At 46.8% G+C, this 57,325-nt stretch carries 63 protein-coding genes and 1 CRISPR repeat array (2 of these 64 cut by a window edge); of the genes, 17 read left to right on the top strand and 46 right to left on the bottom strand.

Annotation, left to right across the window (positions count from 1 at the left end):
* The 5 genes from LCM29_RS14265 to glmS all read right to left on the bottom strand — a co-directional run.
* A protein-coding gene (locus LCM29_RS14265; protein WP_214748595.1) for a PTS sugar transporter subunit IIA crosses the window boundary here: on the bottom strand, positions 1-399 show its 5' portion. Its footprint begins 33 nt before the window's first position; only the first 399 of its 432 coding nucleotides appear in the window; the start codon lies at positions 397-399; its stop codon lies off the left edge, out of view.
* A 47-nt stretch (positions 400-446) separates the two neighbouring features.
* Positions 447-1,868, bottom strand: a complete 1,422-nt coding sequence (locus tag LCM29_RS14260; RefSeq protein WP_214697278.1) for a PTS mannitol transporter subunit IICB — start codon at positions 1,866-1,868, stop codon at positions 447-449.
* A gap of 167 nt (positions 1,869-2,035) precedes the next feature.
* A complete protein-coding gene (locus LCM29_RS14255) occupies positions 2,036-4,066 on the bottom strand; it encodes a BglG family transcription antiterminator (RefSeq protein WP_224863645.1) in 2,031 nt (676 codons plus the stop codon).
* Positions 4,056-4,325 (bottom strand): hypothetical protein, encoded by a 270-nt coding sequence (locus LCM29_RS14250; protein WP_031424638.1) that lies wholly within the window; start codon positions 4,323-4,325, stop codon positions 4,056-4,058. Before LCM29_RS14250 ends, LCM29_RS14255 begins: the two co-directional genes overlap by 11 nt.
* A gap of 144 nt (positions 4,326-4,469) precedes the next feature.
* Positions 4,470-6,266, bottom strand: coding sequence for a glutamine--fructose-6-phosphate transaminase (isomerizing) (gene glmS / locus LCM29_RS14245; RefSeq protein ID WP_224863643.1), 1,797 nt, complete (start codon positions 6,264-6,266; stop codon positions 4,470-4,472).
* A gap of 412 nt (positions 6,267-6,678) precedes the next feature.
* On the opposite strand from glmS, the gene LCM29_RS14240 reads away from it, so the two are divergent.
* Positions 6,679-7,014, top strand: coding sequence for a hypothetical protein (locus tag LCM29_RS14240; protein WP_224863641.1), 336 nt, complete (start codon positions 6,679-6,681; stop codon positions 7,012-7,014).
* A gap of 13 nt (positions 7,015-7,027) precedes the next feature.
* Here LCM29_RS14240 and LCM29_RS14235 read toward each other — a convergent pair whose 3' ends face one another.
* The 6 genes from LCM29_RS14235 to LCM29_RS14210 are packed head-to-tail and all read right to left on the bottom strand — an operon-like array spanning position 7,028 to position 9,745.
* A complete protein-coding gene (locus tag LCM29_RS14235; protein ID WP_224863639.1) occupies positions 7,028-7,498 on the bottom strand; it encodes a hypothetical protein in 471 nt (156 codons plus the stop codon).
* On the bottom strand, positions 7,485-8,003 hold the full coding sequence (locus tag LCM29_RS14230) for a hypothetical protein (RefSeq protein ID WP_224863637.1): 519 nt from the start codon (positions 8,001-8,003) through the stop codon (positions 7,485-7,487). The genes LCM29_RS14235 and LCM29_RS14230 overlap by 14 nt, the downstream gene beginning before the upstream one ends.
* Positions 7,982-8,452: a hypothetical protein gene (locus tag LCM29_RS14225; protein WP_224863635.1), complete on the bottom strand. Its 471-nt coding sequence runs from the start codon at positions 8,450-8,452 to the stop codon at positions 7,982-7,984. The genes LCM29_RS14230 and LCM29_RS14225 overlap by 22 nt, the downstream gene beginning before the upstream one ends.
* The gene (locus LCM29_RS14220; RefSeq protein ID WP_224863633.1) at positions 8,436-8,885 is read right to left on the bottom strand and encodes a hypothetical protein; all 450 of its coding nucleotides are present in this window, start codon (positions 8,883-8,885) and stop codon (positions 8,436-8,438) included. Before LCM29_RS14220 ends, LCM29_RS14225 begins: the two co-directional genes overlap by 17 nt.
* Positions 8,886-9,314, bottom strand: coding sequence for a hypothetical protein (locus LCM29_RS14215; protein ID WP_224863631.1), 429 nt, complete (start codon positions 9,312-9,314; stop codon positions 8,886-8,888).
* Complete coding sequence (locus tag LCM29_RS14210; protein ID WP_224863629.1) at positions 9,311-9,745, bottom strand: hypothetical protein; 435 nt, start codon at positions 9,743-9,745, stop codon at positions 9,311-9,313. The genes LCM29_RS14215 and LCM29_RS14210 overlap by 4 nt, the downstream gene beginning before the upstream one ends.
* A 205-nt stretch (positions 9,746-9,950) precedes the next feature.
* On the opposite strand from LCM29_RS14210, the gene LCM29_RS14205 reads away from it, so the two are divergent.
* The 7 genes from LCM29_RS14205 to LCM29_RS14175 all read left to right on the top strand — a co-directional run bounded on the left by LCM29_RS14205 (position 9,951) and on the right by LCM29_RS14175 (position 15,528).
* The gene (locus LCM29_RS14205; RefSeq protein ID WP_214696897.1) at positions 9,951-10,661 is read left to right on the top strand and encodes a GntR family transcriptional regulator; all 711 of its coding nucleotides are present in this window, start codon (positions 9,951-9,953) and stop codon (positions 10,659-10,661) included.
* A gap of 153 nt (positions 10,662-10,814) precedes the next feature.
* Complete coding sequence (locus LCM29_RS14200; RefSeq protein WP_214696899.1) at positions 10,815-11,162, top strand: PTS lactose/cellobiose transporter subunit IIA; 348 nt, start codon at positions 10,815-10,817, stop codon at positions 11,160-11,162.
* Positions 11,159-11,467: a PTS sugar transporter subunit IIB gene (locus LCM29_RS14195; protein ID WP_224863627.1), complete on the top strand. Its 309-nt coding sequence runs from the start codon at positions 11,159-11,161 to the stop codon at positions 11,465-11,467. The genes LCM29_RS14200 and LCM29_RS14195 overlap by 4 nt, the downstream gene beginning before the upstream one ends.
* A 15-nt stretch (positions 11,468-11,482) precedes the next feature.
* Positions 11,483-12,889 (top strand): GH1 family beta-glucosidase, encoded by a 1,407-nt coding sequence (locus LCM29_RS14190; protein WP_214696901.1) that lies wholly within the window; start codon positions 11,483-11,485, stop codon positions 12,887-12,889.
* Between the two features lie 12 nt (positions 12,890-12,901).
* A complete protein-coding gene (locus LCM29_RS14185) occupies positions 12,902-14,230 on the top strand; it encodes a PTS sugar transporter subunit IIC (protein WP_214748622.1) in 1,329 nt (442 codons plus the stop codon).
* Positions 14,231-14,305: 75 nt separating this feature from the next.
* Complete coding sequence (locus LCM29_RS14180; RefSeq protein ID WP_224863625.1) at positions 14,306-14,464, top strand: hypothetical protein; 159 nt, start codon at positions 14,306-14,308, stop codon at positions 14,462-14,464.
* Positions 14,465-14,565: 101 nt separating this feature from the next.
* On the top strand, positions 14,566-15,528 hold the full coding sequence (locus tag LCM29_RS14175) for a quinone oxidoreductase family protein (RefSeq protein ID WP_224863623.1): 963 nt from the start codon (positions 14,566-14,568) through the stop codon (positions 15,526-15,528).
* A 33-nt stretch (positions 15,529-15,561) separates the two neighbouring features.
* Here the strand turns inward: LCM29_RS14175 and LCM29_RS14170 are convergent, their stop codons facing one another.
* From LCM29_RS14170 to LCM29_RS14140, 7 genes are all read right to left on the bottom strand, one after another.
* Positions 15,562-15,807 carry a hypothetical protein gene (locus LCM29_RS14170; protein ID WP_224863621.1) on the bottom strand — a complete coding sequence of 82 codons (246 nt, stop codon included), beginning with the start codon at positions 15,805-15,807 and terminating at the stop codon, positions 15,562-15,564.
* An 85-nt stretch (positions 15,808-15,892) separates the two neighbouring features.
* Positions 15,893-17,245: a GH1 family beta-glucosidase gene (locus LCM29_RS14165; RefSeq protein ID WP_214786132.1), complete on the bottom strand. Its 1,353-nt coding sequence runs from the start codon at positions 17,243-17,245 to the stop codon at positions 15,893-15,895.
* Positions 17,246-17,269: 24 nt separating this feature from the next.
* A complete protein-coding gene (locus LCM29_RS14160; protein WP_214876822.1) occupies positions 17,270-18,199 on the bottom strand; it encodes a carbohydrate ABC transporter permease in 930 nt (309 codons plus the stop codon).
* Positions 18,200-18,202: 3 nt separating this feature from the next.
* Complete coding sequence (locus tag LCM29_RS14155) at positions 18,203-19,105, bottom strand: carbohydrate ABC transporter permease (protein WP_214696921.1); 903 nt, start codon at positions 19,103-19,105, stop codon at positions 18,203-18,205.
* Positions 19,106-19,164: 59 nt separating this feature from the next.
* The gene (locus tag LCM29_RS14150; RefSeq protein WP_224863619.1) at positions 19,165-20,472 is read right to left on the bottom strand and encodes an ABC transporter substrate-binding protein; all 1,308 of its coding nucleotides are present in this window, start codon (positions 20,470-20,472) and stop codon (positions 19,165-19,167) included.
* Between the two features lie 203 nt (positions 20,473-20,675).
* Positions 20,676-21,689: a LacI family DNA-binding transcriptional regulator gene (locus tag LCM29_RS14145; RefSeq protein WP_214748647.1), complete on the bottom strand. Its 1,014-nt coding sequence runs from the start codon at positions 21,687-21,689 to the stop codon at positions 20,676-20,678.
* A 146-nt stretch (positions 21,690-21,835) separates the two neighbouring features.
* Complete coding sequence (locus tag LCM29_RS14140; protein WP_224863617.1) at positions 21,836-22,708, bottom strand: TetR/AcrR family transcriptional regulator; 873 nt, start codon at positions 22,706-22,708, stop codon at positions 21,836-21,838.
* A gap of 164 nt (positions 22,709-22,872) precedes the next feature.
* On the opposite strand from LCM29_RS14140, the gene LCM29_RS14135 reads away from it, so the two are divergent.
* Positions 22,873-24,369, top strand: a complete 1,497-nt coding sequence (locus tag LCM29_RS14135) for an MDR family MFS transporter (protein ID WP_224863615.1) — start codon at positions 22,873-22,875, stop codon at positions 24,367-24,369.
* 122 nt (positions 24,370-24,491) lie between these two features.
* A CRISPR array of direct repeats spans positions 24,492-29,147; the repeat unit is 32 nt; unit sequence ATTTCAATCCACGCACCTACACGAGGTGCGAT.
* Positions 29,148-29,326: 179 nt separating this feature from the next.
* Here LCM29_RS14135 and cas2 read toward each other — a convergent pair.
* The 9 genes from cas2 to LCM29_RS15345 all read right to left on the bottom strand — a co-directional run bounded on the left by cas2 (position 29,327) and on the right by LCM29_RS15345 (position 37,924).
* Complete coding sequence (cas2, locus tag LCM29_RS14130) at positions 29,327-29,617, bottom strand: CRISPR-associated endonuclease Cas2 (RefSeq protein ID WP_224863613.1); 291 nt, start codon at positions 29,615-29,617, stop codon at positions 29,327-29,329.
* 10 nt (positions 29,618-29,627) lie between these two features.
* The gene (cas1c, locus tag LCM29_RS14125; RefSeq protein ID WP_224863611.1) at positions 29,628-30,659 is read right to left on the bottom strand and encodes a type I-C CRISPR-associated endonuclease Cas1c; all 1,032 of its coding nucleotides are present in this window, start codon (positions 30,657-30,659) and stop codon (positions 29,628-29,630) included.
* On the bottom strand, positions 30,656-31,315 hold the full coding sequence (cas4, locus tag LCM29_RS14120; protein WP_224863609.1) for a CRISPR-associated protein Cas4: 660 nt from the start codon (positions 31,313-31,315) through the stop codon (positions 30,656-30,658). Before cas4 ends, cas1c begins: the two co-directional genes overlap by 4 nt.
* A complete protein-coding gene (cas7c, locus tag LCM29_RS14115; RefSeq protein WP_224863607.1) occupies positions 31,305-32,159 on the bottom strand; it encodes a type I-C CRISPR-associated protein Cas7/Csd2 in 855 nt (284 codons plus the stop codon). Before cas7c ends, cas4 begins: the two co-directional genes overlap by 11 nt.
* Positions 32,156-34,033 (bottom strand): type I-C CRISPR-associated protein Cas8c/Csd1, encoded by a 1,878-nt coding sequence (gene cas8c / locus LCM29_RS14110; protein ID WP_224863605.1) that lies wholly within the window; start codon positions 34,031-34,033, stop codon positions 32,156-32,158. Before cas8c ends, cas7c begins: the two co-directional genes overlap by 4 nt.
* Before the next feature lie 11 nt (positions 34,034-34,044).
* A complete protein-coding gene (gene cas5c, locus LCM29_RS14105) occupies positions 34,045-34,743 on the bottom strand; it encodes a type I-C CRISPR-associated protein Cas5c (protein WP_224863603.1) in 699 nt (232 codons plus the stop codon).
* A gap of 16 nt (positions 34,744-34,759) precedes the next feature.
* Positions 34,760-37,093: a CRISPR-associated helicase Cas3' gene (cas3, locus tag LCM29_RS14100; RefSeq protein WP_224863601.1), complete on the bottom strand. Its 2,334-nt coding sequence runs from the start codon at positions 37,091-37,093 to the stop codon at positions 34,760-34,762.
* Between the two features lie 191 nt (positions 37,094-37,284).
* Positions 37,285-37,452, bottom strand: a complete 168-nt coding sequence (locus tag LCM29_RS14095) for a plasmid pRiA4b ORF-3 family protein (protein WP_224863599.1) — start codon at positions 37,450-37,452, stop codon at positions 37,285-37,287.
* Positions 37,453-37,630: 178 nt separating this feature from the next.
* The gene (locus LCM29_RS15345; RefSeq protein ID WP_224863597.1) at positions 37,631-37,924 is read right to left on the bottom strand and encodes a plasmid pRiA4b ORF-3 family protein; all 294 of its coding nucleotides are present in this window, start codon (positions 37,922-37,924) and stop codon (positions 37,631-37,633) included.
* A 147-nt stretch (positions 37,925-38,071) separates the two neighbouring features.
* On the opposite strand from LCM29_RS15345, the gene LCM29_RS14085 reads away from it, so the two are divergent.
* Positions 38,072-38,695, top strand: a complete 624-nt coding sequence (locus tag LCM29_RS14085; RefSeq protein ID WP_224863595.1) for a glucosaminidase domain-containing protein — start codon at positions 38,072-38,074, stop codon at positions 38,693-38,695.
* Between the two features lie 237 nt (positions 38,696-38,932).
* On the opposite strand, the gene LCM29_RS14080 is transcribed toward LCM29_RS14085, so the two are convergent.
* Positions 38,933-40,003, bottom strand: coding sequence for a sensor histidine kinase (locus LCM29_RS14080; RefSeq protein WP_224863592.1), 1,071 nt, complete (start codon positions 40,001-40,003; stop codon positions 38,933-38,935).
* Positions 40,000-40,692: a response regulator transcription factor gene (locus tag LCM29_RS14075; RefSeq protein WP_224863590.1), complete on the bottom strand. Its 693-nt coding sequence runs from the start codon at positions 40,690-40,692 to the stop codon at positions 40,000-40,002. The genes LCM29_RS14080 and LCM29_RS14075 overlap by 4 nt, the downstream gene beginning before the upstream one ends.
* 165 nt (positions 40,693-40,857) lie before the next feature.
* On the opposite strand from LCM29_RS14075, the gene LCM29_RS14070 reads away from it, so the two are divergent.
* Entirely contained in the window at positions 40,858-41,331 is a 474-nt protein-coding gene (locus tag LCM29_RS14070; RefSeq protein WP_224863587.1) for a DedA family protein, read from the top strand.
* A 1-nt stretch (position 41,332) separates the two neighbouring features.
* Here LCM29_RS14070 and LCM29_RS14065 read toward each other — a convergent pair whose 3' ends face one another.
* Together LCM29_RS14065 and LCM29_RS14060 are read right to left on the bottom strand one after the other, a co-directional pair.
* Positions 41,333-42,346 carry an ABC transporter permease gene (locus LCM29_RS14065; protein ID WP_224863585.1) on the bottom strand — a complete coding sequence of 338 codons (1,014 nt, stop codon included), beginning with the start codon at positions 42,344-42,346 and terminating at the stop codon, positions 41,333-41,335.
* A complete protein-coding gene (locus LCM29_RS14060; RefSeq protein WP_214696943.1) occupies positions 42,339-43,067 on the bottom strand; it encodes an ABC transporter ATP-binding protein in 729 nt (242 codons plus the stop codon). Before LCM29_RS14060 ends, LCM29_RS14065 begins: the two co-directional genes overlap by 8 nt.
* A 171-nt stretch (positions 43,068-43,238) precedes the next feature.
* Here LCM29_RS14060 and LCM29_RS14055 point away from each other — a divergent pair, with 171 nt between their 5' ends.
* Positions 43,239-43,838, top strand: a complete 600-nt coding sequence (locus LCM29_RS14055; protein ID WP_224863583.1) for a TetR/AcrR family transcriptional regulator — start codon at positions 43,239-43,241, stop codon at positions 43,836-43,838.
* 40 nt (positions 43,839-43,878) lie between these two features.
* Here the strand turns inward: LCM29_RS14055 and LCM29_RS14050 are convergent, their stop codons facing one another.
* Positions 43,879-44,262 (bottom strand): hypothetical protein, encoded by a 384-nt coding sequence (locus tag LCM29_RS14050; RefSeq protein WP_224863581.1) that lies wholly within the window; start codon positions 44,260-44,262, stop codon positions 43,879-43,881.
* A gap of 186 nt (positions 44,263-44,448) precedes the next feature.
* Here LCM29_RS14050 and LCM29_RS14045 point away from each other — a divergent pair, with 186 nt between their 5' ends.
* The 3 genes from LCM29_RS14045 to LCM29_RS14035 all read left to right on the top strand — a co-directional run bounded on the left by LCM29_RS14045 (position 44,449) and on the right by LCM29_RS14035 (position 47,523).
* Complete coding sequence (locus LCM29_RS14045) at positions 44,449-45,945, top strand: phytoene desaturase family protein (protein ID WP_224863578.1); 1,497 nt, start codon at positions 44,449-44,451, stop codon at positions 45,943-45,945.
* 114 nt (positions 45,946-46,059) lie between these two features.
* Positions 46,060-46,785, top strand: coding sequence for a hypothetical protein (locus LCM29_RS14040; protein ID WP_224863576.1), 726 nt, complete (start codon positions 46,060-46,062; stop codon positions 46,783-46,785).
* Positions 46,786-46,794: 9 nt separating this feature from the next.
* The gene (locus LCM29_RS14035) at positions 46,795-47,523 is read left to right on the top strand and encodes an ABC transporter ATP-binding protein (RefSeq protein WP_224863574.1); all 729 of its coding nucleotides are present in this window, start codon (positions 46,795-46,797) and stop codon (positions 47,521-47,523) included.
* A gap of 120 nt (positions 47,524-47,643) precedes the next feature.
* On the opposite strand, the gene LCM29_RS14030 is transcribed toward LCM29_RS14035, so the two are convergent.
* The 12 genes from LCM29_RS14030 to LCM29_RS13975 all read right to left on the bottom strand — a co-directional run bounded on the left by LCM29_RS14030 (position 47,644) and on the right by LCM29_RS13975 (position 54,281).
* Positions 47,644-48,108: a hypothetical protein gene (locus tag LCM29_RS14030; protein ID WP_224863572.1), complete on the bottom strand. Its 465-nt coding sequence runs from the start codon at positions 48,106-48,108 to the stop codon at positions 47,644-47,646.
* Complete coding sequence (locus LCM29_RS14025; RefSeq protein ID WP_224863569.1) at positions 48,101-48,592, bottom strand: hypothetical protein; 492 nt, start codon at positions 48,590-48,592, stop codon at positions 48,101-48,103. Before LCM29_RS14025 ends, LCM29_RS14030 begins: the two co-directional genes overlap by 8 nt.
* A 58-nt stretch (positions 48,593-48,650) precedes the next feature.
* On the bottom strand, positions 48,651-49,121 hold the full coding sequence (locus tag LCM29_RS14020) for a hypothetical protein (protein ID WP_224863567.1): 471 nt from the start codon (positions 49,119-49,121) through the stop codon (positions 48,651-48,653).
* 129 nt (positions 49,122-49,250) lie between these two features.
* Complete coding sequence (locus LCM29_RS14015) at positions 49,251-49,724, bottom strand: DMT family transporter (RefSeq protein ID WP_224863565.1); 474 nt, start codon at positions 49,722-49,724, stop codon at positions 49,251-49,253.
* A 12-nt stretch (positions 49,725-49,736) separates the two neighbouring features.
* Positions 49,737-50,396, bottom strand: a complete 660-nt coding sequence (locus LCM29_RS14010) for a Crp/Fnr family transcriptional regulator (RefSeq protein ID WP_224863563.1) — start codon at positions 50,394-50,396, stop codon at positions 49,737-49,739.
* 12 nt (positions 50,397-50,408) lie between these two features.
* Positions 50,409-50,834, bottom strand: a complete 426-nt coding sequence (locus LCM29_RS14005) for a DMT family transporter (RefSeq protein WP_224863561.1) — start codon at positions 50,832-50,834, stop codon at positions 50,409-50,411.
* A 12-nt stretch (positions 50,835-50,846) separates the two neighbouring features.
* Positions 50,847-51,785 carry a DMT family transporter gene (locus LCM29_RS14000; protein WP_224863559.1) on the bottom strand — a complete coding sequence of 313 codons (939 nt, stop codon included), beginning with the start codon at positions 51,783-51,785 and terminating at the stop codon, positions 50,847-50,849.
* Positions 51,786-51,892: 107 nt separating this feature from the next.
* Positions 51,893-52,375, bottom strand: a complete 483-nt coding sequence (locus tag LCM29_RS13995) for a hypothetical protein (protein WP_224863557.1) — start codon at positions 52,373-52,375, stop codon at positions 51,893-51,895.
* Entirely contained in the window at positions 52,350-52,850 is a 501-nt protein-coding gene (locus LCM29_RS13990) for a hypothetical protein (protein WP_224863555.1), read from the bottom strand. Before LCM29_RS13990 ends, LCM29_RS13995 begins: the two co-directional genes overlap by 26 nt.
* Positions 52,847-53,350: a hypothetical protein gene (locus LCM29_RS13985; protein ID WP_224863553.1), complete on the bottom strand. Its 504-nt coding sequence runs from the start codon at positions 53,348-53,350 to the stop codon at positions 52,847-52,849. The genes LCM29_RS13990 and LCM29_RS13985 overlap by 4 nt, the downstream gene beginning before the upstream one ends.
* Before the next feature lie 9 nt (positions 53,351-53,359).
* On the bottom strand, positions 53,360-53,818 hold the full coding sequence (locus tag LCM29_RS13980; RefSeq protein WP_224863551.1) for a hypothetical protein: 459 nt from the start codon (positions 53,816-53,818) through the stop codon (positions 53,360-53,362).
* 13 nt (positions 53,819-53,831) lie between these two features.
* Entirely contained in the window at positions 53,832-54,281 is a 450-nt protein-coding gene (locus LCM29_RS13975; protein ID WP_224863549.1) for a hypothetical protein, read from the bottom strand.
* Positions 54,282-54,442: 161 nt separating this feature from the next.
* On the opposite strand from LCM29_RS13975, the gene LCM29_RS13970 reads away from it, so the two are divergent.
* Both LCM29_RS13970 and LCM29_RS13965 read left to right on the top strand, forming a co-directional pair.
* Positions 54,443-55,648: an MFS transporter gene (locus LCM29_RS13970; protein WP_224863547.1), complete on the top strand. Its 1,206-nt coding sequence runs from the start codon at positions 54,443-54,445 to the stop codon at positions 55,646-55,648.
* A 19-nt stretch (positions 55,649-55,667) separates the two neighbouring features.
* Positions 55,668-56,099: a MarR family winged helix-turn-helix transcriptional regulator gene (locus tag LCM29_RS13965; protein ID WP_224863545.1), complete on the top strand. Its 432-nt coding sequence runs from the start codon at positions 55,668-55,670 to the stop codon at positions 56,097-56,099.
* Between the two features lie 34 nt (positions 56,100-56,133).
* On the opposite strand, the gene LCM29_RS13960 is transcribed toward LCM29_RS13965, so the two are convergent.
* Positions 56,134-56,595, bottom strand: a complete 462-nt coding sequence (locus tag LCM29_RS13960; protein ID WP_224863543.1) for a heme-binding protein — start codon at positions 56,593-56,595, stop codon at positions 56,134-56,136.
* A protein-coding gene (locus tag LCM29_RS13955) for an MFS transporter (protein ID WP_224863542.1) crosses the window boundary here: on the bottom strand, positions 56,595-57,325 show its 3' portion. The gene runs 445 nt beyond the window's last position; only the last 731 of its 1,176 coding nucleotides appear in the window; the start codon falls outside the window, past its right edge; the stop codon is at positions 56,595-56,597. The genes LCM29_RS13960 and LCM29_RS13955 overlap by 1 nt, the downstream gene beginning before the upstream one ends.

Here is a 57,325-nt window from a genome sequence, read left to right as displayed (position 1 = left end):
TTCCTCTTTCGTCTTCGCCTGAACAAGACGCTCCACGTTTTCTTCGTCCGAGCAGAGAATCGCAATTTGCGAAAGGAGCTCTAAATGTTCATCATTCACGCCCGCAATCCCGATGACGAGTTTAGCCGTCTGTCCACCAAAGTCTACACCGTCCGGTACTTGCAGGAACGAGATTCCCGTCTTCTGAACCGCTGATTTCGCCGCTTCTGTACCGTGTGGAATGGCTACGTGATTTCCGATATAGACGTTTGCGATCGCTTGACGTTCATGCATCGCTTCTACATACTCCGGCGTCACACAGCCGGCGTCTTGTAGGACTGCCCCGGCTGCTGTGATCGCTTCCTCTGTCGTTGCGAATGTTTGGTTAAGTCGAATCATCTCTGTTTGAATGAATGGCATTTTAATTTCCTCCTAATAGCTAAACCGTATCTCTATCTGTTCTGTGTTCAAGAAATTTTGCTGCGTTCCGCTTTAATCTCTTCTACCAATTGATCATAGTAATCGGCGTTCAAGAAGTTTGTGACCGAGCGATGAATCGCATTCGGTGCTTGCGCTTCTGCGCGCTCTGTTAAGTCTTCATGCGTGATGACAAACTGCGCATCTTTCGGCAAGTTGCTGATCGACGTGTTCGTCACTTTGATTGGCAAGTTGGCTTTATTGACCTTGTTTCGGAGAACCGAGGCCCCCATCGCACTTGACCCCATTCCTGCATCACATGCGAAGATGATGTGATCGACTTTATCAAGGCGATCTGTCACGAGAGCAGATGCGTAAGACTGTTTGCCTTTCATCGCGCTAACGTTTTGTGTCGCTTCTTCGAGTGATACTTCCTCTGCTGCGCTCGATTTCAAGATGACACTCGCCACAGCAAATGTGACCGCTGCCGATAAGAAAATCCCTGCCACGAGTCCGAGGTATGAACCGCGTGATGCCATCGCGAGAATGGCAAAGATACTACCTGGTGAAGCCGGTGCGACGAGACCGACATCAAAGAGTACGAATGTGAAGATCCCTGTTGCGCCCCCTGCGATCATCGCAAGGATCAAAATTGGCTTCATCAACACGTATGGGAAGTAAATCTCATGAATCCCACCGAGGAAGTGAATAATCGCTGCACCAGGTGCTGTACGTTTTGCTGCACCTTTGGCAAAGAACATGTATGCGAGAAGCAATCCAAGACCTGGCCCTGGGTTCGCTTCAAGTAAGAAGAGAACAGACTTACCAGCCTCTGCCACTTGATCGACACCAAGTGGACTCAAGATCCCGTGGTTAATAGCGTTGTTCAAGAAGAGAACTTTTGCTGGTTCGATGAACAAGCTTGCCACTGGAAGTAATTTCGCCCCGACGATCCAGTCAACACCTGCCGCCATCACTTTATCGAGGGCACTCATGATTGGACCGAAGATTTCGAATCCTCCAAGCATGAGAAGTCCACCAATGATCCCGACCGAGAAGTTGTTGACGAGCATTTCGAATCCTGCTTTGACTTTTCCTTCAAGGGCACGGTCGACTTGGCGGATGATGTAACCACCGAGTGGACCCATGATCATCGCTCCGAGGAACATCGGAATGTCTGTCCCAACGATGACCCCCATCGTGGCGAGCGCCCCGACGACACCGCCTCGTACGTCATGAAGTAATTTACCACCTGTGAAACCGATGAGTAATGGTAAGAGATATGTGATTGTTGGACCAACGAGTTCTGCTAAGTTTTCGTTTGGCCACCATCCTGTCGGAATAAAGAGTGCTGTGATAATCCCCCAGGCAATGAAGGCACCGATGTTCGGCATGACCATCCCACTGAGGAAACTACCGAACCGTTGTACTTTGACTCGGACCCCGCCCGAGCTCGCTTGCGTATTCGCCATGTATAAAACCTCCAGTCTGTAAAATGTGAAAGGTTGAATGTGTAGTGTAGCTAACCGGTTTGTGCTCTACACCTGTATTGTATGCCTGGAGTAAGCGCTTTCTCAATTCAATCCAGTTCACACTTTGGCAACATTTTGTGCCAAACAAAAAAATGACCATGGTTCGGTCATTTTTCGTACAACGTCTCATGAATCATTTTCTTCATGCATTCGTGCAACAATAAACGAAGGTCCTCTTTCGCCCCCGTGCTGTATAAACGCATATGTTCCTCACTCTCAATGAGCGATCCACTGATCGCACTTAAAAATTGAAGTTCGACATCGCGCGCCTCTTCTGGTGCTAGGAGCACGAGAAGTCGCGTCACGGGTTCAGTCGATTGATCCATCATGAGGAGCGGGATTGACGTCGTTAAATCAAATGCAAACACACTCGCTTTCTCAATCGAAGTATGTCGTCCATGGAAGAGTGCCAGTTTTGTACCTGGGACACCAAGACCTGCAACTTCGTGACGCCGGAGCAATTGCGCAGATAACTGAATTCCGCTTTGCACGAGATTTCGTTCCTCAAGATGTGTTCCGATATCGACCAGGATATCCTCTAAACGGTCCGTATTGTTGAGTGTGACCAAATCAAACTGATCATCCATCCGCTCAAACGTCTCCACGAGTTCACCAAGTTCGGCAAAATCGAGCATCGTCGATCGCGGCTTTGAAGTCAGCGTTTGGAATGATTGTGGTAACGACAACAAGAGATGACGGACGCGTTGTACTTCCTCACTCGTCAACAGCGGATTGACGATCAATGTCGGCACCGAGAGCGGTGGTAATGGCACCGTCGACAAGACGACATCGTATTCCTCGAGTCGATGCTGTTCTAGTCCGAATAGAGACGAGTTGATGACGTCTTGCATCTCCGGGAACTCTTGACGTACCCGATTGACGAGCATCTTCGACGAACCGAGTCCGGCCGAACAAACGACGAGTGCCCGATACTCGCGACGTCGTACCGGTTTGACGAGTGCTGCCGCGAAGTGCATCGCCCAAAAGACCGTCTCTTCCTCGGAGAAGGTATTCGTCCCAAAGACGATATCAGCAGCCTGTTGGATTGCAGAGCGAAGTCCCGGATAGTCTCGATCGATATGCGGCTTGACTGTACTCGTTTCAGGTAGCGCCTGCGTGTTCATACTCGACAAGATGTGCGCGAGCAGTCCACGTTCGAGCGCTGCGTCATCCGTAAAGGTAAACCCGTAAATGAGCGAGACGTGATGAATTAGTTTATGCACCCGAATCTGCATGATCCACCGCTCTTCTTCATCTTCTTTCATTTGATCTTTAATCGAGCGAAGACGATTCGCCTCCTCGGCAAACCAGACACGTTCCGCCATCGAATAGGTGATGCCAAGTGCTTCCTCCATGTCGGTCGCGACTTTCAGATAGTCCTCAGACCGGCCTTTCGTATACATCTCTAAAAAGAATCCGGACGCTAGGCGTTCTTGTTGGACCCCGTAGGCGAACGTGACCCGCATGATGGTGCGGTCATCCATTCGCTCAAACGAGCGTGACTTCAAATAATCGTAACCATCCCGAAGACCTTCTAGCATCTCTTCGCATGGCACGGTCTTCAAAAAGGCTGGAATGTAGTCGTCTTCCCCACTGACGAAGCGGTAAAAGGCAAGTGTATCCCAGTGAGCGAGCAACGCGTTGATCAGTAGCTTACGTTTCTCCGACTCATACCCGAGCACTCTGGCACCGACACCTTTTTTCCGCTCGACTTCTAAATGATATTCTTCGAACCATCGATCCAACTTCTCCAAATCTTGCGTCAACGTACTCGGAGAGACGTGCATCTGTTTGGCGACCGCCTGCAGTTTGAGTGTGTCGCTCTCAAACAAAAGGCGCCACGCCAGCTCAAATAAGCGGTCCTCGCTCGTCGGGATCGCTTCTGCAGATAAGATGAGATCTTCTCGTAATTGTTGTTTCGCCGACGGTTTGCCGACAAGGCTAAGTCCATGCCCACGTTGCCAGGCGAGTTCGAGCTCGAACTCTTTCAAGATGCCTTCAAGTAATTGTCGTTCCCGTTGAATCGTGCGTTCAGACAAATTCACCGCCTGCGCGATTTCGGCGAGCGGTGTCGATGTCTCAGTTGCTAATAAGTGTAGTAAAATCGACCGTTCTCTCGCGGTCCACTCATGTCTCATGCTCATCCATCCATTCTTCGACAAGTAGTCGGTATTCCTCGAGCGACAGGAGTTGTCGGACTGACCGGACACGTGCGGTCGGATGGGTGACCGGGGTCGCCCCTTCCTGATAGAGAATCAAATCCACCTCATTCGGGATGTTTTGAATCGTTCCGTGCGTAATCGTACAAAGCAAGCGCCCCTCGCTTGCCTGTGCGAACAACTTCGCCGCCATCGCACTTGTCACAAACCCGCTATGGCAAGCAATGTATACGTTCATGTCAGCCCTTCTTTCGTCGCTTATCTTTATCTAATCATAAGTTGGAACCGCTTACTTCTCCTACTATTTTGCTTGTTGGCAAAGATATCGGCAAGCAGTAAAAAGCACCTCTCCTGAAGAAAGGTGCCTTACACTATGTTCAGTTTATTCGACCGTCACCGATTTCGCCAAGTTCCGTGGCTTGTCGACGTCACAACCACGGGCGAGTGCCGCATAATATGCCATGAGTTGCACCGGTAAGACGTTGATGAGCGGTGCCAAGAGTGGCTCAACATGTGGCAAGATGAAGTCATCATTCTCATGTTCGACGCCTTGCATGGAAATGATACAGGCGTTCGCGCCACGGGCGACGACCTCTTTGACGTTCCCGCGGATGTTCAAGTTCGTCTTCGGTTGTGAAATCAGTGCGATGACCGGTGTCCCGTCTTCAATCAAGGCGATCGATCCGTGCTTCAGTTCCCCACCCGGGTATCCTTCCGCTTGGATATATGAGATCTCTTTTACTTTGAGCGCTCCTTCGAGACAGACAGAAGCGTCAAGCCCACGACCGATGAAGAACGTGTTCGGTGTCGTCTTCAAATAACGTTCCGCGAGGTCTTCGAACAACTCTTTTTGCGCCATGATCGAATCCATGATCGTCGCAACACGAGCGAGTTCCGGCATGAGATTGAACGGCAACTCTCTCTCCGTCGCACGGGCGATGTCGTATGCGAGAATCGCGAGGACGGCGATCTGTGCCGTGTACGCTTTCGTCGACGCGACGGCGATCTCCGGTCCTGCGTGGAGGAGCATCGTCTCGTTCGCTTCACGTGAGAGCGTTGAACTCGGTACATTCGTCATGGTTAGCGCTTTATATCCGCGTTTCTTCACTTCGACGAGGACGGCACGGCTGTCCGCCGTCTCACCGGATTGTGATAAGAAGACGAACAACGGACGTTCACTTAAGAGCGGCATATTGTAGCCAAATTCAGAAGAAACGTGCACTTCTGTCGGAATGCCGGCGATGCGTTCTAAAATGTCTTTTCCGACGAGTCCGGCGTTATAGCTCGTCCCACATGCAACGATATAGACACGGTCCGCTTCCGAGACGAGCTTGCGCACGCCTTCCGTGAGTTCGATGTCGCCGTTCTCGTTCTGGTAATACTGGATGATGTTGCGGATGACGGCCGGCTGCTCGTCCATCTCCTTCAACATGTAGTGCGCGTACGTGCCCTTCTCGATGTCTGACGCATCGATCTCGGCCGTGTACGGTGCACGCTCGAGCACTTCGCCGTCGAGCGTCTTGATCGTCGCCGATTCACGCGTGAGGATGACGATCTCGCCGTCGTGGAGCTCGAGGTACTGGTCCGTCACCTGGAGCATCGCCATCGCGTCCGATGCGACGACGTTGAACGTGCCGTCACCGAGTCCGACGAGGAGCGGTGACTTGTTCTTCCCGATATAGAGGCGCTCTTTATCCTCTGAGTCGATCATCGCGATCGCGTATGAACCGTGGAGGTCCGAGAGCGTCTTGCGGAACGCCGCCTCGACATCGTCGAGCTCGACGAAGTGCTTCTCCATGAGCTGGACGATGACTTCCGTGTCCGTCTCTGAAAGGAACGGAGCGTCGAGTGTCGCTTTCAATTGTTCGTCGTTCTCAATCACGCCGTTATGCACGAGCGTGAAGCGTCCAGTCGTACTTTGATGCGGGTGGGCGTTCGGTACGCTCGGTACCCCGTGTGTCGCCCAACGCGTGTGACCGATTCCGATGGTTCCTTCAGCGTCAGCCGGTACGATGTCACGGAGTGCTTGAATTCGTCCCACTTCTTTGAATGTAAGAACGTCCTCACCGACCAAGGCAATCCCTGCCGAGTCGTAGCCGCGATACTCGAGCTTTTCAAGCCCTTTCAATAAAATCTCTTTCGTTCCAACTTGTCCGATCATTCCTACGATTCCACACATAAACAAATCTCCTCTATCCTTCGATTTCTCGAAAAAGGAAACGGGCTTTTTTGAGTGATGTCATCAAGTCTCGTTTTGTCCGCCCGGTCACCCGAACGTTTTATCAAGACTTTCTCAGTCGTGACACGCGACTGGAAGGCATCCGCCGAAATCTCGATCACCTTCGTCCTCGTCAACTCCATAGAGTTCTGGCGCTTCTATCTCATACCCAGCCGTTTCTCCAGATACGCTTTCATGCTATCGAGTACAAAAAGAATTGGATAGAGCAATTCAAAAAAATGTCGCCGAATACTTTTTTACCGTTCATGTAAAAGTCACCACTTTCACTAAAAAGCCATCCGTTCACCAGGTTTTCGAGTATGGTTAGAACGGGCATGATACAAGTAACGAGTAAAGAAATGAGGGGAAACACATGGGTGGAATCTTCCTGTTGATCGGCATACTGTTATCCGTCTTATCCAGGTGGCTTGAATTTGAAGGGAACAGCACGTTAGGGGATGTCATGTTGTTTCCTGCGATTTTCTTTATGGCGATGGCATTCTTCTGCAGTTTTCCATACTTTAAAGAATGGTGGGAAGACCGCTCCACCCGTAAGAAAGCATTCTTATTCGTGATCTTTGCCGCAGTTGGCATTCTTTGTTTGCAAGCCGCTTTCTGGTTTGTCGTCTGGCGCGATCAATGGCTCGGGCTTCTTCTCCTTCTTCCCTTTGCGGCATGTGTGGGGTTCATCGCTCGGTTGTTTAAATAAAATGGGGAGACGCTTATGCGCTCCCCCATTTTTGTTCTTCTCTTAATTCACGTTCCGTGACATAGTTCTCATCGAGACGAACCATATGACGTTCGTACAATCGATGCATCATCACAGAACTCAGGATGAGCAATGCAGTCGTTACAAAGAAAGCAAGCGTCGAAATCTGCCCTGTAACCGTGAAATACAGAAAAACAATTACAAACGGGTACGCAATCAAACCGGTGATCGAGTTCCAATGCGCGAGTCGTTTCGCTTCTCTCGATGTCAGATAACGCTTCTTGATCGCCTCTCGGTCCCATGTTTTCTTCCATGCAGGTAAGGCAGCGATTTCTGAAATCAACAACACACCTACCAACGACATCCAACCTTTCTCTACAGCAAAGAAAAGCATGAGTGCGAGCGCACCGCTCATCATACTGACAGTCCACTTTCCCGTTTCATCAAATGCCGTCAACTCTCTCATCTGATCACGTTTGTTCACGACGTTGCTCCTTCTCGTATTCACGGACCTCACGAATCTCTTTCAAATCTTTATCCGTCAAATAGTTCTCATCATAGGACTGAATAACGCGGTCGAACCGTTTCGCCAAGTATTCAATCCCGAAAAACGTCAGCTGCGAAAGGATGAACACACGGAATGATTGTGGACCTGTCGTTTCACTCGTGAAGTAAAAAAGTCCGTAAATCCCGATACCGGTCAAAGCGAGCGTGTGTGCCATCATTTTGATTGATAAGAGGTTACGTGCCGTTTGATTCGTCACAAAGCGCAGCCACATCCGATATTGAATAAAAATACCCGTCAGGATTGCGGCGAGCACGGCATATAATGTTCCTGTAACAACGCCGTCAGAGAGTGTCCAATACGAGGCGTAAATCAAAAAACTGACGACAAGCCCGATTCCGATGATGCCTACACCCCATTTCGTCAAACGGTCTACTTTTAAAATCGTATCGATTTGCGATTTTACTTTTGGTGATAGTTCCATACGTCCTCTCTCCCTTCCAACACTTCTTCATACGTCGGTAGCCTTGACTGATGTGCATGAATTCGCTCTTTCCACTTCTTCTCTCGATACGATTTCGTCAACCCCCAAAGGGCGACGATCCCGCCAATCAGGATGAAGGCATCTTCGTTTACATACATCGGGATGAAGAGCGCAAATAAAGAAACGGCATCAATCCAACAATCAATGAGTCGATAGCGTAACACGCGAGCGACCGCTTGATGTTCGGCAAAATGGCGAATGACTCGATATTCCATATATCCTTTATAAGCCAAGCCCATGGATACGATCAACATGACCGGGATGACCCACATCGCCTGTGTTCGCAACATCACGATGAACGAAATCAAGAAAATGACGAGTACGGGCCAACCAAAGAACCGCTCGAACTGTTTGGCATGCGTTACGGTGAGTTCAAATGGACGATTCATGCGAGACCTTCCCTTCAATCACCTCTTCATACGTCGGAAGCCCTGGTTCGATATGTTGGAGTTGATTTGTGAACCACTTCTGCCGAAGCGGACTAAGTACTCCCCATATCCCGAAAAAGAGACCAATCATGAGACCAAAATCTTCTGCGGTCAGCAGGGTCACCATGAGTGTCGTCAATAAAATCGCATCCACCCATTCGAATACGTATTGGAATATAAGCATTCGATGCGCCTTCGGGTGTTTTGTCATTCGCCACATGATACGCATTTCTTGATAGCCCATCACGACGATAATCACGGAGACCGACCCCATAATGGGAATCAACCACATTTTCTCTAACAAGAGGGCGACAATGACGGCTGTGACATATAGAATCATGACGGGTATGGCATAACCTCGCATCCGTTGCATCCACTTTATGTCTTGCTCCACCTATATCGCCTCCTTGTTAAAGTTGATATACTCTACATCTTGTCGTTTCGTCTGCGTCTCCACGTTCCATGTCCATAACATCGCGCCTGCGATGAACACCGTGACACATACATATGCCACGTTTGAGGTAAATAAGAATTGATTATTCAACGCGAGGAAAAAAGCAACACTGTTGATCCCGTCCCGAGCAAGTTGACGACGATATAACCCCTTCAATTCTGGTTGAAATGACAGGCGCATCCGATAACGCTTCACATATAAGATGTTCAACGGAATGAGTGTACAGGCGATATACAACACGCCCCATGCAAGGTCATCCGTCCATAAACTGATGGGAAACATGAGTACCACCAATGTTCCAAATATGCCGAAGATCCATTGGTCGAATAAACGTTTCCATGCCTTCTCTTGCGTTATCCGTTCATTCATCTCTTCAACCGTTGTTTCTCGGATTGATCCACCAAAGGCATGCGTTCTCCGAATTGTTTTTGGAAAGTCTGACCGAACACCATCCACAAGGTGAGAACAACAAAAATTGTCAATGTGTCAACTTGCATAAAGAGAAGCGCCACCGTGATCACAATGAGGATTGCTGAATCCACTAAATCGTATATGAGTTCCCATTTTAGAGACTTCACTTTAATTTTTTCGCTTTCATGCGTACGATGTTTCTGATACTTGCTAACATCTATCCCAATCATCACGATTCCGACAACAATGAGTGGAACTGTCAGCCATACATTACCTTCGAAGTATGACACTGCAAGCGCCATGAATATGAACGCAAACGAGGTATATTTTATTCGAAGTGGTGACTTCCACCATGTATCTCCTTGTACAAATCGATTTTGATTGTTCACTTAACAAACACCCTTTCTTTGCAGGATCTACCTTTCTTATACGCAATCTCCTCCTATATTGTTTCATATTTTCCGAATATTCTAGCATTGAATCGTTCGACTTTTTTCAACAATTGACGAACGAAACGTATCCGCTTACAAAGTTTATCTGCTATACTGTTAGCAAATTCATTCCCACAAATTTTTTTGAAAGGTGTAGAACTGTATGTCTCCGAAGTACAAGCAAGTTGCGAGCCAGATTGAATCAGACATTGTCAATCACGTCTACCAACATACGAATAAATTATTGACCGAAGATGAGTACGCCAATAAATATGGTGTCAGTCGCAATACGGTCCGAAAAGCAATTGAGATCCTCGTCAACAAAGGATACGTCTATCAAGTTCAAGGGAGCGGTGTCTTCGTCCGCGACCATTACAATAGCGATTACATCAACCTTGAAAAACTTCAAGGTCTCACGAGTGACTTCAGTGGCCGGAAAGTCGAGACACGCGTCTTACATTTCGAGCAGACTGTCGCAAACGATGAAGTCGCAGAACGTATGAAGTGCCCGATTGGGACACCCGTCTACTTCGTGAAGCGTCTACGTCTCGTCGATGACCATCCGTTCTCGGTGGAAGATTCATACTTCCGAAAAGAGCTCGTCATCTACTTAGACGAGAACATCGTCCAAAAGTCGATTTATACGTATTTACGAAGTGACCAAAAGCTCGCCATCGGATTCGCCGACCGAGTCATTTACGCAGACTTTTTAGATTCTGAGTCCGCCGATCTGCTCGACTTGAACGAGAATGACCCAGCCTTGATTGTCGACAACACCGTCTATTTAACAAATGGTCAAATCTTCGACGTCTCTCGTTCCATCCATCATTTCAAACATGTCAAAATGCTCAAAGTCTCGAACATCAAGTCCTAAACGCGCCCGAGAGATGGTTTTCTCGTGCGCATTTTTTATGCATTTTTTTCAAAAAGAAAGGGTTTACACGAAAACGCTTTCGTGCTACTATCAACATGTAGAAAATATTTGTACCTATGAATTTTAGTTATCCATACAAAAAGGAGAGATACTATGGTTTCTGAAACAATCGAAATCTCACCGGAAGATATTTTCGGTCTCATCGCCCTCTCGGGTGACGCCAAAGCGAGCTACCATCAAGCGATGCTCCTCATGCAAGAAGGAAAAAAAGAAGAAGCCGAGGCAGCAGTCGTTGCTGGTGACGCGACATTAAAAGAAGCACATGCGATTCAAACGAAATTCGTCACGCTCGAAGCACAAGGTAAATCGGCAACGGTCGGTGTCCTCATGGTGCACGCGCAAGATCACTTGATGAACACGATTCTCGTCAAAGAAATGCTTGGATATATGATGAACATGCAAAACGAAATCAACGAATTGAAAGGAATGGATCAAAAATGATTAAAATCGGACTCTTCTGTGCAGCAGGTATGTCAACAAGTATGTTAGTAGAAAAAATGAAAGCGGTTGCCTCTGAGCGCGGTATCGAAGCTGAAATCGCAGCATACCCAGAATCAGAAATGGAAACATACGTTAACAACATCGACGTTGCACTTCTCGGACCACAAGTGAAGTACCTTCTTTCAAAAGGGAAGCAAATCTGTGAACCAAAAGGTGTTCCAATCGACGTCATCAACACAGTCGACTACGGCATGATGAACGGTGCGAAAGTATTAGACCACTCATTAAAACTTGTAAATAAATAAACTGAGGTGATGACTTTGAAAATGCCTAAAGATTTCTTGTTCGGCGCTGCTTCGGCCTCTTACCAGGTCGAAGGCGCATGGAACGAGGACGGGAAAGGCCTCTCGAACTGGGACGTCTTCTCGAAAATTCCTGGTAAGACATTTGAAAACACGAACGGCGACGTCGCAGTCGACCATTACCATCGCTATAAAGAAGACATCGCGCTCATGGCGGAGATGGGACTCGAATCGTATCGCTTCTCAATCTCATGGCCACGCGTCTTCCCGAACGGTACGGGTGAAGTGAACGAAAAAGGACTTGAGTTCTACAACAACTTGATCGACGAATGTTTGAAACACGACATCGTCCCATTCGTCACACTCTACCATTGGGACCTTCCACAAGCACTTGAAGAAAAAGGAGGCTGGAAGAACAAAGAGACGGTTGACGCATTCGTCCGTTTCGCGGATACTTGCTTCCAATCGTTCGGTGACCGTGTCAACCACTGGATCACATTTAACGAAGCGGTCATCTTCTGCTCACTTGGATACTTAACAGGCGCACACCCGCCAGGCATCGAAGGCGACGTCAAAGGTTATTTCCAAACGACGCATAACGTCTTCGTCGCTCACGCCCGTGCCGTCGAGCTCTTTAAACAAAACGGTCACACTGGCGAAATCGGGATCACGCACGTGTTCAACCCGGCGTTCAGTATCGATGACGCAGAAGAGAACAAGTTTGCCGAAATGCATGCGAACGCTTATGCGACACATTGGTTCTACGACCCGATCTTAAAAGGTGAATATCCAGAGTACGTCGTGAACGGTCTGAACGAACAAGGTCTTCTCCCTGAAATGACAGAGGAAGAACTCGACGTCTTGAAACGTACCGCTCCGATGAACGACTTTATCGGTCTCAACTACTACAGCCCGCAGCGCGTCATGAAAAATGACTCAGCGCTCGTCATGGCTGGTGGACGTGAAAACTCGACAGGTCGCCCTGGTAACCCATCGTTCGATGGCGTCTATAAGACAGTCAAGATGGACGACAAAGTGTACACGAAATGGGATTGGGAAATCTCACCGGAAGCGTTCCTCGATGGGATGCACATGTTAAAAGATCGTTACGGTGACGTCAAAATCTATATCACAGAGAACGGTCTCGGTGATGTCGACCCGATCGTCGACGGTGAAATCATGGACACGCCACGAATCGAGTACATCGAAGGTCACCTTCGTGCAGTCAAACATGCTGTTCAACAAGGCATCAACGTTGCCGGTTACTACGCTTGGTCTGCAATTGACCTTCTCAGTTGGTTGAACGGTTATAAGAAACAATACGGCTTCATCTACGTCGACCACAACAACGGTCTCGCACGGAAGAAGAAACAGTCGTTCCACTGGTATAAAGAGATCATCGCCACGCGCGCTGAAGACCTATAAGGAGGTTCCCCTATGAGCCGCTTAGAAAGAGTATTTGAAAAGTTCACCCCTGCTTTTGTTCGTTTTGCGAACGCCAAGCCCGTCCTTGCGATTAAGGACGGGTTCATCCTCACGATGCCGATGACCATCATCGGGTCGCTGTTCCTTCTCATCCTGGCGTTACCGATTCCAGGTTGGGCTGACTTCATGTCAGGTCTATTCGGGGCAGACTGGTCACTCCCGCTCACGCAAGTCGTCGGTGCGACTTTTGACATTCTTGCTTTAATCGGTGTTTTTGGAATCGCTTACTCATACGTCAAGAACGAAAAGATCGAAGGGGTACCGGCTGGTATTCTCGGAATCATCTCGTTCCTCATCATCACACAAGCTTCTGTCTTGTCTGAATCTGGGGAATTCGTCGGTGGCGTCATTCCAAAAGTATGGACAGGTGGACAAGGTGTTCTCGCTGCCATCATCGTCGGATTGACAGTTGGATTCATCTACTCGCAGTTCATCAAACGCGGGATCAGCATTAAAATGCCAGACGGTGTACCGCCAGGCGTATCGAACTCATTCTCTGCACTTGTTCCTGGTTTGGCAATCATCTCGCTCGCCGTTGCAACGTTTGCGATTTTCCAAGCGGTTGCAGAGCGTACGTTCACAGAAGTCATCTATGATGTGCTTCAAGCACCACTTCAAAACTTGACAGACACACTCGCTGGAGCCGTTATCATCATGGTGCTCATGTCTGTCATGTGGTGGTGTGGGATTCACGGTGCCGCAATCCTTATGGGAATCATGGGACCACTTCTCACAGCGAACGCGCTTCAAAACCAAGCCATCCTCGATGCAGGTGGTACGCTTGTCGCTGGTGAGAACGCAAAAATCGTTACAATCCAGTTCCTTGATGTGTTCACGAAACTCGGTGGATCAGGGATCACAATCGGTTTCATCATCGCGACACTGATTGTCGCACGTTCGGCACACTTGAAGCAGCTTGGTAAGTTATCACTTGCGCCAAGTATCTTCAACATCAATGAACCGGTCATCTTCGGGATGCCAATCGTCTTCAACCCGATCATGTTCGTCCCATTCGTTGTCGTGCCAGCCATCGCTTCATTCATGGTTTACTTCGCCATCCTTTGGGGTTGGGTCGAGCCGTTCAACGCCCTTCAAGTACCATGGACGACACCTCCAGTCATCTCTGGATTCTTGATTGGTGGATGGCGTGCTGCGCTCTTACAGATTGCAACGATTGCTATGGCCGTTGCGGTTTACCTTCCATTCGTTCGCATTCAAGACCGCGTTTCGTATGGTGAAGAATTGAAAGCACAAGAAGAAGCAGATAAAGCGTCAGCCTGAAACAAAAACGACAGCCCTTCTCAGCAATGAGGAGGGCTGTTATCATGTAGGAAAAGATTGGAAAGTTGGGTCATAATGAAAAGAAATGTCACCGCCATGTTCGCGCTATTTGCCTCATCCTCGTTTGCAGCAGGTCTTGCCTTTCAGTCAGTCATTCCTTTCATCGTAGGTATCTTATTCATTTTAGCGGCCGGCTATCAAGCAGGAAAGCAAACCGAGACGAAAAAAGCCTGAGTTCATCAAATTGGACTCAGGCTTTGTTTTGGGCATCTCTATAAGTGATTCAAGCAACGTATGCTATAGTTTGAGTGAATCTAACTAAGGAAGTGATCAGCATGAAGGCACTCGTCTTCCATCAGTTCGGTGGTCCTGATGTTTTAACATATGAAGAAGTCCCGACACCAATGCCACAAGTCGATGAAGTATTGGTCCGCACAAAAGCCATCGGATTGAATTATGCCGATGTGTATCGCCGGAAAGGCAACTACCATCTTGTCGGAGAACCTCCATACATTCTCGGATATGAAGGAGCCGGTGTCATTGAAGCGATCGGGGCGAACGTCACCTCGCTTCAAGTCGGGGACCGCATCGCCTTTGCCGATGTCCCGCACGCCAACGCAGAATTTGTTGCCGTCCCGCTCGACAAGGCGATTCCTCTTCCAGATGCCATTTCATTCGAAGCAGCCGCATCGACCATGCTTCAAGGATTGACGGCCCATTACCTCGTCCACGACAGCTATCGGATTCAGGCCGATGATGTCGCGGTCGTACACGCAGCCGCTGGTGGTGTCGGTCAATTGTTGACGCAAATGATTCAGCGTCTCGGCGGACAGGTCATCGGTCTCACGTCCACAGCCGAAAAAGTGGCCACTATTCAAACACATGGTGCCCGTGCCTATCGCTATGATGAAGCATGGGTCGAAGAGATTCGTAATGCCACGAACGGTCGCGGTGCCGATGTCGTTTATGATTCGGTCGGTGCGACATTAGAAAACAGCTTTGAAGCAACGTGCATCGGTGGGACGGTCGTCTTCTACGGCATGGCCGGTGGCGACCCAAAACCGGTCGACCCACGTATGCTCATGGACACATCGAAGACATTGACAGGTGGTGACTTATGGAACATCCTTACCTCAAAAGAGGAACGCATTCGTCGGTCACACGAATTGTTCAGTTGGATTGAGGACGGTTCACTCATCATTCCATCACCAACAATGTTCGCCTTGTCAGATGGTGCATCCGCCCACACCTTTTTAGAAAGTCGGAAGAGCCAAGGCAAAATCCTCTTGATCCCATAAACAAACGCCAGCCCGTTTTCGGTGCTGGCGTTTTTACATGTCTTCTTTCCGGAGTGAGTATCCGTCCACTTCAAGCAGTCGCATCCGTTTCTGGTCGACCGCCGCATGAATAATCACAGTCACCCCGGGATTCAGTTCCATCATCTTCTTGATTTTTAGTAAGTCGTCTCCTTTAATCTCAATCGGCAAGACGAATTCCTCTTCTCTCAGGTGAATGAATTTGATTTTCCCTTGGTCGTCATAGCCCGTCACTTCGTATGTCGAAAATTCTCGTTTCATGAATATCCCTCCCCTCTTACAGTTCCCGTAACAGATACATTGCACACAAAAAATCCATCCCCGTAGCGGCAGGGATGGATGCATGTTACGCCTCGACGCTATCCGCGTGTTTGGCTTTATGGTCGGCGATGACATCGGCATACCACTTCGCGCTATCTTTCCAGATACGCTCTTGTGTCTCAAAGTCGATATAGAGGATTCCGAAGCGCTTCTCGTATCCGAAGCTCCATTCGAAGTTATCCATGAGCGACCAGAGGTAGTAGCCTTGAATGTTCATGCCTTCATCGTTCAAGTCAGAGACAGCTTCGAGGTGCTGGCGGACGTAGTCGATCCGGTTATCGTCATGGACTTCGCCATTCTCCAGCACGTCGTCAAATGCGGCGCCGTTCTCTGTGATGTAGATGGGAAGGTCAGTATACTCGGCGCGTAAACGACGGATCAGGTCTTTGAATTCGTTCGGGGCGATATCCCAGCCCATGCCCGTCTTCTCGTAGTCCGAGTAAGCGTCTGCCTTCAAGAAATCATTTGCTGCGTTGAACTCGACAATGCCACGGCTGTAGAAGTTAATGCCGAAGAAATCGCAAGCTGTCGAGATCGTCTCCATATCACCCGATTGGATGAAATCGAAGTTATGCACATATTTAGAGAACAAGTTCATCATGTCGACCGGATACTGGCCTTTGAAGACCGGATCGAGGAACCAGCGATTCGAATACCCGTCGGCATTGTTCATCGCAAGGCGGTCATTCGCCGAATCCGTCTTCGCATACATCGGTGACAAGTTGAGCGTGATGCCAATCGGGGTCGTGGATGTCATCTCTCGCTTCAACAATTCGACCGCTTTTCCGTGCGACAACAAGATGTGGTGCACGGCGCGTACCGCTTCGTTCATGTCACGATGACCCGGTGCGTGAACACCGACATGGTAGCCGAGGAAGCCGGCACACCAAGGCTCATTGTGGGTGATCCAAGAGTCGACGATGTCATCAAGCTCTTCAAAACAGACTTTCGCATAATCGAGGAACCAGTCAACCGATTCACGGTTGACCCAGCCACCTTCTTCATGAGCCCACATCGGAAGGTCCCAGTGGTAAATCGTGACGGCTGGTTTGATTCCTTCTTCACGGAGACGCAGCGCCAAGTTTTTGTAGAACGCCATACCTTCTGGGTTATACTCTCCCTTGGCAGGGAAGATTCGTGGCCACGCGATGGAGAATCGATACGTGTCGACACCTAGTTTTTTGATGTGCTGGATGTCTTCTTCGTAACGATGGTAGTGGTCACATGCGACATCGCCGTTATGCTTTTCAAACACGCGCCCGTCGATGTCACAGAACATATCCCAGATGGAAGGGGTACGTCCCCCTTCATTGTGTGCGCCTTCAATTTGGTATGAGGACGTGGCTGTCCCGAATACGAAGTCTTTCTTAAAATGCATAGTGTTTTCCTCTTTTCTCTATATTTATTCTTTGACAGCACCTGCCGAAATACTGCTGACGATGTACTTCGAGAGGAACAAGAAGGCAATCATGATCGGTACGACCGAGATCGCGATTCCTAGGTAAAGCGCGCCAAGGTTTTCTGCGACTTGTGATCCTTTCAAGAAGCCCATCAAGACAGGCAACGTGTATTTCTCAGGAGAGAATAAGAGGACAAGTGGCATCAAGTAGTTGTTCCACGAGCCGATGAACGTGAAGATCGACATCGTCGCAATCGCTGGCATCATCATTGGGAGCGCGATTGTATGGAAAATACGTAACTCGCTCGCACCGTCAATCCGTGCCGCTTCAATCAAACTGATGTGAAGTGTCGCTTGCGTGTACTGGCGGATGAAGAAGACCGTGAACGGTGTTGCAATCGCAGGGACGATCAACGGGATGAACGTATCGAGAATGCCGAGCGTTTTTGAAATCTCGTAGAATCCGATGAGTCCAAGTTGTGCTGGAACCATCATCATGACGAGCATGAAGATGAACATCGCATTCTTCCCTTTAAAGTTGTAGAACGTGAATCCATAAGCTGTAAGGGCTGAGAAGTAGCCCGAAAGTACCGTTACCGATACCGAGATAATCAAGCTGTTTTTAAAGCCGGTCCAGATGTTGATGTACTCGCTCAGGGTAGCGTAGTTATCGAGCAACGCATTACCAGGGATCAAGGTGAAGCCAGAGATGACTTCTCCATTCGTCCGCGTCGCGTTGATGATCATCATCAAGAACGGGATGAAGCAGATAATCGCAAGAATAACCAAACTTGCATAGATCAAGCCTCTTACAACACGATGCTTCGACTTTTGTTTTTTAGGTGGCACCACTTTGAGTGGACGGTCTTCTTTACGTTTTGGCTGCGCTTCGCTATCCGGAAGCATTCGCCGTGTTTCTGCATTTTGTTCCATCGCTTACGCCCCCTTCTTCTGTGTTGCGCGTTCGTTGCGGAACATACCTTTGAAGACGATCGCCGAGAAGATGAGCGTGATCAAGAATAAGCCGTAAGCGACCGCAGATGCGTAGCCGTAGTTGTTGTACTTGAAGGCTTGGTTATACAAGTAAAGCACCATCGTGTTCAACGAACCGTCTGGTGAACCGATTCCATCGGTAATCAACATCGGAAGGTCGAACAATTGAAGTCCACCGATGAGCGATGTGATCATGATGTAGAGAAGAATTGGTTTTAAGAGCGGCAACGTCACTTTCGTAAACATCTGCCAACGGTTCGCACCGTCGATGTGAGCGGCTTCAAAGTAATCTGTAGAGATTCCTGAGACACCGGCCATCACGATGATGAAGGAGTGACCGAACCACATCCATGTCAAGATGAGTGAAACGGATAGTTGAGCCGTCACGGGTTCTGCCAACCAGTCGATCGGATTTGAAATCAAACCGATTTTCATCAACACCATGTTGAGTGAACCATGCTGCCAGTCGAGCAAAATACCGAACAAAAGCGCGACCGAGCTGATTGTGATCAAGTTTGGAAGATAGAAGAATGAACGGAAGAAGTTTAATCCTTTTAGCTTCAAACGTAGATCTGAGAATAAGAGCGCCAATAAAAGGGCCATTCCCATCTGCAAGGCGAAGTTGACTCCCCAAATCTTGATGGTGTTGAAAAACGCTTCGATGAAGTATGTGTCCGTCAACAACCGTGTATAGTTCGCAAATCCGACAATCTCTTCTCCTGGGCTACCGGTATAGTTCGTGAAGCTATAGTAAAGCGTCAAGAAAACCGGATAAATGCTAAACGTCAAGAATACAACCCAGAACGGGGCGATGAACAGATAGCCGTAACGATCTAATTTTTTCACGTGTATTTCTCCTTCCATAAGAACCGAGGGAGGAAATCCCTCCCTCGTGTTGGTCATCGTCAGTCTACTACGATGTCTGGGTAAGCGTTTTTAACTTGTTTCTTGAATTCTTTGATTGCATCTTCTTTCGACTTCTTACCTTCTACGTAAGATGTAACTGCCGCTCCGTAAAGCGTGTCGAGCTGTTGGTCGTATTTCGTAACAATCCCTGGTTTGATCGATTCTGCTTCTCCGAGGAAGAACTCGTAGTTGTTCTGTCCACCGAGGAACTCGTCGCTGAAGTCAGTTTTGATTTTTTCTGTAACTGGATTATAAGCAAGTACGTCGCCTGTCTCTTTCGCCCATTCAGTCAAGAACTCTTCATCTTGTGTCATGAGTTTGATGAATTCGTAAGCCTCTTCTTTATGTTTAGAGTCTTTGTAGATCCCGACCCATGTACCGCCCCAGAAGTATGGGCTCGGTCCGCTTGTAACAGCCCAGTCACCAGCAGTGTCTTTCGCGTTCTCTTTCAAGACAGCGTGGAGACCCCAAGTTGGGAGGACGTAAGAGAAGACTTCTGTTTCCGTTTCTTTGCCGCCTTCTTTCACTTTGATCGGCTTATCCATTCCTTCGAACCAAGATGGTGACCATTCTGGTGCGAGAGCAGTCAAGTTATTTTCACGAAGCTCTTTCGCGTAGTCGAAGTAGTTTTCTTTTCCTTCAGTCAACACAAGTTCATTGTCTTCGTTTACCCATGCTTGTGGGTCATCGCCTTGTGCGAACCAACGGATTGAACCTTCGTCTGGGAAGAGTTTGTAGCCTTTATCTTTAAGCTTTTCACCGACTTCGAAGAGTCCGTCCATCGAACTCATCATTTCGCCGACTTCAGCCGGGTCATCAGTACCGAGTGCTTCTTTAGCGATGCTACGTTTGTAGTAGATCCCACCTGGAGTTGTTTGCCATGAAAGGGCACGAACGTTTCCGTCCTTGTCTTTCCCGAGGTCGAAGACGTAAGGAACGATGTCTCCAGAAACTTCTTCTGCGTTGTATGGTTCTTCCGAAAGGTTTTCCCAATATCCAGCGTCAATCCATTGTTTAAGGAACGCGATTTCACCCGTGAAGACGTCCGGTGCGCCGACGCCACTTTCAAGAGCTGGCTTCAACTTCGTTGCGTAGTCAGCCGTCGGTACGATTGTCAATTCGACTTTCACGCCGTTACGCTCTTCGAACGTTTTGATTGGCTCTTTCAACTCATCTGTGAATGACCAAATTTTTAGGACATCATCTTTTGAACCTTCTGAAGATGATCCTTCGCCGCCGTCAGAGCAAGCGCTCAAGACACCAACTGAAAGTGCTCCAATGGTAAGTAAGCTAACAAGTTTACGCATGTGTTGTTCCCATCCTTTTTTATAAGTAATAGTAGAAAGCGCTTGCAAAAAGAGGTGAATAATTATCGAAAGCGCTTTCGGTTCATCCGAAATAAAATATCGAAAGCGGTTTCGATTTTCTCTAAAAATGACTTTCGAAATCGCGCTCCCCTCTCCATCCGCTGAAGAAAAGAGAGCGACTTCGAAATATCATTGGCTATAAATCACTGTTTGACCGGCGCACAAGATGCCCGTTCTACTAAGCGTACCGGAATGATGCGACGTTCGGTGAGTCGCTCTTTCGCGGTCATTTGTTCAAGTAAAAGTTCTGCTGCCGCTTCCCCGATTTCATCCGTATCTTGGCGAATCGTAGTCAGTTTCGGCGTAATGTATTGGATCATTTCAATGTCGTCATATCCGATGACAGAAATGTCATTCGGGACGTGAAGACCGTGTTCGTGAATTGCTTCGATGACGCCGATTGCCATCTGATCCCCGGCCACAAAGACAGCAGTCGGTTGATCGTCGAGTTCAAGCAATCGTTCCATCGCTTGCTTGCCTTCTCCTACTGAGAAGAAACCAGCGTTGACGAGGTAGCCTGGTCGAATCGGAAGGTTCAGCTCTTGCATCGCAAGTTCATATCCTTTGATCCGTGCCGCTCCAGCGTCAATCGTCTCATCCCCAGCGATGTGGGCAATTTTTCGATGACCGAGTTCATAGAGGTAATTCACAGCGAGACGTGCCCCTTCGATGTTGTCGGAATAGACGACGCTACAATTGGCGCTGTCCATATCGACGACGACGATCGGGATGTCGCTTCGCATGAGCTCCTGAACTTGCTCATCCATTCGGTCCGAGCAGATGACGACGATGCCGTCGACCGCACGGTGTTTGAAGTGTTCGAGATAACTCATGTCACGATTGCGCAGGTTACGCGAGGCGAAGATCAAATCATAGCCTTGCTCCTCTGTCGCGTGACGAAAACTTTCGATGATCCCGTTGAAGAACGGGTGCTTCATCCCAACTTCATTCGCCTCTGAGAACATGACCCCGATCGCCCATGATTTTTTCGTCGATAACGACTGGGCATGTGCGTTCGGCAAGTAGTCCATCTCAGCAGCGGCTTGAAGAATCTTTGCTCTCGTCTTGTCGCTCACGTCTTTGTAGTTGTTCAACGCTTTGGACACTGTCGTGATTGAGAATCCTGTTTTTTTGGCTAAATCATAAATCGTACCCATGTTATTCTCCTCTTCCCGAAAGCGCTTTCGGTAATTTGATTGTAGCGCATGAATTTGTAGGAATCAATTCTTTTTCGAGGAAACTTTTTGATTCTTTTTTCCATTCCTTGTTTCTTCTATATTACTGCATCGGGAAATTTTTGTCCTTAATGTGTCCGTGTATACAGCCAGACGAGATTCGTAAACTTTTGGACTTCCGTCTCGCCTGTCACGCCTTTAAATAGACGCTGAAATGGCTTCAACAACTGCTCTAAGACAATTTTCCGAAGACGTTCTTGTTTCAGTTCATGTGAGATTGCATCGAACAAATCTCGTTGTTCTTCCGTCATCTCGACATGCTCTTCGATACGAGCAGCCATCTCGTTCAATTCTTCGATTGTGACAAGGTGTTTATCTGTCGTCCCCCGCATTTGCTCGACCGTAACCGGGTTCAAGACATGTTCCCCTGTCTCTATCATTCGTGCAGCAATCAGTTCTACGTACGTATATAAACTGCGCACGACTTTTTGAGGAGAGTAAGCAGCATTCGTGATTCGGTTCGTGAACAAGATATGTTGCAACATCCCGTTAAAGAGCACCGTCAATTCCATCGAATACGGTCTGACAGCCTCTCCGATGATTTCCGTCAAACGCATCGCAATCCATTCAATTTCATAAATGCGATGTTGAAGTACGAGTTTTTTCAATTCATTCTCGTTTGACGACATGATCGATTCAAATAACGCGTGCAAGTTCCGTTCTTCGTTCAATTGAATCAATATCGAGATTTGCTCGATAAAGACATCACGATCTCGTTTGTCCCGTCCCATCTGCATCTCAATCCGGCGCTGTCCGGCATCATATCGTAAGTTTTCGAGGATACTGGCCACGCAATCCGTCTTCGATGAGAAGTAGTTATAAAACGTCCCTTTTGAGATATTGGCACGGTCGATAATCTCTTGCACCGATGTGTGTTGCACTCCATTTTCGATGAAGAGAGACATGGCAATATCTGCGACTTTTCGCTTTTTCTCTTTCATTCTCTTATGACTCCGTTCTATCTAATTTGTACCTTTACTATAGCACCGAAAACCATTTTAGACTAATAGTACAAAATGGTTGCTTTATTTATACAACGGGTATAAAATCATTTCATCGACACTTACCAACACATAACTATTTAGAAAATAAAGGAGCCATCCATATGAAACCAGAATTCCAAAAGAAACCGCCTTACGTCATGTTGGCGGTCCTCTTTGCGGGTGCGTTTATCGCATTTTTAAACAACTCATTACTCAACGTCGCGCTCCCATCAATCATGGTCGATCTTGAGATTGCAGACTACTCGACCGTACAATGGCTTGCGACAGGCTTTATGCTCGTGACAGGTGTACTCGTCCCGGCATCCGCCTATTTGATCACTCGTTTTTCTAACCGAAGCTTGTTCATCACCTCGATGAGTATTTTCGCCATCGGTACGGCGATCGCGGCCTTCTCGCCAAACTTTGGCTGGTTGTTGAGCGGTCGGATGATTCAGGCCGTCGGAGCCTCCACGATGGGGCCACTCTTAATGAACGTCATGCTCGTAAGTTTCCCGCGTGAAAAACGTGGGATGGCGATGGGGATTTTCGGGCTCGTCATGATCTCAGCACCTGCGATTGGACCGACACTCTCGGGTTATATCGTCGAGTACTATGACTGGCGCGTCTTATTCGAAATGATTTTACCGCTCGCCATCATCGGTCTCGCGCTCGCTGTTTGGAAAGCGGAGAACGTCATGGTCCAAAACAAAGACCAGTCACTCGATTACTTGTCACTCGTCTTATCGACACTCGGATTTGGCGGGATTTTATACGGTGTCAGTTCAGCAAGCTCGGACGGCTGGGATAACCCAATCGTCTTGGCGACGATGATCGTTGGTGCCATCTCATTGATCGCATTCATCTATCGTCAGCTCCATATGGAAAAACCATTGCTCAACTTGCGTGCTTACAAACATCCGATGTTCGCACTCGCGTCAGTCATTGCGATGGTCAACGCGGTCGCCATGTTCTCCGGTATGATTTTGACACCGGCTTACGTCCAAAGCGTTCGTGGCATTTCCCCACTCGATTCAGGGCTCATGCTTCTCCCTGGTGCGATCATCATGGGAATCATGTCACCGATCACAGGGAAACTGTTTGACCGATTCGGACCAAAATTATTGGCACTTACCGGATTGACAATCACCGCGGTATCGACGTACATGCTCGCAAACGTCCAACTTGACTCGACCTACACATACATCGTCTTAACGTACACGTTGCGTATGTTCGGGATGTCAATGGTCATGATGCCCATCATGACTAATGGACTGAACCAATTGCCAACTCGCCTCAACCCGCACGGAACGGCCATCAACAACACGGCCCAACAAGTATCCGGTGCGATTGGTACGGCAGTACTCGTGACCATCATGAACTCGGTGACACGTACGGAAGCTGAATCATTGATGACAGGAGTCGATCCTGCGACGCTCACAGAGAGTTCGATGGGTGCCATCACTCAGCAAGCCCTCTTATCCGGGATTCAATATTCATTTTACGTCGCACTCGGGATGAACCTCTTGGCGCTTGTTTTAGCATTTTTCGTGAAACGCGTGGATGTACGGAAGTTCGATGATAATGTAGAAGCTGTTGAAGAATTGAAACAAGCGAATTAATATGGAAAAGCCGATCTGAATGATTGATTCAGAACGGCTTTTTTAAAATTCGAAATTTCAAATTATTCACTAACGTGAGGCGCAAACTTTGTTTTCTTCTGTTCTACAAATACACAAGTCTAATTTCAATCCACGCACCTACACGAGGTGCGATTTGCTTATTAAGTGCGTGCGCCTGTCATCTTCTTATTTCAATCCACGCACCTACACGAGGTGCGATGCCATAAATGATCGGATAGTGTGTCCCTTTTTTATTTCAATCCACGCACCTACACGAGGTGCGATTGCAACGACTCAGATTTATGCGCAACTCACACAAATTTCAATCCACGCACCTACACGAGGTGCGATCGTATTCGTGCGTATGGTCGGACGCGCAGTCCAAATTTCAATCCACGCACCTACACGAGGTGCGATTGGGAAGAGATTGACAAGGAAGACGAGAAGCATCAATTTCAATCCACGCACCTACACGAGGTGCGATAACAAACACCTGGTCTCTACTGGACGCAATTGCAATTTCAATCCACGCACCTACACGAGGTGCGATTAAATGACGCGGTAGATGTAAATTGTAATCATGTATTTCAATCCACGCACCTACACGAGGTGCGATGTTAATAACGGACATTGCAAATTTAGCAGAATAATTTCAATCCACGCACCTACACGAGGTGCGATCCCAAGCATGATAGCCATCAAACCGATACCAACAGATTTCAATCCACGCACCTACACGAGGTGCGATAATAGCGTCTCCAATCGCATTTAACGGAGATACGAGATTTCAATCCACGCACCTACACGAGGTGCGATGTTTTATGCGGACTCGAATAAGGTGCATCATTGGATTTCAATCCACGCACCTACACGAGGTGCGATAAGTCGCTTGCGATTTCAGCCGTGAACGCCTTATTTCAATCCACGCACCTACACGAGGTGCGATAACTACGAAGCGGACGTTACAGCCTTTATTTGTCATTTCAATCCACGCACCTACACGAGGTGCGATGCCCTTCGTTGACGACCGTCTGCTGCACCTCGGCATTTCAATCCACGCACCTACACGAGGTGCGATATCAATGATATCACGGCAATTACGCAAATTACGTGATTTCAATCCACGCACCTACACGAGGTGCGATCAAATATGTGATCGTGTCCTCGCACTTAACGAATATTTCAATCCACGCACCTACACGAGGTGCGATTTTCTTGATGCTGACCTTTGTGTCCTTGTTGGTATTTCAATCCACGCACCTACACGAGGTGCGATATTCGGGTGATAGTGACAGGTTGTGATCCATGATATTTCAATCCACGCACCTACACGAGGTGCGATCACGCGGAGCCAACCGGTTTTGGCACGATTCAATAATTTCAATCCACGCACCTACACGAGGTGCGATCAATCAAATCTTCCGCCATCGCTTGGTTGGCGCTATTTCAATCCACGCACCTACACGAGGTGCGATCACGCGGAGCCAACCGGTTTTGGCACGATTCAATAATTTCAATCCACGCACCTACACGAGGTGCGATCCGTCCTCGTTCTGCATAATCAAGCCGATACGTTATTTCAATCCACGCACCTACACGAGGTGCGATCACATCCCCTTTCGAGAGCGTCTTTTCACGTCCATATTTCAATCCACGCACCTACACGAGGTGCGATATCTATTTTTTTATTGTTGATACGTCCAACCGAAATTTCAATCCACGCACCTACACGAGGTGCGATCTAAACAGGTTGATGCCTACGTCAATGTTGCAGTTATTTCAATCCACGCACCTACACGAGGTGCGATGTGAGAAGTGTAACGTCATCGTTGGAATATCAAAATTTCAATCCACGCACCTACACGAGGTGCGATACTGCTCGACAATGCCAAGTCACTGGATGCGCCGATTTCAATCCACGCACCTACACGAGGTGCGATGCACTTGCTCTTTATATGTTATCGGCGGACGGCATTTCAATCCACGCACCTACACGAGGTGCGATTATAGCGGAGGTTTTGAAAATACTCGTCCTCGGTATTTCAATCCACGCACCTACACGAGGTGCGATACGACGTGATTCAGCTTAAAGGTACGGTTTCGATATTTCAATCCACGCACCTACACGAGGTGCGATGCTGACCTTCCGGACGTACGTCTGGGGGTCGGGATTTCAATCCACGCACCTACACGAGGTGCGATATGGTCCTCGACCTGGTCAGGGCTGGCCGAACGCATTTCAATCCACGCACCTACACGAGGTGCGATCTATGCGAAGAGTATGAGGAGCGTAATGCGGACAATTTCAATCCACGCACCTACACGAGGTGCGATTTATATGCCTACGCGTCCGTTCCTGCATATTTGATTTCAATCCACGCACCTACACGAGGTGCGATTGGCTTGCGGACACAACAAGCGTTCGGTGGCGTAATTTCAATCCACGCACCTACACGAGGTGCGATGCGTCATCTCCGAGAGCGACAAAGAGCCGTCCGCAATTTCAATCCACGCACCTACACGAGGTGCGATGTGCGGACTTCGAACAACGGAAGCAGTCGCAACAATTTCAATCCACGCACCTACACGAGGTGCGATCGATGCTCAACATCGAGTTCATTGGTCCGTCTACATTTCAATCCACGCACCTACACGAGGTGCGATTGCCGCGCTATACGCAATGGTAAAAATCGAAGAATTTCAATCCACGCACCTACACGAGGTGCGATGGAAGCGGTCAAACTGTTGGACGTCGACGCAGCGATTTCAATCCACGCACCTACACGAGGTGCGATAAGTAACGGCACTCGACGTAGCAAAAGAAAAGATATTTCAATCCACGCACCTACACGAGGTGCGATTGAGTCCGTCGATCGTGTTGATGTCGACCGTGAAATTTCAATCCACGCACCTACACGAGGTGCGATGCTCGTCAATCGGCGTATCTTCCGCCACCACGTCATTTCAATCCACGCACCTACACGAGGTGCGATTACCGCCCGCTAGATGCTTGAGTGCGACTTTCGCATTTCAATCCACGCACCTACACGAGGTGCGATAGGAACCCGACATGCCCATTCTCTAGCCATATGCATTTCAATCCACGCACCTACACGAGGTGCGATTTCATGATTGTCGGGTTTAGCATCATATTCTTATATTTCAATCCACGCACCTACACGAGGTGCGATTTATTTGCAGACATTATGAAGGAATATATGACTGATTTCAATCCACGCACCTACACGAGGTGCGATATCTTTACCGTTCATTTGGTCATTTGCAGTAGTAATTTCAATCCACGCACCTACACGAGGTGCGATCACTCGCAGCCTATAACGCGGGGCCGGGTAACGTATTTCAATCCACGCACCTACACGAGGTGCGATTTACGCTGGTAACTTGTCACCTTCGCGTTGAACGGATTTCAATCCACGCACCTACACGAGGTGCGATTGAATAGTGGTCAGCAGGTATTCGCGGGCGACCTATTTCAATCCACGCACCTACACGAGGTGCGATGTTCGACACGAATTCCATGTCTAAATTAAGACTATTTCAATCCACGCACCTACACGAGGTGCGATCTGATTGCGAACTCGCCTGTCGCGCCACTTACTTATTTCAATCCACGCACCTACACGAGGTGCGATACCACTGATTTCCTACTTGGTGAAACTGACAAGGCATTTCAATCCACGCACCTACACGAGGTGCGATGTCCCCGAATCGGTCGGGTGATGATTTGCCATTATTTCAATCCACGCACCTACACGAGGTGCGATGGATTCTTCTTCGTGGAATTACTAGGTGATAAAAATTTCAATCCACGCACCTACACGAGGTGCGATCGAAATAAATTTGTGCCGTAAAAAATCCATACCGATTTCAATCCACGCACCTACACGAGGTGCGATCCCGCTCACGGTCGACGTCCCGCTCGACCTTGTTATTTCAATCCACGCACCTACACGAGGTGCGATATCTTCGTTTCGCGGGTTACATACAAGTTTTGTTATTTCAATCCACGCACCTACACGAGGTGCGATGCATATTTGTAAGATTTAACGCTCCATTCCACGCCATTTCAATCCACGCACCTACACGAGGTGCGATATCCCGCAACTCGTACCATAACGCCTCACAAGTATTTCAATCCACGCACCTACACGAGGTGCGATAAAGACCAGGTATACACGGCACTCAAGTTCCTCATTTCAATCCACGCACCTACACGAGGTGCGATGCCATTGGGCTAGGCATCTACGCCATCGTGTTACAATTTCAATCCACGCACCTACACGAGGTGCGATTATTCGGGGTGATGGCGATCAACTTACTACGACAAATTTCAATCCACGCACCTACACGAGGTGCGATTCTTGAATGGCATGACCTCGACCGAGTCCGATTTATTTCAATCCACGCACCTACACGAGGTGCGATACGAACCGTCGAAGTTATTGCTCAACAACGAGACATTTCAATCCACGCACCTACACGAGGTGCGATAACTTACAGTATCTTTGCACACCGTGTCACAACAAATTTCAATCCACGCACCTACACGAGGTGCGATCCACTTGTCATTCAGATGAGCGGTGAGTTTACACATTTCAATCCACGCACCTACACGAGGTGCGATTTGTTGATTCCATTTTAGGAGGAAAACCACTTTATATTTCAATCCACGCACCTACACGAGGTGCGATGATGACACAAACGAGCGACCCGATTGAATTAGGGATTTCAATCCACGCACCTACACGAGGTGCGATAGCCGATTTTAGACAAATCAATCGACTAAAACAATTTTCAAGGAAATATTATCCTTTAAAGGACGTTATCTTCTGAAAATACTACAAAATCAATTAACTCTACAGGATAAATTAGGTGCGAACCCCTCTAGAAAATCATGTTCACTTTAGCTTCGCACGAATTGAAATCATCCCGAATTTTAAAAAATGAGAGGACCTTCCAAATCTAAAGATTCTTTTACGCCCACATGCTCAACTTTAGAAGCATGATGATTTCCTAATCGATAAAACCGAAGACTATCCCGTTCAATGTCTACAATTTCTTTTAGCCGTAATTTCAATGATGTAAATTCGGTTTGATCGACTATACATTCAAATACACTATTTTGCACGCGTTGCCCATACTGTTGGCATACCTTGGCCACTTGACGAAGACGTCTCGTCCCGCCAGGTGAAGTTGTATTGACATCATAGGTTACTAAAATAAGCATTTTTCATTCCTCACTTATACAAGAAAGATGGGTATTCCTCTAAATCACCGCGCAAATACCTTGCCAATAATAAGGCTTGAGCATAGGGTACTAACCCCCACATCATCTTTTCTTTTAGATAGGGATGTTGAATCATTTCTTGTTTTTTCTTTTGCCAAGATGACAAAAATACTTTTCGACCTTCTTCAGTCATTAGGATTGCACCGTTCTCTTTTTGAACAAAATGTTTGGATTGTATCACTTTTAAGTTGATTAGCGAGAGGACGAAACGATCTGCATAAATCCCTCGCAACTCTTCCATCAAATCAAGCGCAAGAGAAATTCTCCCTGGTCGTTCGCGATGTAAAAAACCAACGTACGCATCTAACCCTACCGATTCGAGTGCAGCGCTACAGTCTCGCGCTAATAAACTGTAAGCAAAAGAAAGCATCGCATTGACGCGATCGAGTGGTGGTCGCTTTGAACGTCCCTTGAAGATAAACTCTTCTTTTTGTTGAAGGATCATGTCATCAAATAATTGATTATAGTGAACAGCAACTTTTCCTTCGAGACCTCGTAACCTTTCTAAGTCATCACACTGACGAATTTCAATCAACTTATTCGATAAGTATTTTGATGTTTCTTTAAATCGCTCAACATCAACACGCATCGGGTAATCTCGTGTAACGCGCTCCAACATCCATTTTTGGTTGTATACTTTACCAAGAATAAAATTCCTCGCTACAACGGCGGACTGACTCTCACAATCTGAAAGTCGATATTGCGTTTTACGCAATACTACGTTCCCTTTACTTTCTCCAATGACACGGGCTAAAAATCGTCCGTTCTTGGTCATAAATGTAATCGGAACGTTATGCTCCGCACAATATCCCATAAGCGCAGGACTCGCACCGGTATATCCGAAAGTAACGATTCCTTCGAGGTTGTGAAGAGGTACTCTTCCTAGAACTTCATCTTCTTTCCTTACTAGTACATTACCGCCATCAAGTGCAAGATATGCATCTGACTGATTCACAAAAAGCGTATTTAATAATTTTTTCAATCTTTTATCCTCCTCTCCAAATATGTTGTTACACTTTCTCGAACCATCAATTCAGGTAAACAAATATTTTGAAGGGAGCAACTTTTGCAATGCGGCCCTGTTTTTACACGAGGTGTATAGCGCGTTCGATAATAATCATTCATCTTACTTACAATCTTTCTTACTTCATCTTTCAGCGCATCTGACAGCATGACCTGATGCCGATGTTTTGTCTCATGATAATAAAGATAACCTTCATCAATCGAGCATAAAAACATCTCTTCTAAACAAATGGCTTGAGCAGCTAACTGCAATTCGTCTTCTTTTCCCACTTTCGGCTTCCCTCTTTTATACTCCACAGGTATAGGGCGATACAGACCAGGGGTTCCATGCAACGAAACCCCTGTCGGATGTTCTACAAATTCAACCACATCACATTGACCGCTAATGTTTAGTGATTCCGACTTGACGGCCATTCCTCTAACAGTCAACTTATCTTTTCGCTTTTCTCGAACATAAGGATCATCGGCTTTTTGATGTAAATGCTGACCTTCCACTGTACGGACGTTTTCTTCCCACTGTTGTTCAATATGAATCAGTGCCCATTGTCGAGGACAAAATTGAAAGTGCTGAATTCCTGACAACAATAAATAGGAATCATCTTGTTTATAGTCCATCTATCACTTCAGGTTCTAATCCATCGAGTGGAGTGACTTGAATCTCGTAATCCGAAAAATCTTTCGGTTCATCAGTTGTCGGTCGCACTGTGACCGAACGATGAACTTTAGCGGAAGAGTACTGACCTAATTTTGAGTTATGTTCCCACCAATACACTTTATGCACTTCCATACTTCCTTCAGGGCGAGCCGAAGAAGCATCGTTTTCAAATAGTGTTACTAGTACCTGCTTCAATTTTTCAGCATCTTCTTTCGTGAAATTCGTTTTTTCAGCAAGTTGAGTATTAATACTCCCGTTCAATACGTATAATCCATGATCTACACGATGCTTCATCCCCATTGTATCTGAACCACGATCTTTCCCACTTTCAGAGTTCACGCTTTTTGTAATTTGCATACTTGTCACATCAATCGGAGCAACGCTTGTGGCTGTATGGATAGAAACCGGACCTCTAACACCAATTGACACCCCTGATTTATCCCCTTTAAAAGCGAACACTTGTCCGAATGAACGTACATCCATCCAAGTGGCACAAGCTTCTTGGGCAAACAATTCACCCATTCCTTTTCCTTTCATTAATTTCTTCAAATCTTCATTAGCTTCTGCACGCGCGCGCAGACTATCAAACTCATCAACACGACGATCGTTTGATTGCACGAAAATGGATTCGCCCATGTCTTGTAACCGGTTACGAATTTTCCGTTTAATGGCCACATCAGAAATTTCACCGTAACCGTCGTAGTTTTGTCTTGGGCGATTACCGTTCAACGGATCTCCGTTCGGGTTTGCTTTTGACACAGATAAAATGACGGTAAAATCGATTTTGTGATCTAACGTGTTCATACTTCAACACTCTCCTCTTCTGATGGGTTCACTACTTCTTTCTTTTGATAAAGGTCATGACGTTGGCTATAAAAACCTAGCAAATATCTTTCCGACAACGGCTTATTCGTGAAGTCTCTCGGATCAATTCGTGAACCCACCTCATCGATTTGACTATTGATGTAGGTGACCTTCCCTCCTAATTTCGCCTGGTAAGGCTGAAGTGCACTTTGAATCGTTAACCACGTCCGAGCTGGCTTTTGAGAAAATGCATTCATGTATCGAATGGCATTGGTGGCACGATTTTCACGTTGTTCTTTTAGCGCCTTCCTTTCTAAGTAGTCAGCAAGTGCCAATAAGCGTCCAAACAAATAGTCACGATCTGTTGATTCACGGTCTAAAGCCACATTCATCCCTTCTTTCTTATTAATCACTCCACAAGCAATCTGTAGCGTTTTCTCCCACTCCCATTTTTCCATCCCGACTGGATTAGACGCTCGTTGCATCAAACTTCGTCGAATGTCATCCGGAATTCGTCTCTCATCCACGACCGATGGTAGCAAACGCTCAACAGTCGCTTTAATCAAATGGTCATTCGCATGTGTTCCATATGCCATCGTCGCAATATCTTTTAGAGCTGGTGCACCCGTATAATTTCGGATGTTCCCTTCATGATCCTTATAGATATACTCCCATGGATTGTGTGTATGCCATCTCTCTAAACGTTCAAAATATTGTTCTTGATCAAATGAACGATAATACAGAATAGCAAGTCGGCCTGTTGTGGCAGCATCCATCATCAAAATGTTTACTTTTTGTCGTGGTAACAATCTTTTGTACCCGAGTAACGATTCAGAAAAAGCTCTAGCTCCTTCTGAATTTGTATCTGTTTTGCTTGTTACTTCATCTTGAAAAAATGATGATAAAGAAAACGTTGATTCAATCGCATTAGGTAAACGAGTCTCTTGAACTCCCCAAATCAAAAAGATACGTTGATCAATTTTTATTCCTTGCTTTAAAATTAGCCATTTTAGAGCATTATGAGCCTTTTGCGATACTTCATAACTAATCGTCGCTGCCTCTGTCGCTTTATCAAATCGACCTCTAAATGTAAACCCGCTACTGTCATTTGATGAAATTAACTTCGCTTTATCACCTGCATTTCGTATCTTATTCGCATGTTTTGTCGTTCCTATTGAACAGTTTCCTGTAACAAAACATAAGCTCGACTCTCGTTCCTTACTTTCATAGAAGGAGATAAATGATTGATAGAATTGAGCATCATTCCACGTTTCTTTGTTTAACTCATTTACTGAATGCACATTAAAACGAATGAAAGCTCCTTCCACACCACTCGAAATAACAGAATATATGTCTGGTTTGTCGTCTTTTCCATCCCACGTCCATTTCAGAGTCCCGTCATCATTTAAAAACAGTTTTTCTGCCATTACTAAATCTTCAATCAGACAACCTTTTACCAGATAGTTATAGATACTCTTCAAGCGGCCGAAGCCAAATGAAGATTCTGACCACTCTTTTAGATTTTGAATGTACGCGTTATACGCACTATCCTTTTTATAACTACCTCCATACTTCTCGTAGTCTCCAGCGACGTAAGGTAATTTGTCATGCAATGGATAAGGAGAAACTACACTCCCAGCTCGACCTGCGGAATCTTCGGTACACGGAATCAATGTGTTCCCTTGTCCTTTAGGAATCACTTCCGCGGAATGAAATTCACCTTCGGGTGTAATATGGACCGTGATATGTGCAGTTTGAGTAGTATGAGACACTGGTAGCAATGTAAATGTCTGTCCTTCCCAACGAGTGCTGAGTTCCCCGACTTCGTCAAGATGTTCATTATATGTTTCGTATAACTGTTGCCACACACTCATAAAATCACCCCCTATAGACTTTCATACGTTAATTCTACATTTTCAATGTTCATTTCCGAAAATTCTTTCGGCTTCATTTTTTTAATCGATTGAATTTGAGAGCACTCTTCTGGTCTTAAAAAAGTAATCACCCCATTTTTCATTTCCGGTTGCCACAAACGTACAGCTAGTTCGTCAACTCCCGTTTCGTCAGGGTAATTGAACCCGTGCACCATCGTTCCAAAATGGAGATCAACCCCATCGTAAAAGCTATCTCCTTCGTCAAAGTGAATCGGCTCAATGTATGCCTGACACTCTCTTGCCCCGAGGAAAATATCACGGCGCCCGCCTGCTTCAAGCGAACGTTTTAAAATGGCGTAATGTTTTCCTTCGTTTCTGTCAAAAGCTAAATCAGGGCGATGTTCATTAAACTCAAAATGTGCTTTGACGTGATAACATACATCTTTTAGATAGGTGTAATGTGCTAATGAATTTCCTCCCCCATATTCAATCGGTCGCATCCCTTTTGACTCCATTTTGATTGGATTCATAATTCGAATCGCATCGACTACCATGACAATCGTCGGTTTCCAATAAATCGACTCGACGATCCCTTTGATTGCTTGATAAGTCGGTATTTGATACGACATTTTTTCACCACCTAACTTCGTCAAAGGATCGGTGAACAGCGCATAGTTCCCGTACACTTTAAATTCAATCGAGTTTCGCATGATACTCTCCTTCCGTTCAAATCATCAAATTTTGCATCTCTGAATCTTGTGATAGATTCAAGCCAAACTGTTTGTCATAAGCACTTTCATGTAAAGCAAGTACTTGACCATCGAGTAACGTCATAAGACCGTCTGTTCTCTCAAGATTTTGTATCTCATGAGCATATAAACCGATGGAATATTGTTGAGATTCTTTTAGCCATTGCCTTGCCTGTTCCCAGCTAATGTCGCCATTCAAATGAGCAATGAGTTCTTCCCCTTTTTCCGTATACGGAACGAGCACATCTTGTGTTGACTCATCAATGACTTGAAAGTGGTCAGCGACCGTACGATGTCGCGCAGTTAACAGTGATTTTTTTTCGTTATTGTTCTCGCTCATGTCAAAAAGCATAGGAGCCAAACATTGACCAGTTTTTATCGGATAATCCAATTCATACTCACGAACCTGATAAAACTCTGTAAAATATCTCCTCATCGCAGCCGGTGAGAGCAAATCACCACCGTAAGCACCCGAATCTCTTTTCAAGTCCACTACCATCCGCTTTACAATCTGTTGACCCTTTTCAATGTCAGTTAATTTCGATACATCTTCCTCGATGTGATTGACTACATAAACTGTGCTGATCTCTAATTCACCATGGCGATTACAACGACCGGCGGCTTGTGCAATGGAATCTAATCCTGCATAGGAACGGATAACACAAGGGAAGCTAACGTCCACCCCAGCCTCAATCAATTGTGTACTAATACAAACTACACGTTTATTTGCCTTCAATCGCTCAGTTATCCTTTTTAAAAGATCTTTACGGTGAGCCGCACACATCGAAGTGCTAAGATGAAATAACTCTTCTTCCTGAAATGTCGTTTTTAGTGATTCGTATAACTTTCTGACAACTGACTTTGTATTCAAAATAACGAGAATACTCTTATGTTCAGCTGCTCGATTTTGAAGTAATACACTTAGTTTTTCCGTGTCGTAATCTTCTACCAACACTTCCAGCTCTGTTCGTTTGAAAGAATCCGATACCATGGGAAGATTGGAAATAATTTCACCATCGTTAACAAGTCGACGTTTAACAAAATCGAGAGCCGGCTGTGTCGCGGTACATAATAGAACACTTGTGTTCATCCCAGTTTTCAAATAGTTTAAAGACTCATTGAACAATGACACGCACTTCGTCGGAACTTTTTGTACTTCATCAAAAATGACGACTGCGTCACTTAGATGATGCATACGTCGCGTGTTTCTATTTCCTTTCGCATAAAACGTATTCAAATATTGAACCATCGTCGTAAAAATAATTGGAGCATCCCAATTATCTTTTGCTAAATTCAGTTTTGCTTGGAGATTGATCTCATCATCAGAAAGATTTTCTGATTGAATTACATTAGAATGATGCTCAACGACTTCTTGTGTGTTTAAGACATTGCGAGTAACATGAGCGTTTTGCTCGATGATTGTGGTGAATGGGACAACATAAATAATGCGTTGTTTGTTATATAGAATTGAATGATGAAGTGCGTATCTGAGACTGGCCAATGTTTTTCCGCCACCTGTCGGAATGGACAAGGTATAAATACCACTTGGTCGCTCGGCATGTTCCCGACATTGATTGGACATTTCTTGCCTTAACAGATTAATTGGTGTTGCCGAGGCATTCTCCCCTAAATGAGAAATATAATCTTCCAATCTTTGCATATACACTGAAAAGTCATTCATAAGAATATGTTCTGATTGTTCTGTTTCAAACTGTCGTGTATTTGTTCGATCGGCATCTAACAACACACTAAATATAAACTTGGTCAAGAAAGTGGAAACTGATGTGTTCTGTCCTACTTTTTTAAAGTATTCCAACATTTCTAGATGAGCTGCTCCAACGTATTGGTTGAAATCGGATTCAGATATGACTTCGACAAAGAATCGATGTTTACAGTGTTCATACTCCTCAAGCTCTTTCATTTCGACGCGTTTTAAAAACGGAGACTCTTCTCCTGATACATAGTCATGCAGATTCCCATGATGTGAGATGATTGCGTTGCTAACTATTTCTGCTAGCAATTGCTTCGTTACACTCGTACCTCTCAACATTTCAAAGAGCAAACGCCCCCCGGCAGTCGCGTGATCGACTTCTCCACGAGTTACTTTTTCTCCAGAGGTAGCCCGGCGTATATAATCTTGAAACGCATCACTATACTTTCCTAAGTCATGCAATAGAGCAGCCAGACCACAAATCTTAGAAATCTTTAGAGGACTCCCCCACTTTTCGGCAAGTTCTTGAGCATCTAATAGATGTTCTTTGACAGTTTGAATCGCATGGTCAGTTGATCGAACGTGTGCAATGTAATCCACTCTCTCATCCTTTCTTTAGACCTATTATTTTTTCAACACGTTAGTACTCAATACCTCTTCATTTTATTACATTATTTTACTTAAGGTGGGTACTTTTTCTTATTAGGTTTTGTTTCTACATTTAAATGTAGATTTACTAAAATCCACAAAAAAACCGAATCGCATCGCAACTCGGTCTCTTCACGCTCTATTTATTTTTTCCCCGACACATACACTTCCAGCATGTGATTGATGTTATCGACATCATACGCCTGAACTTCTTTTGACGCCTCTTTATACTCTTCATGTTCTGGATGCGTCGGATCGGCCAGAATGTCCCGAATCATCTGATTTTCCTTCCCAACCTCCCACGCCTTCATGAGGTGTCTCTCCAACCCATTCGGTCACAGTCGGGTATGGATTAGGATAATCTTCAATTACTCCTTCAAACGCTAGCTAGTGCGTTCAGTCTTCTCCATAATCGTACGTGAAGTAAAGAACCGGATGCTTCTCAATGATTGTTGGAAGTTTAACGTTTTTCATGTGCTTTTCTTTCACTCACTGTAAACGGCTCAACATAAGACGCTCAAACTCGCTCAATTCTGATTTACTCTTTAGATAGGCTAGATGTTCTTTGTGATCATAGACCTCATTAGGAAAAAGGACGAAGCGAAACGTCGGCTCTCGAAAATCGTCTTCAAACTTTGCCAAATGTTCATCATCCCACCACATTACAAGTTGTATCGCATCATGGAGTCGCTTGAAATTCGTTTCGGCCGGAATGACAAAACGACGCCATATCGATTCATCTTCATCCATCAAGCTCAATTTAAACTGGTAGACTCTGTACACATTGTTTTCCCCATATTTCTTTATACGTTTACTATAAACAAGAATGAATATATACAATACACAATAATCATTATAATAGTGGGTCAATATTACTTTTTAATGGTATTATTTCTCAATGGATAGGATTCGTTTAGGAGGGTACATATTATGAAAAAAGTGTTCGGCTTTATCATTGTTGTTCTTCTGGCCACTTCATCTTTCGTCTCGACAGGATCAATCGTTGAGGCAGCCCCAAAGAAGCAGAATCGTGCTATCATGGGAGTATCGGCTTTGACTCCGCAACAAATGGCGGATTACGTAAAACAAAAGAATCCTCGTGATGTCCGGCTCGCGAAAACGTCTGTCGAAGATTTGGCGAAACTTTTCGTCATCATCGGTGCAAAAGAAGGCGTCCGTGGTGATGTTGCGTTCGCGCAGGCGCTGAAAGAGACAGGGTATTTCCGTTATGGCGGCGATGTCCTTCCAAAGCAGCATAACTACTCAGGGATTGGGACGACTGGGAACGGCGTGAAAGGACACTTTTTCCGTTCACCACACCAAGGCGTAACCGCTCAAATTCAGCATCTAAAGGCATACGCCTCAAAAGATGCGCTGAATATGACAAAAGTCGATCCACGCTTCCACCTCGTCAAACGGGGCTCTGCGACGACTTGGCCATCACTGCATCGAAAGTGGGCCATGCAGCCAAAAGGAAATTACGGGAATGAGATTCTTTCGATTTATCAAGAAATGTCGAAAACACCGAAAAGTGTCGCTAAAGCAAAACGATGAAGAAATGTAGGGGTGAAAGAACGTGACGTGCAAACAAGTTAGACTCGCGAGCGGAATCGCATTATTCGTGACCGGCGTGATGTTGTTACTCAAGCGCTAATAAGCATTTCGGACAGTTGTCCGAGTGCTTTTTTTATGGATTTATTTACTTAACAAAAAAGCCGTAGCATTTATAAAGTGCTACGACTTTCAAAACGAAGAACAGTTACTTACTCACGTGCTATACGATGAGCCAGTTTATGCAATCGGAAACGACACCCGAAAACAAATGACCTGATCTTCGATCGGTTCAGCTGTCAACGTCCCGCCATGCAACAAAATGATTTGGCGCGCAATCGATAAACCCAATCCATCACCTGGAGTGACCCCTCTCGACGAATCGACGCGATACGTGCGATCAAAGAGATGGGGGATGGCTTCAATTGTTTCTGCTGTTGTCGCATTTGAAATAGACCATTCAATCTGTTGTCCTTTCGTTTGAAGTCTAATCTCGATTGGACTCGTTTGCTCGGCGTATTTCCAAGCATTCGAGAAAAGATTTTCAAATACACGAATGAGCTGTTCTTGATCAGCCTCTATCCATCGGTCAGATTGAATCGACAGGTGTAATCGATGACCTCTTTCCTTAAATAACGGCTCCATCTCGTGGATGAGCTGGGTCGTCAACAAACTCAGATTGAGTTTCTGTTTGTTAAGTTGCATATTCGGGGCGTAGAGTCGGTTCACGTCCATCAACTGATCTAGTAGATGTTCAAGCTGATTCGTCTTTTCATTTAAGATACGAAAATGATTGTTTTCTTCAGCTGTCAGTTCACGATTCATTTGAAGGAGTTGAGTATAGCCTTTGATGCTCGTGAGCGGAGTACGCAAATCGTGTGACAGGTTGGAAAACAGTTGGTTCCGCTCTTCTTCGTGCGCCCGCTCCTTCTCAAACAATTCGCTTAACTGCCGTGACATTCGATTTACACTTTCTCCAAGTGAGGCGATTTCGTCTCGCCCTTCGACGTTGATTGTTCGACCAAGATCACCGTTTGCGATTTGTTCAATCTCACTCGACAGATACGTGATCTTCCGAAGTGTTTTACGCATCATCAGTGAAAACCCAATGATAAAAATCAGAATGACAATGAATGTCACTCCTAAAAACATCAAATTGGATGTCAGGGGGTCCGGTGTTGTTTCATTCTTGATGTAATATAAACTAATTGAATATCCCATGATTAAAAAAGCAATCGTCGCAATCAACGCGTTGATTAAGATAATGCTAATTAACTTGACAAGCAATCGATCCCATTGCCTCTGTTTCATAATCGATACCCCACGCCCCACACGGTCTTAATAATGGTCGGCTTTCGTGGTGTGTCCTCTAATTTCTCACGTATTTTCGTGATATGGACCATCACCGTATTGTCGACCTCAAATGCTTCTTCCCCCCACACTGCCTCGTAAATCTGTTCGACTGTGAGGACTTGATTTGGATGCCTCATAAAATAAGCAAGAATATCAAATTCTTTCGGTGTGAGTCGAACTAAAGCTTCGACTTTTCGACACTGTCGCGTCTGAAGGTCGAGTGTGACTTCTTCATGGGTGAGGATGGTCTGTGCCTCGGACCGATCTGCCCCATAATCACGATAGCGACGCAACAGAGATTTGACGCGAAGCGTCACTTCAAGTGGATTGAACGGCTTTTTGATATAGTCGTCAGCTCCAACAGAAATCCCTTGCATCAAATCCATATCGCTCGTTTTTGCGGTCAGCATAAGAATCGGCATAAACTGTGTCTTTCGAATTTCAATGCAAGCCTCAATTCCACCCATGATGGGCATCATCAAATCGAGAATGAGTAGATCAATCGTTTCGGTCGAAGCAAGGTCGATGACTTCTTGTCCATTTTTGGCAAATCGAAGTGCATATCCTTCATTTTTTAGGTAGATGGCAAGTAATTCTCGAATCGCTTCATCGTCGTCGGCGATACAAATGACGGGTTGTGATCGCATATCTTTCCTCCTCGTCCTACATAATGGAATTGATCCATCTTATTATTGAGTGTAACAAACCACTCAATAACACATCCTGACGAACTTCTTAAGATTTCTTAAGAGAATACTAAAAACTCCTTACGCTTGCGAGTGAATACTAGACAAGGTAAGGAGTGAAACGTTATGGAAATGATCATACATTATGGCATGCTTGCCATCGGCATCATGTTTACCCCATTATCTGACGACGTCTTAATGATTACTCATCTGACGGTCGCGGATGCTTTTGTCCCAAGTTGGCTTTTATTTGTCTCCACTTGGATTCTCTTCACGCTCACGTTCGGCTGGTTTTATTTAATCGGGAAAGGACTTCATCATATTTTACCCATACGACAACGAGAATCTCGTTATTTCAAGAGAGCTGAGGCATTCTATCAAAAGTATGGAGCACGTACCATTATGATTTCATATTTTATTCCCGGCCTTCGGCACCCGCTCCATTACATCGCCGGGTTCACATCGCTCAAACTTCGTACGTATGCGTTCTATACGACCATCTCTGCATTTTTCTATACGGGTGCTTGGTTTCTCGTCATCGGACTTGCCAATCAAATCCCGGCGTTTCAACAGTTTCAAGATTGGATGTTGTCGCTCTGACTCAATGTCCTCTGTATTTTCCGAGTGCCCGCATATTTAAGAGATATAAGACACCTGCATAGAGAATCAATCCGAGTAAATACATCCAAATGCCCGAGAAACCGCTACCGTAAATCATGACTTCCTTGATTGCCGTCGCCCCGTAAAAGATTGGCATGACGTAACTCAAGTTCCCAAGACCGTATGGAATCAAGTCGAGTGGAATGAGTCCCGAGAAGAATACTTGCGGGATGATAGTAAACGGAATCATCTGGACGACTTGTAATTCCGAACGGGCAAACACTGAGATGGTCGCTCCGAAGAGCACCGCCGTACCTGCCATGAGCAGCATTGTCAGCATGACCCATGCCATATTGCCAAGGGAAGACAGACCGAGCACATAAATCGAATAGAGCACAATGAAAATCGACTGAACGACCGCAAACGTCCCGTACCCGAGCGTATATCCTAAAATGACCTGTCCTCGTTTGATTGGGGTCATTAAGAGTCGTTCGAGCGTACCGCCACTGCGTTCTTTGACGAGCGCCATCGCGGATAAGATGAACACGAAGAAGAACGAGAAGAGAGATAGAAAGACGAATCCGAACGAATCGAACGTCGACTGTCCTTCTTCCCCATACACGAATGACGTATCGATCTCGGCTGAAGGATTGAGCGTCGTCAACGCATCCTGAATCTCACCAACCGCCTTTGACGACTTCGTCGACGGTTCACGTAACGTGATGGTCGTTCCTTCTTGATCCATTTCAAAGACGGCATCGACACCTTCATTGTCTTCGATATACGCTTTCGGGTCATCGAACGTTGCCTGTTCCACCTCGAGCGTCTCGTCTTCAAACGCATTAACAAGCTGTTCTGGTGCGTTGTCATCAAGGACGACAGTCGGCACGTAATCGGAGTCACCGAGTAAGAAGTAGACGAGTGTCAAAATGAGAAGCGGTGCAATCAAAATCAAGGCGACACTTCGTTTATCGTTCAACGTTTGGAAGATGACACGTTTCGCTAAGTTACGCATGATCGCCCACCTCCTCTTTTCCAGCAATCAAGAATAGTTCTTCGACGCGACCGTTCTCGGTCTGGTCGAGCAAGTCCTGTACATGGTCATAGGCAATCAACCGTCCATTGTAAACGAGCGCGGCACGGTCGCACTCGAGCACTTCATCCATGACGTGCGTTGAAACGATGATGGTCGTACCTTCTCTCCGAATCACTTGAAACTGATCCCAAATTTGACGACGTAAGATCGGGTCAATTCCGACTGTCGGTTCATCGAGGAACAACACGTCTGGCTTATGCAAGATAGCAATGGCTAGCGACAGACGTTTTTTCATCCCGCCTGAAAAATTACGGACTAGTTTATGCCGATCGTTCGCCAAATCGACAAGATCGAGTACTTCTGTGATGCGATCTTGGAGTGCCTTTTTTCCTAACTTATAAATTGAACCGAAGAAAGCGAGGTTCGCCTCGGCCGACAAGTCTTCATACAACCCATCGTTTTGCGGCATAAATCCGATTTGTCGGAGCATGCCCATGTCCGGCATCTTCGTTTCGCCGATATGGACACTTCCTTTGTCTGGTGTGAGTGCGCCGATCATGAGTCGGATGAGCGTCGTCTTCCCCGATCCAGATGGTCCGAGCAAACAGCAAATCTCACCGGACGGAATCGTGAAGTCGATGTTGTCGATGGCGAGCTGGTCACCGAACGACTTGTCGACGTGTTGCAATTGAATGTTCATGCTTATCGCTCCTTTTCGGCGCCTCATCGTGTATACTCAAGATAATCGACACCGTGTTGGTTTATAAGTTTAGTATAGACCTCGTTCACGGTAGCAACAATCGTCAATATCAGTCATCGTGTTGGTTTTCCGACAGATGGACTTCATGTGTTGAAGAAAAGGAGAAATAATATGGAACAAACCGATTTACGCGTCATCCGGACGAAGAAGTTGATCAAAGATGCCTTCTTCAGCCTCATTGAAGAACAGGGATTTGAAGCCGTCACCGTCAAGCAGTTGACCGAACGGGCCGGCATCAATCGGGGTACATTTTATAGCCATTATGTGGATAAGTTCGAGTTGATGGAGAAATGCGTCGATGAAATTTTTGAGGAAGCCGAACAGAAATTGATTTATCACTTGCCACACATCTTCGGAGACGAACGGACCGACAACTCGTATCATTACCTTGTCCCGTTTATTCGCTTCATCGAAGACAATCAAATCATCATGAAACCGCTCCTCGGACCGAACGGAGACCCGACGTTCCAGGCAAAACTTCGAAAATTTATGCAGGCTGCCTTGTTTCAGCGCTCTCCGGTAACCTTATTTGATCCGGATAAGATGATGGTCCCGCCTCCATATCTCGTCGCCTATCTTTCTTCGGCTCACATGGGCGTCATCTACGAGTGGTTGAACAATCCATCTTCGAAAGAAACGGCGGAAGACATCGCTCGCATCATCTATACGATCACATTTGAAGGACCGCTCGTCGCCGGTGGTGTGAAGTGAAACAATTAAAGCCTCACGCACACGTTGCGAGAGGCCCTTTTTACGGAATGCGAACATGCACATGCAAGTTCCCATTCTCTTCAGTTGTCGTCTGGTATGCGTTCTGTACTGCCTCTAAATCATGCCACGCGATACGATATGACTTCCCTCGCATCCCTTCAAACTCAAAAGCGAGGTGCTGTAAGTCAGCGATTCGCAGGAGGCGTTCAAACGGTTTACTCTCACCATCCCATTCCAATTGATTCGCCGAATCCTTTAAAACGAGATTGAGCCCGTACATCACTTTTTCTTTGATCACTTGTCCATCCGCCGCAACACGCATCCCGTCTTGAATATCATGCATCCGACACGATTCGATATCATCAAACGGGATGGTGATGTCATCCCCGTTGGCAAAGTGAAGCGTGATTGTTTTTACGATCATATTAGATTCCTACTTTCGTTCAGTCTCTGTTCCCTTACTATACAAAACTTTTCCCGATTCAGGGATGACATCTTTGTGGATGTGGCAAATCCGTAAAAGCATGTTCGATTCATTTAGAAACGGGAATAGAAGAGGTAGCAATCATTCTGTTTTTTGAAAATAATACTTCGGAAAGGCGGCGAATATATGCAATCAGTGGATAAGTCGGTCATCGTCATCGGCGGAGGGCTCGGCGGATTGTCAGCGGCCATCTCGCTCGCTCAAAAGGGATACGACGTCTCACTCTACGAAAAGAACGACCATATTGGAGGGAAAGTGAATCGTCTCGAACAAGACGGATTCGGCTTCGACCTCGGACCCTCGATTTTAACGATGCCCCATATCTTCGACAAACTGTTCCGCGGAAGCGGCAAACGGATGGAGGACTATGTTTCCATCAAGCGGCTTGAGCTCGAATGGCGCTCGTTCTTCCCGGACGAGACCGTGCTCGACCTCTATCATGATCTCGAACAGATGCAACGCGCAAATCCTTCCCTCTCTCGAAAAGACATGCAAGAATATCGTGAACTGTTGAATTACGCAGCCCGCATTTATAAGACGACCGAGAAGGGCTACTTGGCTGAAGGGTTTGAATCACCTTTAGAAGCCGTCATGAAGACGGGGATCTTCCCAACGCTCTTTGGGTTCGATTTGACGTCGACCATGTATAGCGCCATCAAGAAGCGCATCAGTAATCCCCATCTTCGGGACATGCTGTCGTATTACGTCAAATATGTCGGGTCGTCTCCGTATAACGCACCGGCCGTCCTCAACATGATGATTTACATGCAGTACGCCCAAGGCTGTTGGTACGTCGAAGGTGGGACCCACAAACTCGCGGAAGGATTGACGAAGCTCGCCGAAGAAATCGGTGTGAAGCTACATACCGGTCAGGGCGCCGTCCGTGCCCACACAGTGAATGAAAAGATCTCAGCGATCGAGCTTGAGGATGGACGTCTCCGTTCGGCCGATTACTTCGTTTCGAATATGGAAGTCATCCCGTTCTATCAGAAAATGGTCGACGCGGACGAACAGTATGTCGACAAGCTCGTCGATAAATACGAACCTGCTAGCTCTGGATTCGTCCTCCATCTCGGCGTGAAGAAAGCCTATCCTCAGCTCGCGCATCATAACTTCTTCTTCTCCGAAAACTTGCATGAGCAGATGAACAAAATCTTTGAGAAACACGAGCTTCCAGACGACCCGACGATTTATCTCGTCAATGTCAATAAGACCGATGCGACTCAAGCGCCACCGGGACATGAGAACATTAAAATCTTGCCACACATCCCGTATATCCAAGACAATCCGTTCACCGAAGAAGAGTACGCCGCCTTTGAAGAGCGTGTACTCGATAAGTTAGAACGCATGGGTCTCGATGGTTTGCGTGAACATACGGTGACGCGTGACGTATGGACGCCTCATGATATCGAGCGGACGTATGGCTCGGACCGAGGTGCCATTTATGGAACGGTTGCCGACAAGAATCGAAACGGTGGCTTCAAGCATAAGAAGCAGAGCGAACTCTATCATAATCTCTACTTTGTCGGGGGAACCGTCAACCCGGGCGGCGGTATGCCAATGGTGACGTTGAGTGGTCAACAAGTGAGCGATAAAATCGCGAAGCGCGACAAAGTGAAATGATTTTCTTTCATCCCTCATTCGATATGAGGGATTATTTTTTTGAAACTTTTTCCAATCATCTTCCGTATATTGTGCTACGATACAAACAATCAAACATACAAACGGAGGAACAGGATGCATCAAATCACAAGTTATTTCTTTATGTATGCCAAAGTTGTCGTCACGGATAAAGTTCCATTCTTTTGGACACTCGGAATTCCACTCGTCATCGCTTTGACGACACCATTATCAGGTGTTCATCAAGCGACACCTGCAGAATATTACGGACAAATCGCTTATTTTTGGGTATACATTGTCCTTGCTACATATATGAATGGTGTAGGTATCGAACTCGCTCGCATGCGCGAATATGGATTGATGAAAACGTACGTGATGATCTCCGGGAACAAACTGACATACGTCATCGCCGTCATCTTGGCACAACTGTTGTTCGCTTCCATCAGCCTACTTTTATTCACAACTGTCGTCACGCTCGTACACGGGTTCTTCTCATTCACGTTACTTGCGTCAGCTCTACTCATATTGATTGGGAGTATCCCGTTCGCGGTTGCCAGTGTCGCCATCACGGCACTTCCGATGAAAGTATCGAGTCTCGGAACGTTTGCGAACATTCTCATGTTCCCACTCTTCATATTGGCGACGAAGTCACCCGATCAATGGTTCAGCTTCCTCAACCCGTTCTACGCGCTCCATGAATTCGCGCTCGGGTTGCTGCACCTGACGACTCAAGTTGATCTCTCGTTCGGAGTATGGGCGACATTCCTTTCCGTACTCGGTTACTTCATCATCGGTACGATTGCGTTGAAACGCTTCAGTCTCGTCTCACTCATCACACGCTAGGAGGTTCTTATGCACGTAAACCAACTCAATTATCGCTATCCGAAAGCGGCACGTCCTGTACTCGACGGCGTCTCGTTCACCCTGCAACCGAATAAGCTGAACGTTTTGATCGGACAAAACGGTGCCGGGAAGACAACACTCTTTGATTGTATGACGGGTACCCTTCCCGTTGACAAAGCGTCACTCGACCTCGTTCCGACGACGGACATGTTGTATTTGACACAACTGATGTATAACCATCATGAGTTGACGGGAAAAGACTTCGCCTATTTCATCGGGCGTCTGTCGCAGCGCCCCGACTTTAAGAAACTCGAGTCTTATGTAAATAATCTCTCGACGTCCCGAGAACAAGAACTGTTCGAACATCTATGGACGATGAAACTCGGGAAGATGTCCGTCGGGGAGAAGAAATGGCTCTTCGTGACACTGTTGTCTTCGATCAAACGATCTCTCTATTTATTTGATGAGCCGACAAGCGGAGTCGACCCGGCGTCACGCATTCAAATCATGCGCCGCCTGCAGCGACTCGTCGACGAAGGCAAGACGTGCCTCATCTCGACACATCAGTTACATGACTTAGCTCAACTTGATGCCCACGTCATCTTCCTGCACGGCGGACGTATTTTGTATGAAGGGGACTTCCAGGACTGGCTCAAAGAATCTGGAACGACCGACCCGGATGAAGCGTTCGTTCGGATGGTCGACACACCACTTGATGATGTGGCGGTGACACGATGAATGACTCGTTTTGGGAACGACACCGGTTCACATTCTATACAATCGGCATGGTCGTCTGCGGTTTTCTCATCTCCATGTTCTCATAAGAAAATCAGCTCTGACACACGTCAGAGCTGATTTTTATTGTTCACGACGTGCGCGTCGTAACTCTCGATTGGTCACATGCTCTGGGTCCGCTTCACGTAGTTTACGGTCCATCGTCATGTACAAGATGAGAAGCGGGATGATGCCAATCAATACGACACCGAGTAGTTCCTGCATCGAATCGAGTACGAACTTCGTGAGGAAAGTGAATACACCAAGTGACACAAACATAGTGACGATGATTAGAAATTCTCGGCGCACGAGGCGTCGGTATTCCTCGTCTTCGTTGAATGTGCGCAACAGCTTCATCCGTCGCCACGCTTGATAGAGCATCGGCAGTTGGGTCACGAGGAATGAGAAGGCAACCGTCGTCACCGTGACACCTTTTATGACCGAAACAACCAGTAAGAGAAACAGACCGATGATCCCGAATATCGCACTGATCCCTCGGGCGTCGAGGTCCTGTTCCACCATTTTGGGGAGACGTTCTTGTTTATCCATTCACTTTCCTCCTTTTTTGTTTCTTCCGCTCAAATTGGACATGGCCGAGCTCGACACCCGTCACATGTAACGGGTCGATTTCTTTTAGCTTGCGGTCTAAGCGAACGCTTAACGTCAACAAGCTGATGATTCCGATAAACGCTGCAATGATGAACGTGAGTAATGTAATCCATTCAAGCTCTATACAAGCAATCAGGATGAGAAGCAGAAGCGGCTGAGCAAAATTCAATAAAAACTCGAACCGCACAAGTTGTTGGTATCGCGTGTCCTCGTTAAATAAAAGGAGTAACTTTTTGCGATGCCAAGCGTGATACAGGAGCGGAACTTGTCCAACGATAATCATTGGTAACAATAAGAGGATGTCTGTCTTCCAAAAATATAAAAAGAAGAGCAACATGACGCCAATTAAAGGAATCACCATTTGTCTCTTTCGCTTTTCATCATCTTTCAACATTTGTTCTAATCTAACTTCATGGTCAACCATCGAATCCCCCTCGAGTGTTCTCGTTATTTTTATGTACGAAACCTATTCTCGATTTGTTTCATTCCTTACGCTTCTCCCGGTTCATCAGCCCTAATAAACTCTCGACGACATGCTCGTTATCAATCTTTAGAATCTTCCAGTCGACCCATGACTCGAGAATGAGGCAACTCACAATTAGCATCGCACAGCCAAGGCTCAATGTATCAAGCGAAATGTACTTCAGTGCATAGAGTGCCATCGTCGATATGACACCAATCAAGAGGATAAACTGAATCACACCTTTTAGATAAATGAAGCGCTGGTACGTGAATGAGTCATTGAACTGTAAAAACAACTGAATTTTGTGCCATGTTGCCACCAGAAGCGGCATGAGCATCGCCGCACAAAAGATGAACAGGGATAGGCTCATTCTTGAATCATTGAACAATAGCCAAAGCGCTGTCACTACACCGATGATCATCACAAAGAGCGGACCCTTTTTAGTCCATGCCTTGTCATATAAGTATTCCATTCGTTCTTCCCGTAACACATCACACACCTCCAACAGTAAAAATCATCCAATTCTCTCTGTATGTTCATCTTAACAATCTAAAAACAAACTTTCGAGGATTTTCCATTAAAAAGGAAAAAGCACCTGATGTGGATCAGATGCTTTTCGTTATCCGGCTTTCGAAACTTTCGCTGATGTGATGGGTGTCTTCCCACTCAACTGAAACACGAGCACTCCACCGACAATCAAGACAATCCCGACGGCCGTCTTCCATGTGAACGGGACGGCCGTCAAACCGAACCATCCTAACGTATCCCAGAGGAGCGCGAACAAGATTTGAGACACCATGACGATTGAAATAGCATAACTGGGTCCGAGCCGCTCGACACCTTGCGTCACACTCATGACAACCCCGACGCCGAGGATTCCGCTGAACCAGTACCATGTCTCCATCTCCTCTACTCGGAACAAGGCACTCCCTTCTTGGAACAGACCGATCAGGAGCGATGCTAAAAATCCGAGTCCAAGGACGAGTGTCGTCGTCGCCCATGCCCCGACACGCTTTTTAACGTTGGCGTTAAACGTGTTTTGCACACAGACGAGCATTCCGCCTACAACAGCCAGCATCATCCCAATCGCCATGGTTCTCCCCTCCTATTCATAAATACTCTCCCCGACAATCTCCAACAACCCTTCCCGGTCGATGATGGTAATCATCCGCCGATTTCGTTCAATCAATCCTGCCTCGACGAAACGCCGAAGCGTCCGGTTCACATGACGATAACTCGTCCCAATCAAATCAGCGATATCCGTCAATTGATCGACAGTCGAACCTAGCGTTTGGTCATCTGGCGTCATCGACAATAAATAACTCGCCAAACGTACTTCGACAGGATAGAACAAGTTGAAGCTGAGGGACTGCGACTTCCGTTCGAACTTTCGCGTGATTTCTTCCAATAAATAATGTAACCAGGCGACTTCTTCGTGCGCGTGACGTACTAAATCCTCGAATCGGATGACGAGCATCTCAACTTCTGTGACAGCTTCAACCGTATTCAAATAAGGGGTCCATTGAATATATTCGATGTCCCCAATCAAATCGAGTGGATATTTGAAAGAAAGGACGAGTCGCTTACCGGTAGCGGAAGTATGAGAGACGCGAATCTTCCCTTTCACTAAGAAACGGAGATGCTCCGCTTCATCGCCTTGCGTACAAATGACGTCTCCCGGCTCGTATCGGACAAGCTTCAATTCTTGTTGCGCAGCAACGGGCAAAACGTCTAATTCAAATTGCTTCACATACGCTTCAACCATATACGTTTCCCCCTACCATTTTAATAAAATGACCCCCGCAATCATCATGAACACCCCGAACAACTGCATCCCGTTCAAGTTCCGACGCACCATCCCGAACCATCCACGCCAGTCGATGACGAGCGCGAGCGCCAACTGCGCGATGAGGAACAAGGAAATCGTGAGCGTGACTCCGAGCTCGTGGACGGCTGTCATATTACTGAACAAGATGATCGCCGCGAACGCTCCGCCAGATAAATAGAGCGGGTTCACGTGACGCATCTCGATATACGTGCGGTCGCGCAACGCCAACATGACGAGGAACGCGATGATGAATCCTGTGAACTGTGTCAACGTCGCCGCTTGCCACGTCCCAATCTGTGAACTGATTCGCGCATTCGCAACACTTTGCAATGTCAGAAAGAAGCCCCCGCTGATTGCAAACAACACTCCTCGCATCGTTCTCCCCCCTTAAGATAGACGAATCAATACAATTCCGATCACCATGACAATCAGACTGATGATTTGCACACCGGTGACCGGGTTCTTCTTCGCTCCGAACCAACCGAAACGGTCGATCAGTAAACTTCCACATAACAGTCCGACAATGACGATGATGACAGCAATCCCCGTCCCGACAATCGGAACGATAAGGACGTTTCCTCCGATGAAGAGCGCCCCGATGATCCCACCGAGCCAGATCCACCATGGTTGACCTTTCAATCGTCCGAGCGGAATCGGTTGACGCGAGACGAGCAAGATGAGTAAGAGCGCCATCGTACCGACAACGAAAGAGACCAATGCTCCTTTCAGAGCCGATTCGAGCACCGTACCCAAATAGCCGTTAATGGCCGTTTGCGTGGCACTCATCATTCCTGTGAAAATTCCAAACAGTCGCCAAAGGTTCAGGTTTCCCGTGTCCGTTTCCATGGAGACGACCAACTTGCCTCTTCGGCGGTTGAGCCAGTCGGATAAGGCGACCGTTCCGATGACGCCAAGTAAGACGAGCACGACCCCGAACAAGCGTAACGCCGTGATCGGATGCTCAACGGAGTTGAACCAACCAAAATGGTCAATCAACAACCCCATTAAAATCTGACCAAAGATCGGCATGATGACCGTCTGGACACTCCCGAGTCTCGGGAACAGCAAGATATTTCCCGTTAAGAACAAAACACCTAACAGTCCACCGATCCACATCCACCCTGGACCTTCCTGAATCATCGAGCTATCAAACCCGAATGACTGTCCGGTCAAGAGGAGTAACAGAGATAAAAAGATGGTCCCGACGGTAAACGATAAAAACGATGCGACGAACGGGGAGCCAACCACTTGGCGCAAACGTGAGTTCACACTCGTCTGCATCGGTAGCAAAATCCCAATCGTCAATCCAATCAAAATAGCTAACATGAATGTCTTCCTCGATTCTTCTACTAGTTCTCTATACATTGTCAGCTTACGCCTCGGCACCCAAGAAGAAAAGGACCGATGTCCTCAAATAAAAACACGAACCCTTTTCAGGTGTTCGTGTTGGATTCATGGAAACGCTGATTGCGCGCTTCACGCAACTCTTTCCCAAGTACGTGATGCACATCAAACTTATGAAGATGTCGATTGATGAGCGCTGGCCCAAGAATCGATAGGGCACCGATTCCGAACAACCCGGCAATGGCAACGACAGGAGATAACGAATCGGCATAATAAGCGGCTAGTAGGCAGATCGTCGAAACGAAGCAGACCCACTGGATCCCAAAGTCTGTATACACCAGACGTTGATAACGGGCATCCTCGTTAAAGGTAAGAAGCAGTTTTGTCTTCCGCCACTCGAGACAGAGATACGGGAAAAAACTGATGAAGACGATGAGCGGGGCGTACAGTCTGTACTGCGCAGCGATGAGGAATGTCATCACGACGGTCGCGATGGCGACGCCCCACCGCCAACGCCAATGACTGTCATCTTGTTTGAGCAACTGTTCAATTCGCTTTTCTTTCGTCAGCATATGTACTCCCTTCGTAAGATCGATAGTGCTTCGTCACCTCATCCCGTGTCGGTTGGTCCGGGTCGGCTTGTCGTAATTGCCGGACGGTCTGATAGTGGGTCCATGCTAGCAGGACAATCCCTAGACCAATGATGCCCAGGACGATGAAGCCTAGACCGATTGACGAAACCTCAAGGCGACTGAGAAGGACCATTCCTATGACCACTCCAATCCAGTAAGAATAGAGGCGGTACAAGCGTCTCGTGAGTAACTCGGCTTTTCCGGACGTCAAGGTTTGCAACTGTTTACTTTCTTGACGTGTTAGATACATGAGTCCAGTCGCTGCTAGCGTCGACCCGATCCCCCATATCCACCATGTGTCAAAACCGAGCACGAAACTGTTGCAGAAAATGAGGGCCGCCGTAAGCCAGATGCTCGTATTTTGATGCGTTTGCCGATACGCGCCGATATATTGAATTCGTTCTTGTTTCGTCATGATTCCTTACGACCTTTCCTTGAAATATCATCTAACGCATGTTTCAAACGCTCACGATTTGCCCGGGTCCATTCGCCCGATGTGACGTGGTGCTCATCAAGGGCGGACTGCTTTCGGTCAATCCAACGTGGAATCAATATGAGACACGGTCCGCTGATGAGAAGCGTCCAACTCATCCACGGTAAGATATCGATTCCGTTGAAATGCATGACAATCAAAACCACGAACCACATCAGACTGATTAACATGACAGTAAAATCCATTCGTAATAGACGATGATAGCGTGTCGATTCGTTGAAGGGTTGCTGTAATCTCATCTTGTTCCATTCAAGCCATGTCGTATAAAGAAGTGCGACACCTGGTAGGAGAATGCTATACGGACTCCATGTCGACAGAAAATAAATCGATACGCCAAACATGACCACGCTTGCGATTATATTCAGACGATTGAAGCGCTTCTCAAACTGCTCAATTCGTTGAAGTCGTTCCGCCTTATCCACGCTGTCACCTCAATCTTTCACGAAGTCGAGTTTGATTTCGCGGCGCATCGGTTGATCCGCATCATACTCGGAAATCTGTCTGTCGAGCATCTTTTGTACGAAGTGTAATAAGGTGACTCCACTTAAGAAGACAATGAAGAGCGACCATCCCGGCCAACCGATTAGAACGATGAATGGAAAGAGGATGGCTAATAAGACGAGTAGCCCCATTTCCGATACATACTGCCAATCGATGATCCGTTTGGCTTGTTCCACATTCGTTAACTTCCTGACGAAGCGACGTTCTCGTCCGATGACGTAAAGCATAATTGTTAGTACGAGCGCCAACAGGATAGTGTACATCGGTTCTCCATTAGATTGAAGCACGAGTACGACAAGTCCACCTGTCAGTATTGCAAGAATTGAGCGCAACAAAAGCCAACGCTGCTGATAACGATAAATCGTATTGATCCGTTCTTGTTTATTCATCTCATTCATCCTTTCAGAATCGTCGAATCTCTCGACGTGTCGGTTGTTCCGGGTCGAGCCAGCGGATTTGTTGATCGAGTTTCTCTTGAGCCCATAAGATATAAAGCAATGCCCCACCGATAAGAACTGCAGGAATCCAAGACCACTCTATGATTCGAATGGCCAACGGATTCACCAGTCCGAGCAATGCGATAAAGAGGAAGTCCAGATGATACTGCAGTGTCACGACACGTCTCACCTGTTCTTGCCCCGATAATTGACTGATCGCCTCTGCTTCATTCGAAAAGAAGTAACGCGTCGCAAGTAACACCCCACCGATGATTGCGAACCCAATCCAAATGTTCCCGTCCGTTCGCATGAGGAAGTAAACCGCAAGACCTGCCGGAAGCGCTAAGAGTAAGCGTTGCAGGAGTCGCTTTCGATTTGATCGTTTGATTGTATGTAGTCGTTCTTGCTTGTTCATCTCATTCACCTCTTATTTCACTATACGGGATGAGCATGAGAAAAGTTCCGTTATTTTACATTTTCGTACCAAAGTCATGTTTCTTGACGATATGATTGTCTCGGCCTATAGTTTAGTTAACTTAACTATATGTTAAAGAATGAAAGTAAGAGGTTATCAACATGAGTTTATTAAGCAATTCCCGATTTGTGTTTACCTGGTTATCCGGGATGACGCTCACGCTCGGGTTTTCAATTTTCTTCTTGAGCGTCTCGTGGTTAACCATTGATGTGTTGAAACAACCGACGCTACTCGGAATCATTTTGACCGCGGTCTCGTTACCTCGCGTGATCATGATGGTGTTCGGCGGTGTGTTCGCCGACCGGTTCCAAAAGAGTCGCTTGTTATGTTTAACGAATATCGGGCAAGGCGTTTTGATGTTACTTGTCGTCTCGCTTCATTTTGCTGACGCCTATTCGGTGGCAGCACTCTTGGTCATCTCCATATTGTTTGGTCTTTTAGACGGGATGTCTTACCCCGCACTGTCATCACTCATTCCTTCAATCGTATCAGGTCAACAGTTGCAACGCGCGAACTCCCTCTTCCAAGGGTCGCTCGAGTTGATGTTCGTCATCGGTCCTTTCCTTGCAGGGATCCTACTCACGTGGGGAAGTTTTGGTCTCAGTTTCGGAACAGCGGCTGCCTTGATCTTCCTCTCTGCGATTTTGATCATGCCTCGGCTGATTCAAGATCACATTCCCGAGGTCGCTCCGCTCTCCCCAAAAGATGTGCTCGTTGATTTGAAAGAAGGCATTCGTTACGTATCGAAGACACCTGTTTTACGAAGCGGGACGTTCGCGATCGCGATCGTCAACTTGTTCGTCATGGGACCGCTCATCATGAGTATCCCGATTCTCGTCGGTGCGGTCGGAGGGACGGCTTTTGATTTAAGTATCATCGAAGGCGGACTCGCCGTTGGAACGTTCGTCGCAAGTTTTCTGATTCTATTATTGCGGTCCGTTCATCGTGGACGTTTCGTCTTCCGAGCACTGTTCCTGACGCTCGGTGCATTCTTCCTCTACACGCAGGTTCAATCGATTCCACTGCTTGCCGTCGCGGCTTCCATGAGCGGATTTATGATCATGCTCGTGTACTTGCCGACCGTCACCATCATGCAGGAACAAAGCGACTCTGACAAAATTGGACGCGTCATGAGTATCATGTCACTCGCCGCCTCGGGCCTGGAACCAATCGCGTTCGCCATCTTATCGGTTCTTGTCGCCCTGGCTGTACCGATTCAAACGCTCTTATTGGCGTTTGGTATAATCGGACTAGTGTGTGGTGTTCTCTTATATCTACGGAGCGAAACGTTCCGACGGACACCGTAAAGAAAGGATGAATGACACGTTGAATGAAACACGAAAACAACAAGTCCTCACGATGTACCGCCAAATCGATGAGCTGGACTTGCTGTTCACGAAATATTTTACGGAATTGAACGAGTTCGAGTTGAGTTATCAACAAGAACAGATGTTGCTTCTCTTCAAGCGCCAAGAGACGTGGACGACGACAGAGATTGCGACGAAGATGTCCATCTCCAAAAGTGCCGTCAGTCAGGTGATTAAAGTGCTCGAGCAACGCGACTTCGTCGTTCGCGAAAAAAATCCTGAGAACCTTCGGGAAAGTTTCATCCGGCTCGGTCCGAACGGCCTGGCGTACTCGAAACAAATCGATGCGATTGAAGAGCGCCTCGCTGAAGAGATGTTCTCCGTCCTCGAGGATGACGAGATGAAGATGATCAACCGCTCGCTCGCGTTGATGATTCAAAAGTTCAAATGAAGAAAGGGATTTCCACATCGGAAATCCCTTTCTTTTAGTTCATCTTATTTTTATATCGCACAAGTCCTCTAACCGCATACTCATGATCGAGCTCTGGTGTTAAGCCTGCGACTGTCACCGTACCAATCATCCCGGCACCGTTCACGCGGATCGGAAGCGTTCCTCCGATGGCCTGATAATCGTTCGCTGGTAACAGTGAATTTGTATCGTGTGAAAGACCCGACTCCTCAAAACGTTTCGCGATGAAGTGCGAGCTACGTTGATAGTGGTCCGTCACCCGTTTCTTCCGGAACAACCACATGTAATTCTCTTCTGTCGTTCCTTCCATCAAATGCGTGAAGACCGGGATACGGTTCTTTTCAATATGAACGGCGACGTTCACCCCGTCCTCTTTCGCCAAATCGATGATCGTCTGACCGAGTTGGAGTGCCTCTTCGTGACCGAACGTCGAAAGTGTCAATTGTTCCTCTTGTGCTTGAAGTTGTGTTGTATTCATCATAATCTCTCCTTTTGTTTGTTGTAACTGACCATCGCAAGAAGTGACGCGAGTAACGCCATCCCTGCTCCGACAAAGGCGGTATTCAATACGTCTGAGACGGCGAGGACGACACTACCGAGCGTCGAACCGAGGGCGATCCCAATATTGAATGCCGAAATGTTTAATGCCGATGCCATTCCTTTCGCCGACGGGACGTATCGTTCCGCGAGCTGGACGATGTGTGTCTGTACACCGGCTGACATCATGAACGCTACGAGTCCGAGAAGTGAAATGGCAACAAGCGCCAAGAATTTCTCCGGTAATAGGACGTATTGCAGCGCTAAAATGACTGCTTGAGCAAGAAAGACGAAACGTAAGCCTTTGAGCGGCTCCTTGTCTGCGATTCGTCCTCCGATGATATTCCCGATAGCGACAAACACGCCGTATAGTAATAGAATCCACGTGATGCTCGAGCCCGCATATCCACTGACACCCGATAAGATTGGTGCCATATACGTGAACAGGACGAACGTCGCCCCGAACCCGAGGATCGTCATCGTGAGTGCTCCTAATATATGAGGATTCTTCACAAGCGCTCCGATATCACGAAGGGTTGTCTTTTCTTCGGTCTGCTGCTTGTCTTGTTGCACCGATGTGAGAATCGCAATTAATCCAATCACACCGAGCGCAGCGACGACACCGAACGTGGTGCGCCAACCGAACGACTGACCGACCCAAGTCCCGAGCG

The sequence above is a fragment of the Exiguobacterium aestuarii genome, assembly GCF_020171655.1.
Lineage (GTDB): Bacteria > Bacillota > Bacilli > Exiguobacteriales > Exiguobacteriaceae > Exiguobacterium > Exiguobacterium aestuarii_A.
The sequence above is the reverse complement of the archived record's forward strand: the minus strand, read 5'-3'. Positions and strand labels throughout refer to the sequence as shown.

Excerpts from the sequence above, each read along its gene's own strand:
- LCM29_RS14260 (WP_214697278.1), bottom strand. The coding sequence starts at position 1,868 with ATGGCGAATACGCAAGCGAGCTCGGGCGGGGTCCGAGTCAAAGTACAA.
- LCM29_RS14255 (WP_224863645.1), bottom strand. The coding sequence starts at position 4,066 with ATGAGACATGAGTGGACCGCGAGAGAACGGTCGATTTTACTACACTTA.
- LCM29_RS14250 (WP_031424638.1), bottom strand. The coding sequence starts at position 4,325 with ATGAACGTATACATTGCTTGCCATAGCGGGTTTGTGACAAGTGCGATG.
- glmS (WP_224863643.1), bottom strand. The coding sequence starts at position 6,266 with ATGTGTGGAATCGTAGGAATGATCGGACAAGTTGGAACGAAAGAGATT.
- LCM29_RS14240 (WP_224863641.1), top strand. The coding sequence starts at position 6,679 with ATGGGTGGAATCTTCCTGTTGATCGGCATACTGTTATCCGTCTTATCC.
- LCM29_RS14230 (WP_224863637.1), bottom strand. The coding sequence starts at position 8,003 with ATGGAACTATCACCAAAAGTAAAATCGCAAATCGATACGATTTTAAAA.
- LCM29_RS14225 (WP_224863635.1), bottom strand. The coding sequence starts at position 8,452 with ATGAATCGTCCATTTGAACTCACCGTAACGCATGCCAAACAGTTCGAG.
- LCM29_RS14215 (WP_224863631.1), bottom strand. The coding sequence starts at position 9,314 with ATGAATGAACGGATAACGCAAGAGAAGGCATGGAAACGTTTATTCGAC.
- LCM29_RS14205 (WP_214696897.1), top strand. The coding sequence starts at position 9,951 with ATGTCTCCGAAGTACAAGCAAGTTGCGAGCCAGATTGAATCAGACATT.
- LCM29_RS14200 (WP_214696899.1), top strand. The coding sequence starts at position 10,815 with ATGGTTTCTGAAACAATCGAAATCTCACCGGAAGATATTTTCGGTCTC.
- LCM29_RS14195 (WP_224863627.1), top strand. The coding sequence starts at position 11,159 with ATGATTAAAATCGGACTCTTCTGTGCAGCAGGTATGTCAACAAGTATG.
- LCM29_RS14185 (WP_214748622.1), top strand. The coding sequence starts at position 12,902 with ATGAGCCGCTTAGAAAGAGTATTTGAAAAGTTCACCCCTGCTTTTGTT.
- LCM29_RS14180 (WP_224863625.1), top strand. The coding sequence starts at position 14,306 with ATGAAAAGAAATGTCACCGCCATGTTCGCGCTATTTGCCTCATCCTCG.
- LCM29_RS14175 (WP_224863623.1), top strand. The coding sequence starts at position 14,566 with ATGAAGGCACTCGTCTTCCATCAGTTCGGTGGTCCTGATGTTTTAACA.
- LCM29_RS14170 (WP_224863621.1), bottom strand. The coding sequence starts at position 15,807 with ATGAAACGAGAATTTTCGACATACGAAGTGACGGGCTATGACGACCAA.
- LCM29_RS14165 (WP_214786132.1), bottom strand. The coding sequence starts at position 17,245 with ATGCATTTTAAGAAAGACTTCGTATTCGGGACAGCCACGTCCTCATAC.
- LCM29_RS14160 (WP_214876822.1), bottom strand. The coding sequence starts at position 18,199 with ATGGAACAAAATGCAGAAACACGGCGAATGCTTCCGGATAGCGAAGCG.
- LCM29_RS14150 (WP_224863619.1), bottom strand. The coding sequence starts at position 20,472 with ATGCGTAAACTTGTTAGCTTACTTACCATTGGAGCACTTTCAGTTGGT.
- LCM29_RS14145 (WP_214748647.1), bottom strand. The coding sequence starts at position 21,689 with ATGGGTACGATTTATGATTTAGCCAAAAAAACAGGATTCTCAATCACG.
- LCM29_RS14140 (WP_224863617.1), bottom strand. The coding sequence starts at position 22,708 with ATGAAAGAGAAAAAGCGAAAAGTCGCAGATATTGCCATGTCTCTCTTC.
- LCM29_RS14135 (WP_224863615.1), top strand. The coding sequence starts at position 22,873 with ATGAAACCAGAATTCCAAAAGAAACCGCCTTACGTCATGTTGGCGGTC.
- cas2 (WP_224863613.1), bottom strand. The coding sequence starts at position 29,617 with ATGCTTATTTTAGTAACCTATGATGTCAATACAACTTCACCTGGCGGG.
- cas4 (WP_224863609.1), bottom strand. The coding sequence starts at position 31,315 with ATGGACTATAAACAAGATGATTCCTATTTATTGTTGTCAGGAATTCAG.
- cas7c (WP_224863607.1), bottom strand. The coding sequence starts at position 32,159 with ATGAACACGTTAGATCACAAAATCGATTTTACCGTCATTTTATCTGTG.
- cas8c (WP_224863605.1), bottom strand. The coding sequence starts at position 34,033 with ATGAGTGTGTGGCAACAGTTATACGAAACATATAATGAACATCTTGAC.
- cas5c (WP_224863603.1), bottom strand. The coding sequence starts at position 34,743 with ATGCGAAACTCGATTGAATTTAAAGTGTACGGGAACTATGCGCTGTTC.
- LCM29_RS14095 (WP_224863599.1), bottom strand. The coding sequence starts at position 37,452 with ATGAAGGCGTGGGAGGTTGGGAAGGAAAATCAGATGATTCGGGACATT.
- LCM29_RS14085 (WP_224863595.1), top strand. The coding sequence starts at position 38,072 with ATGAAAAAAGTGTTCGGCTTTATCATTGTTGTTCTTCTGGCCACTTCA.
- LCM29_RS14080 (WP_224863592.1), bottom strand. The coding sequence starts at position 40,003 with ATGAAACAGAGGCAATGGGATCGATTGCTTGTCAAGTTAATTAGCATT.
- LCM29_RS14075 (WP_224863590.1), bottom strand. The coding sequence starts at position 40,692 with ATGCGATCACAACCCGTCATTTGTATCGCCGACGACGATGAAGCGATT.
- LCM29_RS14070 (WP_224863587.1), top strand. The coding sequence starts at position 40,858 with ATGGAAATGATCATACATTATGGCATGCTTGCCATCGGCATCATGTTT.
- LCM29_RS14065 (WP_224863585.1), bottom strand. The coding sequence starts at position 42,346 with ATGCGTAACTTAGCGAAACGTGTCATCTTCCAAACGTTGAACGATAAA.
- LCM29_RS14060 (WP_214696943.1), bottom strand. The coding sequence starts at position 43,067 with ATGAACATTCAATTGCAACACGTCGACAAGTCGTTCGGTGACCAGCTC.
- LCM29_RS14055 (WP_224863583.1), top strand. The coding sequence starts at position 43,239 with ATGGAACAAACCGATTTACGCGTCATCCGGACGAAGAAGTTGATCAAA.
- LCM29_RS14050 (WP_224863581.1), bottom strand. The coding sequence starts at position 44,262 with ATGATCGTAAAAACAATCACGCTTCACTTTGCCAACGGGGATGACATC.
- LCM29_RS14045 (WP_224863578.1), top strand. The coding sequence starts at position 44,449 with ATGCAATCAGTGGATAAGTCGGTCATCGTCATCGGCGGAGGGCTCGGC.
- LCM29_RS14040 (WP_224863576.1), top strand. The coding sequence starts at position 46,060 with ATGCATCAAATCACAAGTTATTTCTTTATGTATGCCAAAGTTGTCGTC.
- LCM29_RS14035 (WP_224863574.1), top strand. The coding sequence starts at position 46,795 with ATGCACGTAAACCAACTCAATTATCGCTATCCGAAAGCGGCACGTCCT.
- LCM29_RS14030 (WP_224863572.1), bottom strand. The coding sequence starts at position 48,108 with ATGGATAAACAAGAACGTCTCCCCAAAATGGTGGAACAGGACCTCGAC.
- LCM29_RS14025 (WP_224863569.1), bottom strand. The coding sequence starts at position 48,592 with ATGGTTGACCATGAAGTTAGATTAGAACAAATGTTGAAAGATGATGAA.
- LCM29_RS14015 (WP_224863565.1), bottom strand. The coding sequence starts at position 49,724 with ATGGCGATTGGGATGATGCTGGCTGTTGTAGGCGGAATGCTCGTCTGT.
- LCM29_RS14010 (WP_224863563.1), bottom strand. The coding sequence starts at position 50,396 with ATGGTTGAAGCGTATGTGAAGCAATTTGAATTAGACGTTTTGCCCGTT.
- LCM29_RS14005 (WP_224863561.1), bottom strand. The coding sequence starts at position 50,834 with ATGCGAGGAGTGTTGTTTGCAATCAGCGGGGGCTTCTTTCTGACATTG.
- LCM29_RS14000 (WP_224863559.1), bottom strand. The coding sequence starts at position 51,785 with ATGTTAGCTATTTTGATTGGATTGACGATTGGGATTTTGCTACCGATG.
- LCM29_RS13995 (WP_224863557.1), bottom strand. The coding sequence starts at position 52,375 with ATGCTGACGAAAGAAAAGCGAATTGAACAGTTGCTCAAACAAGATGAC.
- LCM29_RS13990 (WP_224863555.1), bottom strand. The coding sequence starts at position 52,850 with ATGACGAAACAAGAACGAATTCAATATATCGGCGCGTATCGGCAAACG.
- LCM29_RS13980 (WP_224863551.1), bottom strand. The coding sequence starts at position 53,818 with ATGAATAAACAAGAACGGATCAATACGATTTATCGTTATCAGCAGCGT.
- LCM29_RS13975 (WP_224863549.1), bottom strand. The coding sequence starts at position 54,281 with ATGAACAAGCAAGAACGACTACATACAATCAAACGATCAAATCGAAAG.
- LCM29_RS13970 (WP_224863547.1), top strand. The coding sequence starts at position 54,443 with ATGAGTTTATTAAGCAATTCCCGATTTGTGTTTACCTGGTTATCCGGG.
- LCM29_RS13960 (WP_224863543.1), bottom strand. The coding sequence starts at position 56,595 with ATGAATACAACACAACTTCAAGCACAAGAGGAACAATTGACACTTTCG.